Raw genomic sequence first — 57,671 nt, 5'->3', positions numbered from 1 at the left:
ATTTACACTTGCAGCTATTGTTTTCTCTGGCATACTAATGTTACTTCTCGGGTTTCTAAAAATGGGGCGACTTGCAGATTTCTTTCCGGCATCTGCTATTGAAGGTATGTTGGCCGCTATTGGTTTAGGCATTTTAGCCAAACAATTTCATATTATGATCGGGCATAATAATGAAAATGGTAGCATTATTCATCTGTTATTGCAGATCCCAGAGGGAATAATGGGTCTTTATCAAAACTATCATATCGAAGAACTTATCGCTGCAGCTATTGGTGTAATTGCCCTATTAATTATGGCGAATTACTCTAAAATCAGAAATAAATATTTACACCTTATTCCGGCACCCATGTGGATTCTGATTTTGTCTGTAGGGTTTAGTTACATATTTGTTTCATTAGGACTTCCTTATCCTTTACAAGAAGAGTTTTTGGTCAATATACCAGACAACGTTTTGTCGAACTTGGCTTTTCCTGATTTTTCAAAAGCCTTAGACCTTGATTTCATAACTACCGTTTTTGCCATTACCCTTATAGCAAGTATAGAATCTCTTTTAAGTATTAAGGCTGTTGACAAGCTTGATCCAGAACGAAGAAGATCTAATGTAAATAAGGATCTTAAAGCTCTTGGTCTTGCCACTTCTCTTAGTGGTCTGGTCGGTGGGTTAAATGTTGTAACCGTTATTGCTAGAAGTTCGGTCAATGTTAATAATGGCGCTACCAATAGATCTGCAAATATTTTTCATGCCTTATTTTTAGTCATTTTTGTTTTACTTTTTCAAGACCAATTAAGAAGAATTCCTTTAGCTGCCTTGGCGGCGATACTGGTGTTTACCGGTTATAAACTTGCGACTCCGAAAAACCTACAAAAAGTTGCTCGTATCGGTAAAGAACAGATTATTATATTTTTAGCTACCCTTTTGACCACGCTGTTTACCAACCTAATATCTGGTATTGCGATGGGTATATTGGTTACTTTCATCATACATGTAGTATTAAACAGAAGTTTATCTCTTTTTATAAATCATTTGACCAAGCCAAATATTTTAATGTTTAAAGAGAAAGATGCCGGTAATTATTATATCAGCGTTAAATATTTTGCCACTTTTCTTAATTTCTATAAACTAAAGAATAAATTAGATATCATCCCAGAAAATGAAAATGTAATCTTAGATTTTTCACACTGTAGCTTTGTGGATCATACGGTTATGGAAGGCTTAGAGAACTATGTAGATACATTTACAAAAAAAGAGGGAAGTATTGAGATTATAGGGTTAGACAAGCATGGAGCCGACTCTAAACATCCGTTTGCTATTAGAAAAATATTACCGCTCAACAAACTAGGTACTATTGAAAAATACTTTACCAAAAGACAGCGCCTTTTAAAGACCATGGCAAAAGAATATCAATGGTCTTATGAGCCAAAAAGGTCTGATAAAACTAAGTTTTTAAACAAATTTATTTTCTTTAAAAATAGAAGAGTTCCATACTACTACAACAGTTTTTACGATAATACCAAAACCTTTCATTTGTTTGATGTAGAATTTAACGAAGGAGAGTTTATTGCTAAAGAAGTAGTGAAAACTACTATTTTACATATTAAACTGAAACATAAAATACCCGTGTTTTCTTTAGACAAAGAAGGTCTTTTAGATTTTGTATACGGTATGGCGGGTTTTAAGGATATAGAATTAGAAAACCATCAAGATTTCAACAAACGTTTTTTCTTAAGCGGTGAACATACAAAAGACATTCAAGATTTATTTACCAATGAGCTTATTCTATTCTTAGAAAGCAACCCCTATTATCACATAGAAACTAACGGTAATTCTATACTTATTCTTAAAAAAGAACGCTTATTAAGTGTTAAAGAGATTAAAGCGATGCTTTACTTTGGTAAACAACTGAATCAACTTCTTTGTGAAAGTGTCTCTGTTTAACGCACTTTTGTTTTATGGTAATAACCACAATCACCCTATTTAGCTATTTTTACCCATAATTAGTTAAACAGTTTTAATCACCTCTTTTAAAAGGTTTAATTTCTATCGACATAACTATCTAGCCTATAGCTAATAAATGTGATTGCTACACTAAAATAAATCTTACAAAAAATGAAGAAAAAACACCTTTATAAGGGTGACTTTTTTAACTTCGTATACCTCGAGGATTTAAGCTGTTATTGCAAGCAACATAGTTTTAAGCGATATTATATAATTTATATTAATAAAAATGTCTGATACCAACACCCGGTCTATCTTTAAAAACCCGCTATTTTACGGGTTTTTTGCATTTTTAATTGTCTTAATCATAACTCAATTCGTTGCCTTTCAAAAACACCAGCTTCATCAAAAAACAGAACAACAAGAAATTGAGCAACGTGTTTCTAAATTAAAAATAGACCTACAAAATATATTGGGTCAAAGCTATAATGCTACTCAAACTTTAACTTTTATAGTTGAACACTATGGCATACCCGATAATTTTGATAGTGTAGCTCAACTATTATTAAATAGTAACAATAGTATTGATGCATTAGAGCTAGTAAATAAAGAAGGTGTAATAACACACGTATACCCCTTAAAGGGAAATGAAGTTTTAGGACTGAACATTTTAAAAGATCCTGACAATAAATTTGGTGCTATAACTACCATTGAAAAAAAAGATTACTACACCGCCGGCCCTATATACTTACACCAAGGGGGTTCGGGAATAATTGGTCGCAGGCCATTCTATAAAAATGGTGAGTTTAATGGCTTTGTAGCGGCAGTAGTACGCTTAAAAACAGTTATTAATGCTGTTCAATTAGACGCTATTAATAACAAACAATTTTCGTATCAATTGGTGAAAATCAATTCTGATAAAACTGAAGAAATTTTCTATTCGTCAAAGAATATTCCTAAAGAAGGTGCCACAACTTTACCACTTACAACCAGCCAAGGAGAGTGGAAATTATATGTTTATTTGAACAACTACGAAGCCTATTCAATTACCTTATTGTTTTCTATTTTAGGCATTATTCTTTCTTTAGTATGTGGCCTACTTTCGTGGTTTCTAATGCGACAACCTGCAAAGTTGAATACATTGGTAGATGAGAAAACAGCTCTATTAAAAGATAGCAGAGAACGCTACAAATTATTAATTGAAGGGGCTTCAGATGGTATATTTTTAGTTGATTTTGACGGAAATATAGTAGATGCGAATCCTTATGGTTTGCAGATGTTTGGTTATACTAAAGAAGATTTGTTAACGAAGCATTTATTAGATATAACCATCAAAGAAGATACTGAAAAAAGACCTCCGCGTTATAAAGAAATGCGTGAAGGGCAAACAGTAAGGTCTGAAAGAAGATTAGTTAAAAAAGATGGAAGTCTGTTTTATGGAGAAGTAAGTGCCAAAAAGCTTAACAACAAGACTATTTTAGGTATTGTAAGAGATGTTTCTGAAAGAAAAGAGCTTGAAATAGTTGCTGAAGAAAACTTGGTAAGATTCGAAAAAGCCTATAACAATAGATTTGTAGGTATGGTTATAAGAGACCATATGAACCGCTTTGTAGATGCCAACCCCTATTTTTTAAATTTAATAGGATACTCCCTCGAGGAAATTAAAGGTAAAACTATCGCAGAATTAGGATTGATTAATACAAATGAAGCTTCAAAATCAAACCCGGCAATAAATGTACTTGCTAGTTCTGAGAGAATAGATAAAATTGAGATTGAATTCATAACTAAAAATGGAGCGGTACTGCACTTAATTACATCTGTAGAACCCTATGAATATTTAAGCAACACATTTACATTAAGTACTTATGTTGACCAAACTCAAGCCAAAAAGGCAAGCCTAGAAATTATTGAAAGTGAGAAAAAATATAAACAATTTACAGAGCGTATTTCAGATGCCTTTGTCGCTTTTGATAGTGAATGGCGCTTTATAGATATTAACGCAAAAGCTGCTGAAATAGTCGGTATTAACATTGAAGAAATGCTGGGCAAAAATGTATGGGATGAATTCCCCGATTTTAAAAATTCTGAAGGCCATACTATTTTTAAAGATGTAATGGCTAAGCAAGTTTATACCCATTTTGAACAATACCACGAGAAATCTAATCTGTGGATTGAAAATCACCTTTACCCTTCGCCCAACGGACTTTCTATATACTTTAGAGACATTACCAACAGTAAAAAAGCTGACCAAGAAAAACAAAAATTAGTTTCTATAATAGAAAATAGTCCCGGTTTTATTGGCTTAGCTACTTTAACCGGCGAGCCTTTGTTTATGAATGATGCAGGTAAAAAAATGGTTAATTTACCAAGTAATGTCAATTTTAAAAACACTACAATATTTGATTATTTTGAAGACGACTATAAAGACGTTATAGAAAACACCCACTTGCCAACCATAATGAAAAAAGGTGTTTGGACAGGAGAGGTTCCGCTTAAGAACTTTAAAACCAAAAAATCAATTCCCTTAGAATTTTCGGGGTTCTTAATTAAAGACAAAACAACAAAACAACCAATTGCGATAGGTTCAATTGGTTTCGATTTAACAGAAAGTAAAAAAACACAACAAGAGATTTTGACCCTTAAAAACCAGATGGATTCTGCTATTCGAATTGGTAAAATTGGGTATTGGGATTTTAGTCCGGTAACAAGAATCTTCAATTGTTCCCCTTTAATGTATTCCATATTTGATGTTGATATAGATTCGGTTCTATCCTTGCCATTTCTTGAAAATATAATTCATCCAGAAGATGTTGAATTACACAGAAATCATATTAAAGAACTAATTCTTCATAAAAAATCGCTTACTTTTTCTTATCGAATAATTGTTAGAGATTCCTCTATTAAATATTTAATGGTAGAGGTAGAGGTGGTTCGAGACTCTAATAATATGGCGGTAGATTTTAGAGGTACCGTAATAGATATAACAGAACAAAAAAAGGCAGATTCTAAAATTTTAGAACTAAAGAACAGAATGGATGCCGCCATGAGAATTGGTAAAATTGGGTATTGGGATTTTGATTTTAATACAAGAGTTCTCAATTGGTCACCTAGAATGTTTGAAATTTATGATGTTAAACCAAGAACTGAAATAAACTTAGCTTTTCTTGAAACAATAATTCACCCAGATGATATTGTGCCCCATAGAAATCTTCTTGAAAATTTAGCACTAGAATTTGATAACAACTCTTTCTCTTACCGAATAATTCTAAAAGATGATAGTACTAAATATTTACTGGGAGAAATTGAAACAGAACGTAACAACGATGGCGAACCTATTAAATTTAGGGGCACTATCATTGATATAACAAAACAAAAAGAAGCTGATAACGAAATACTCTCGCTACAGTCTAAAATGGATTCTGCGATACGTATTGGTAAATTTGGTTACTGGTATTGGGACATGAGTGGCGATGTTATTGAGTGGTCAAAAGAAATGTATGCCATACATGAAGTTGACCCAAACACTGTAATGACCCCAACGTTATTAAGAGAAATTATTTATCATGAAGATTTAAATATTGTAGATACTAAACTTTCAAATAATAATATTGAGAACAATTCAACATCAAAACCAAATTTCTATAGAATTCAATTAAAAGACAAATCGTTTAAATACTTTTTAGCTTATTCTGAAGTAGAATATAACGATAAGGGCGAACCTATTATCTATCGCGGTACTTCGATGGATATTACCAAAAACGTATTGGCAGAAGAAGCCTTAAAAGAAAGCCAAGAGAAATTCTCTAAAGCCTTTCAAACAAACCTTATGGGTATGCTTATATTAGATGAGCAAAGAAAAGTAATTGATGCTAATGAAACTGCATATACCATTCTAGAATCTACCAAGAAAAGATTAATTGGTAAAACAATTTTAGAATCTAAAGAGGTTACCACCAATTTAAAGGAGCGAGAAAGACTTTGGGAAAAACTTTTAGATGAAGGTGAAATTATTAACGAAGAATATAAAATTGAACTTAAAAGCGGAGTAAAGAAAACCCTTATAATGTCTATTGCCCCGCTACGTTTAAAAGATCAAAATAGTTATTTGGTCAATATTTTTGATGACTCAAAAAGAAAAGAGGCCGAAGGTAATCTAGAGACCCAATTCCACGAACTACAAAAGACAAATTCTGAATTAGACAGTTTTGTTTACAGTGCTTCTCATGAATTAAGAGCTCCTTTATCTTCTGTATTAGGGTTAATTCAACTTATACAAACTGAAGATATTGACCCAAAGTTATTTCAACATTTAAATATGATGGAAAAATCTATTGAAAGATTAGATGACTTCATCAAAGACATTATCGAATACTCTAGAAATAAACATCTAGCACTTAAGTTAGATTCTATAAATTTTAGTACTTTAATCGAACATTCCCTTGAAAGTTTATGGTATTTAGAAAACACCAATAAAATAAACATAAAAGTCAGTGTTAGTGATAATGTAAAATTTGTATCAGATAGTAAAAGAATTTCAATTATATTGAATAATTTTATATCTAATGCAATTAAATATCATGATGTTTCTAATAATGATGCCGCTATTTGGATCAATGTAAAAACTAACAAAAAAGAAGCGGTTTTAATTATAAAAGACAACGGTGTTGGTATGGAAGATGATCAACTAGAAAAGATTTTTGAAATGTTTTACAGAGTCTCTTCTAAAGTAATGGGATCTGGTATTGGGCTGTTTATTGTAAAAGAAGTGCTGTCTAAATTGAATGGAACAATAGATGTAAAATCGAAAATAGGTGAAGGATCAACTTTTACTTTAAAAATACCAAATGAATCAGGTAAATAATAATATGGCTAAGGATATAAATATTTTATTGATTGACGATTCGGATGTGGATAATTTCATAAATAAAGCCATTATTTCGAAAGAGGACAATATTTCACAAATTACTACTATGACCTCTGGGCATGAAGCTCTAGACCACTTAAACAGCATTGTAGACAATACCGAAGCATACCCTGATGTTATTTTCTTGGATATTAAAATGCCAAGAATGAATGGTTTCGAGTTTTTAAATGAATACATTAAATTACCAGACACACTTACTGATCACTGCAAAATATATATATTAAGTTCATCGATCGATACTTTAGACTCTAATAAGGCAAAAGACTACCCTGTTGTTAACAAACACTTAATCAAACCTTTGGCACATCATATTATTGGTGATTTATTGAGCGAAGATTAGTTTTTTGCATGTTTACATACCATATTTGCTTTACCAACATATCAACTTATTTTCATTTTAATACCACTACACCTTCAATAAGTCTTTTAATCTAAGGGTTAAATGATAATACTTTCTTAATAATTGTAAGAACTCATACACTTTTATTATTTTGCTCCTTATGAAAATTTATCCTGTTGAAACCGGTAATTTTAAATTGGACGGTGGTGCTATGTTCGGCGTAGTGCCGAAAGTAATTTGGCAAAGAACAAATCCCGCAGACAATAACAATTTAATTGATATTGCGGCAAGAAGTCTTTTAATTGAAGATGGTGATAGATTAATTTTAGTTGATACAGGCATGGGTAATAAACAGTCTGATCAGTTTTTTGGCTATTACTATCAATGGGGCGATTTTACGATAGATTCTTCTTTAAAAAAACATGGTTTTCATAGAGATGATATCACCGATGTATTTTTAACCCATCTTCATTTTGATCATGTTGGTGGTGCCATTCAGTGGAATAAAGATAAAACCGGATATGAACCCGCCTTTAAAAACGCTAAGTTTTGGACCAATGAAAAACATTGGAAATGGGCAACAGAACCCAACCCAAGAGAAAAAGCTTCTTTCTTAACAGAGAACTTAATACCAATGCAAGAAAGTGGTCACATGACTTTTATTAATCATACAGACGGCGAGTTTTTAAAAAATAGTCCGCTAGGTTTTGATATTCGTTTTGTAGACGGGCATACCGAAAAGCAAATGCTACCGCAATTTTCATATCAAGGTAAAACTATTGTCTACATGGCAGACCTTATACCTACCGTAGGTCATATTTCATTGCCTTATGTTATGGGCTATGATACTAGACCACTAATGACAATGGCAGAAAAAGCGATATTCTTGAACGAAGCTGCAGATAACAATTACTATCTGTTTTTTGAGCATGATGCACATAATCAATTATGTACACTAAAGCATACCGAAAAAGGTGTTCGTTTAAATCAGGTTTATACGTTCAATGAACTCTTCAATTAACTATACACAATCATATTTAACTATAATTAAATTATAAAAAGTTACCCACGTATGACAAATACATATTTAAAATCAATTTTCGCACTATCAATAGCTGCGGTATTAACCGGGTGTGGAAGCACAAAATCAGTTGGAGGAAGCGGACTAGTTCTTACTCCCGTTGAAAACATAGATGCTACACCTTTAAAAATTTCTGATCTTACTACCAGTGAAAAGAATAACTGGGGCCATTTAGATTTAGTTACCGATACTATACCTGGTATGAGTGTCGATAAAGCGTACAGCGAAATCATAAAAAACAGAAAAGGAACAAAAACAATTGTTGCCGTTCTTGATTCTGGTATTGATCTAAACCACGAAGACCTTGTTAATGTATTATGGACAAATACTAAAGAGAAAGCCGGTAACGGTATTGATGATGACGGTAACGGATTCATAGATGACATTCATGGTTATAATTTCTTAGGCGAGTCTTATAATGAGCAGTTAGAATACGTTCGTATGCTTCGTTTAAACATTGGTGACGCCGCTACCTTATCAAAAGCTAAAACTAAATTAGATGCTAAATACAATGAGGCTTTACAGGGTAAAGAGCAGTATGAATCTATATACCAGGCTGTAAAAAATGCAGATGCAGATGTAAAGAAGTATTTAAAAAAAGATACTTATACCAAACAAGATTTATCGACCATCAAAACAACAGACGAAGCTATGCAGCGCAATGTTGCTATACTAAATCAAATGTTCGGTATTAATGAAACGATACCTGGTGTTCTTGAAGATTTAACCAACGGACTTAAATATTACACTGAACAACTTAATTACAATCTTAATAAAGATTTTAACGGTAGAGAATCTGTTGGTGATGATGCCTATGATTTTACCGATGTTGATTACGGTAATGGAAACCCTAACAATAGAGTTGATGACGAAAGTCATGGTACTCACGTAGCGGGTATTATCGCTGCTGAACGTAATAATGGTAAAGGTGTAAACGGTGTTGCCAATAATGTAGCCATTATGAGTATTAGAGCCGTGCCTAATGGTGATGAGTACGATAAAGATATTGCAAGAGGTATTCGTTACGCTGTTGATAATGGTGCACGTGTAATCAATGGTAGTTTCGGTAAGTCTTTTTCTCCGAATGCTAACTGGGTGAATGATGCTATAAAATATGCTGCTGACAACAATGTGCTTTTTGTACACGCAGCGGGTAACGATGGTGCTGACTTAGACAACCCTATTAACGCAAACTTCCCTAATGATCAAATAAATAACGGACCAGAAATTGCTGACAATGTAATTACAGTTGGTGCTTTGAATCCTAAATACGGTTCTGAATTAGTTGCTAGCTACTCTAATTATGGTAAGATAAATGTTGATATTTTTGCCCCAGGTACAGATATCTATTCTTCATACCCTAATAACGAATACGAATATTCTCCGGGTACTTCTATGGCTTCGCCTGGTGTTGCGGGTGTTGCTGCTTTGGTAATGTCTCAATACCCAAGTTTAACGGCCGCTCAAGTGAAAAAAATAATATTACAATCTGGTTTACCTATTAAAACGAAAGTAGTGTTAGGCAAAAACACAGGTAAAAGTGGTTCTTTAGATGAAATTTCTACTTCTGGTAAAATTGCAAATGCATACAACGCACTAGTTTTAGCTAGTAAAGTAGCTGCAGGACAGGTTAAATTATAATACTAACACACAACTCATATGACTAAATCATTTTTTACGTTTCTAACAGCTATTTTTTCAATAGGATTGCTGGCACAAAACAAGACAGATTATTGGCAACAACATGTTGATTATACCATGGCGGTAGATATGAATGTTGACAATTTTCAATATACCGGTACTCAAACCTTGGTATACACGAATAACTCACCCGATGAGTTAAAACGTGTATATTTTCATTTGTATTTCAACGCTTTTCAACCTGGTAGTGAAATGGATATTCGCCTGCAAAGTATCGCAGATCCAGATGATAGAATGACTACGCCAGAAAAGAAAAGTAGAATTGCATCGCTTACCGATACTGAAATAGGATATTTACACGCCACTTCTTTAACACAAGATGGAAGTAAGGTTACTTTTTCAGAAGAAGGAACCGTGTTAGTTGTTGATTTAGCTAAGCCGATAGCAGCTGGTGCCAAGTCTACTTTTAATATGGAGTTTAAAGGTCAAGTACCTTTACAAATTAGACGTTCGGGTAGAAATAGTGAAGAAGGTGTTGCCTTATCTATGAGCCAATGGTACCCAAAATTAGCGGAATATGATTTTGAAGGTTGGCATGCAGATCCATATATAGCTCGTGAGTTTCAGGGTGTGTGGGGAGATTTTGATGTAAAATTGACCATTGATAAAGAGTACACTGTTGGTGGAACAGGTTATTTACAAAACCCTAACGAAATAGGTCATGGTTATGAAGCACCTGGTACTAAAATCAAAAAACAAAAAGGCAAGACATTAACCTGGCATTTTAAAGCGCCTATGGTTCATGATTTTATGTGGGCTGCAGATCCAGAATATATTCATGATATTCAACAAGTACCTGACGGACCTGTGCTTCATTTTCTTTACAAAGACAATCCTGAAATTTTAGAGAACTGGAAAAACCTTCAGCCTAAAACTATTGAGGCTATGCAGTTTTTTAGCAAGAACATTGGTAAATACCCATATGACCAATATTCAGTTATTCAAGGTGGCGATGGTGGTATGGAGTATGCAATGTCTACCTTAATAACAGGTAACCGCAAATTTGGTAGCCTTGTTGGTGTTATGGCGCATGAAATGGCGCACTCTTGGTTTCAACATATACTAGCAACAAACGAAGCTAAACATGAGTGGATGGATGAAGGGTTTACTTCTTTTATTTCTAAGCTTTGTATGAGTGAAATAATGGACTACGAAACAGAGAATCCTTTTGAGGGTACTTACAAAGGGTATAGAAACTTAGCGCTTTCAGGTAAAGAACAACCACAAGGTACGTATGCGGATCGTTATGCTCTTAACTTTGCCTATGGTATTTCTGCTTACAGTAAAGGTTCTATATTTTTATCTCAACTTGGTTATGTTATCGGTCAAGATAAATTGATGGAAACTATTCGTCAATACTACGATGAGTTCAAGTTTAAACACCCGGTGCCTAACGATATTAAACGTGTTGCTGAAAAAGTATCTGGTTTTGAACTAGATTGGTATTTAACCGATTGGACACAAACAACAAATACTATTGACTATGCAATTAAAGAGGTTGCTGCATCAGAAAACAACACTAATGTTACCCTAGAGCGTATTGGTTTAATGCCAATGCCTTTAGATATTTTGGTGGTATATAATGATGATTCAAGAGAAACCTTTTATGCTCCGTTACGTATGATGCGTGGTGAGAAAACAAACCCTTTTGAGGGTATTGAAAGAACTGTTATAGAAGACTGGCCTTGGGCTTACCCAACCTATAATTTTACTATTAATAAACCAATGTCTTCAATAAAAGCAATTGTTATTGATCCTTCGCAATTAATGGCAGATGTCAATTTAGAGAATAATGTTTGGCAAGCAGAGTAGTTTCTTCTTCTAAACTTTAAGATATTTACGCCCCCACATTGGGGGCTAATTCTTTTTAATACTTCTTTTATAATGGATGCATCCTTCGGAAAAAAGGAAAAACTAAAAAGTAAAGTACTCATTACCCAGTTGTTTGAAGAGGGTAGGGGTATTTCTGTTTATCCGTTGAAATTAATTTATCTATCCGTAGAACAAAAAGAAGTGCCTATTAAAACAGGGGTTACCGTATCTAAACGAAATTTTAAAAGTGCAGTCGATAGAAATAAGATTAAACGGCTACTTAGAGAGTCTTACAGACTTAATAAAGCGCTGGTTTTTAACAATACTGATGCAAACTTTGCGTTTCTATTTTTATACCTTGGTAAGGATATGCCCACCTTTGAGCAGTTAGATCATAAAATGAAGCTCGTTTTAAACAAGTTTAAGCTACAGATTGATGAAAAAAATAATAAGTAAAAAAGTACTTGTACCCATAATTGCCATCGCTTTTCTATTTGTAGGAAGTAGTTATAAGAGTGATTTTTTTGAAATAGCCAAACAGATTGAAATCTTTACCACCTTGTTCAAAGAATTGAACATGAACTATGTGGACGAAACCAACCCAGCAGAATTAATGGATACCGCCATTAAAAATATGCTGAACGAATTGGATCCCTATACCAAATTCTTAAACGAACAAGATGTTGAAACCTATCGCATAAACAATGCTGGTGAATATTCTGGTATTGGTGCCATGGTACGTTCTTTTGATGATAAATTACTAATTATAGAACCACACCAAGGATACCCCGCAGATAAAGCAGGATTGAAGGCCGGTGATGAAATAATACAGATTGGCGATATCAAAGTAGCAGATTTTGAAGATAATGCGAGTGAGCTTCTAAAAGGAGCTAACGGCTCAACAATAAATGTTACTTACAAAAGACAAGGTAAATTAAACACTACAGCTATTACCCGTGAAGGTATCGAAGTAGATGCCGTGCCTTTCTTTAAAATGATCGATAATAAAACCGGATACATTGTTCTAGCTAAGTTCAACGCCAAAGCAACAGAACAGACCAAATCTGCCCTATTAGATTTGAAAGGAAAAGGTGCAGAAAAAATCATCTTAGACTTAAGAGGCAACCCTGGCGGATTGTTATCTGAAGCTATTAACGTGACTAACTTATTCGTACCAAAAGGAGAATTGGTAGTGACAACAAAATCTAAGGTTAAAAAATTCAACCGAGAATATCATACCAACAATCAACCTGTAGATGAAGAAATTCCGTTAGTAGTTTTGGTTAACGGTAGTAGTGCTTCTGCGAGTGAAATTGTTTCTGGTAGTTTACAAGATTTAGACAGAGCGGTAATAATGGGCGCCAGAAGCTTTGGTAAAGGCTTGGTGCAACGCCCACTTAAATTGACTTATGGTACACAACTAAAGGTGACCATTTCTAGATATTACACTTCTTCTGGTCGTTGTATACAATCGTTAGATTATTGGAACAGAGATGAAAGTGGTAATGCAGTACGTAATACTACCTTCAATGATTTTACGACCCGTAATGGTAGAAAAGTTCAAGATGGTGGTGGTATTTTACCAGATATTGAAGTAGCTACTTCTAAAACCAATGACTTAACATTGGCATTGCTACAGAATAACGTCATTTTCGATTATGCTACTAACTACCATTATGCACATAAGTATAATGCTGTTGCCGACTTTAAATTTACAGATGCCGATTTTAATGCGTTTAAGAGCTATGTAAAACAGAGTAGTTTCTCTTTTGAGACCAAAGCAGAACAAGCCATTAAAAAGGCGCTATCTGGCGATGAAAACGACTTTTTAGGCTCAGATGTTCAAGACAGCTATAAAACCTTATTAGCGAACATTGAAAAAGGTAAAATCAATGCTTTAGATAAATACCAAAGGGAGATTCAAAAGAATCTTGAAGATGAAATTGTAAAGCGTTATTTCTACCGAGATGGTTTGTACCAATATTACTTAAATAATGATGATGCTATTTTAGCAGCTACCGAATTATTAAGCAATAATTCTAAATACAACGCTATCTTAAAATAGTATTCTTTACTTAACTCTTAAGTGGCCTTTCTAATTATAGATACATGCTTTTGTATCTGAAACCTCGTAATACTCTTTGTAGTTCGTTGCTTTTGGGTCTGTGCATCCTTTTAAATTTCTAATTTTTATATTCTTGAAATCAATTGGTTGCCCTTCGCTTTGTAAAGCAATAAAACCTTCTTTCAAAAGCTTACCATCTAGTTTCATTTTTGGATCATAACCTTTGGCTACACCACCACCAATTTGTGGTTTTGTGTATTCTAATACCGTTTTTCCGTTAATGATATGCTTAACCAATGAATCGTGATAAACTACTAATTCTGCCGTTACCCATTGATCACCATAATACGTGTCGGATGTTGAATTAATACAATGTCTTGGGTCAATTTTACCTTCAAAAACTACATCGGTACCTGGTGAACACATATTCCCTGTTGGGCGTTCTACACCTTCTTCTACTCCCGCTAAAAATTGTATTTCAACACTTATGGGCCAATCTTGTTCTTTTAGTATGGTTTGTGGGTCTTGAGAATGAAACATTACTCCGCTATTCAAAATCGTATAATCTGGTGCACCTCTGTATAATTCACCTAGAAATCTATACTGTACCGTAAAATGAAAATCTGAAAAAGGTTTGTCATAATATAAATGAGAATACCTATTGTTAAATTCCCCTTCATATTTATCATACCTCACCTTCACCATATCATCTTCTGCCCTAAAGGTATCTGCATAGTTATCGCCCACTTCATAATGGTGTACTTTGGTGGTCCATCCGTTTAAATCATTACCGTTGTACATGGTTTCCCAACCATCGTTGGTTTCTTGCGAGATAATGAGTCCGCATCCTAATAAAAATAAAAGTGAAGTTCCGAGTACTTGAAATTTAAGTTGTTGTGTTTTCATGTTGATGGTGTTTGGTTGAATTATCAAAAAAAGGGAACTGATATAAATATACTCAATGTTCTGATACCTTAGGCGATGCGATTATTGAGAGATATTCCAATCAATACCAGTACATCTGTTCATTTATTATTGTTACTTTTAAAAGTACAAACTAACGACACCATCAATACTTTTACTCAAAATGAGAAATCTTCTATTACTAGCAACCAGTCTATTTTTTCTTCAATTTTTGCAAGCTCAAGACCCAAAAAAGGAAACTAAAACGAAACCCACACCAGAAGCAAAATCTTTTATAACCAAGCACAAAGGGGTTTTTGGCGGTACAGCTATAGATTACACCACAACAGCTAAAGAAACTTTTTTAACTAATAAAGATGGAGATTCTATTGCTACATTTTGGTCTGTTGCGTACACAAAAACAAATATGGGAGATGTTACCAAAAGACCGGTAACCTTTGTTTTTAATGGCGGACCAGGATCTGCTTCGATGTGGTTACACATGGGGTTCTTCGGACCAAAAATTGTAAAAGTAGATTCTGATGCAAAATCTGATGATGGCGCAGCACCTTATAATTTAGTAAACAACGACCATGGTTTACTTGATGTTACCGATCTAGTTTTTATTGATCCCGTTGGTACCGGTTATAGTCGTTTGGTTGGTAAAGGAGAAGGGAAAGATTTCTACGGATTAAAAGAAGATGTGAATTCTTTTGCTCAATTTATTAGAAAATGGGTAACAGAAAACGAACGTTGGTTTTCACCTAAATATTTAGCTGGTGAAAGTTATGGTACTACTCGTGCTGCTGCATTAGGGAAAGCCTTGGAAGGTTCTGGTCAAAATATGGCGCTTAACGGAATGATACTAATATCGCAAGCATTAGATTATGCCGGTTCTACTTCTGTAAAGAATAATATTACTTCGTTCATTACTTATTTACCCAGTATGGCTGCTACTGCTTGGTATCATAAAAAAGCAGGTCAGGGTAAATCTCTAGAAAGTTTTACACAAGAATGTAGAGATTTTACATACAACACCTATATACCTTCTTTATACAAAGGTAATTCGTTAAGTGAAGCTGAAAAGAACACCATAGCTGAAAAGCTTTCTTATTTCACAGGATTGGATAAAACATATGTTCTACAATCTAATTTGAGAATACTGATGGGTCGTTTTCAGAAAAAACTATTAGAAGATAAAGGGTTTGCTATTGGTAGATTAGACGGTCGCTTTATGGGTGATGAGGAAGATAAAGTTTCTGAAAATCCGCATTTGGGCGATGCGGCAAGTTATCAAATAAGTGCTGCCTATACTGCAAGCTTAAATCATTATTTCGCTTCAGAATTAAAGGTAAAAATGGATAGACCCTATATTACTTCTGGTGGTGGATCTAATTGGAGATGGAGAACAGTACCCGATGGAAAATATTGGGAACCAATGCCTGTAAATACTGCACCAGATTTAGGTGAAACCATGCGTAGAAATACTGCTATGAAAGTAATGGTAGCGAGTGGATATTATGATTTAATTACTCCGTTTTTTGATGCTGAATATACATTTGATAGAAACGGAATCGTAAAAGAACGTGTTGAAATGAAGTATTATGAAGCGGGACATATGATGTATACACATGAACCAGATTTTATTAATTTAAGTAAAGATATACGCGAGTTTATTACTGCAGATTAATAAAAGCAGTAGAACTATTTTTTAAGAATAAGCACATGCTGCTCATTACATTTTAAATTATAAAAATTTACAATGTCTCTAATGTGCTTTTTCTTGTATTCTTTATTTATAATTTTCTCCACTAAAATCGGACAATCTGAGAAATAAGCTGAAGCTGCATTTTTAAAATTCTTACTAAAAAGTTGGTTAGACCCTAAGTGTGTAATTTCTCCACTTACACCTCTTCTAACATAAAGGTTTTTAATATCATAGTAATTACCATGCGCCATGTTCATTTGACCGTGTACACCGCCAATAAACATGGGTGCAGAATATCCGGTTTGTTCAAGAACATACAAATTTACAGCACCTATTTCTAATTCTCTTACTACATTGAAGTAGCCTTCTCGAGTTTCTAAATAAATATAGGTAGAAGCTTCTTCTCTATCATTGATAACTACCTGTTCAAGATTATCGAAATGATATTTTTGTGCCTTATCTCCTTTAAACTTTTTGAATTTTACTTGGTCTCCATTTACAAGCTTAGCTAAACCTTGAAGTTTAGTTCCGTCCTTAAAATAAATAGTAGCGGCATCGTTTTGAGCGATGGCAAAAGATGATCCTACAAAACAGCAGATTAAAACTAGAAGAATTGTTTTTTTCATAGTACGTAAATGATCGTTCTATATTAAAACGAGCTCATTATTACTATGTTATAATATTTATCTTAAAATCGATGAAACACCTCTTTTAAAAACGAAACCTTTAATCTTTTAACGGTTTTGTAATATTTAGGTTTTGAAGCAAAGGGTCCTCTTCATTTAGCAGGCGTTGGGTTCTTAAATACCTACCTACATTAAACGCATCATAATTTGGCGAATCTTTATCAACACTGCTTATACGTACCATTTCAGATGAATGTATAAATTGGTTATCACCAATCCACATACCTACATGAACTACTTTTTCTGAGCTTGTTTCTGTTGCTTTTCTTCCGAAGAACAATAAATCTCCCTTCTGTAATTTGCTAAAATCTGCAATAGAATCTATAGGCTTACCTGCGTGCACTTGCTGAGATGCATCGCGCGGAATTACCATTCCATTTAAATAATAAATAGTCTTTGTGTAACCACTACAATCAACACCTTTTGTAGAAGTACCACCCCATAAATACGGCACACCCATTAAGGTTTTCGAAGTAGCTATAAGTGAATCCGCATTGTAACTCAGATTTAATAACCAAGTATCGTATTCTTCTGCTTCGGTTTTTGAAATATACCCCAGTCTACCATCTGGAAATTCAATTTTATAATACTCATCATCACTACTTAATAGTTTTAATAAGCTTCCGGCAACTACATCAGATATTCTGTTTTTAGCCTCTTCAGAACTAAATGCATGCCCATAAGTATTTGTGTAAATGATTTTATCCGCGGTTGTCCACCCCTTAATAGCATCTGCATTCATTAATTCTATTCCGCCTGGATCTACCCATGCTAAATACATATCTGGTGTTTGTATTAAGTACCAGTCTCCTTCTTTTTTTAGTACATTAATAACAGTACCTAAAGTTGCTTGTGTGGCCAGTTCTGCAGAATGTTTAGGGTTACTTCTAAGATTGGCTGCAGAAATATTAATAACTGCTTTGGTTATACCCTCTAGCTCGGCACCAGGTAAAATTTTAATATCGTTAGTGGCATTAATCCCCTTTTCTTTTAAAAGACTATTTAAAGAATCTACAGCTAATGGTAAATTAGTTTCACCAGTTAAAGTAAAACCCGATGGTCCATCTAATACTTCTAAATTGAAAAATGCAGTACGCTTATCGGGTGCAAAAGTGCTTTTTATGATTTCAATTTCTTTGACCAATAATTTCTTTTCGTCAATATGTACACTGCATGCTGTATTTAAAGCAATCAAAATCAATACAAAAGACCTCTTTAAGATTATTCTCTTCATCTGTAAAATAATTTCTAATAGTATTAGCCTTGTGAAATTATGTAATTTTATCGCAAATGAAGAAACTAAAGGTCATAGAACTTTTTGCGGGTGTTGGCGGATTTCGCTTAGGATTAGAGGATACCGGGAACTACGAGGTAGTTTGGAGTAACCAATTTGAGCCTAGTACGAAAGCGCAGCACGCCTCTACAGTTTATGAAGCTAGATTCGGTCATGAGAATCACAGAAATGAAGATATTTCTGAGGTACCCACTAAAGATATACCCGATGCCGATATTTTAGTGGGTGGTTTTCCTTGCCAAGATTATTCTGTAGCAGCTACCTTAAATAACTCTAAAGGTCTTATTGGTAAAAAAGGGGTTTTATGGTGGAGCATTCATAGAATTTTATCGGAAAAGAAAAATCCGCCGAAATACTTATTTCTTGAAAATGTAGATCGGTTATTAAAATCTCCGTCAAATCAAAGAGGTAGAGATTTTGCCATAATGCTTAAAAGTTTAGATGACTTAGGTTATGCCATAGAATGGCGGGTTATTAACGCTGCAGATTACGGAATGCCACAAAGAAGAAGACGTATTTTTTTCTTAGGATACCATAAGTCTACACCACTTTATAAACAATTTAAAAAAGCTACAACCGAAGAATGGATCTTTGAAAAGGGAACTATAGCAACGGCTTTTCCGATATCAAGCACTTCTTCAAAAATGATTTCGTTCGATATCACCGATAACCTTGTATCGCTATCTGAAAATTTTAATTTGGGTGAAAAATTATCTCCATTTCAAAATACCGGAGTATTCATTAAAGGAAAAGTGTATACCACTAAAACTACGGCTAGTTATATTGGTAAAAGAACAGTCTTAGCCGATGTTTTACAACAAGAAGAAATACCCGAAGAATTTTATATTCCTGAAGAGGAACATGATAAATGGTATTATTTAAAAGGTTCAAAGAAAGAAACCCGGACTTCTAAATCTGGTTTTGCTTACCATTACAATGAGGGTAGTATGATTTTTCCTGATGCGTTAGACAATGCGTCAAGAACAATCATAACTGGTGAAGGCGGTAAAAGTGCATCGCGATTTAAACATGTTATTAACACCAAAAAAGGGCTTCGTAGATTAACTCCCGTAGAATTGGAACGCTTGAATATGTTCCCAGATAATCATACATCACTTGAGGGTATTTCAAATACTAAAAGAGCATTTTTTATGGGTAATGCTTTGGTTGTAGGTGTGGTTAGAAAAATAGGAGAAGTACTTTCAGAAAAAATAAAATCAAATTAATACATTTTTATCTTCTAGAGTTTTAGAGTACATTAACCACTTTAGTTATCAAAAAAAGAATAGGTTTATAAATTCTGTTTTTAAACACAACATATTGTTAATCAACGTTTAAAATTAGGAATTCTCTTTTTTTTTGTTATCTTATTAGGTATGGTAAAAGTAGAAAAGTCAGAAAACGTAGAATTTTTAGAAAAGTCAATTCAACATTTAGAAGCTACCGGCTTCGAGAATATTAAGGCTGATATGGAGGGTTACGAAACGCCGAAATCATATTCGAGAAAAGGTATGGAAGACAACATAACGCCAGACATAGTAGCTATTAAAAATGGTAGAAAATATTATTTTGATATAAGTTTAAAATCATCAAAAACCAGATTATTGAAATCGAAATGGTTGTTTTTAGATACTTTAAGTAGAATGAACTCTAACAGATTTAGAATAATAACTACTAAAGGTCATTATAAGTTTACAGATAATATGCTTGAGGATATTAATCTAAGTAATAAAACACCTATCAAAATTTAAAGATTTCAATATAACGAATAAAAAAAAGTCCGCTAATTGCGGACTTTTTTATTTTTTGATCATTTCTAAATGCGGTATACCGTCTTCTAAATACTCTTCTCCTGTTGCATTAAATCCTAAATCAGTATAAAATTTGGTAAGGTATTTTTGAGCTGAAATTTTTATTTCACTTTCACTAAAACGTTCATTAACTGCTTTAATAGAAGCTTCCATAATTACTTTACCATAGCCAAATTTTCTAAAATCTTTATGTACTGCTACTCTGCCAATACTCGCCAAATCAAAATAATCGCCAGGTTTAAAAATTCTTGTATACGCTACTACCGTGTTGTCTTTAGATCCTATTACATGAATAGCTTTATCATCTTTACCGTCTATATCTAAATAAACGCAATCTTGTTCTACTACAAAAATATCGCTTCGTAATTGTAGTACATTGTACAGTTCTTCAATATCGAATTCTTTAAAACTAATTACTTTAATATCTAACATGAGTTTGCTTAATTAACTAGATATGTTCATATCTATAACCTAATAAATATTTGATTATTAAGTAGTTGTAATAACTATTTTGGGTTATCAACATAGTTGTAATAACTATCTATTGAAGTGGAATCTTTTCAATTCTTCGTTCATGTCTACCACCTTCGAAAGAAGTGTTTAAAAACGTAGAAACCATTTCAAGTGCTTGAGGTAAAGAAATATACCTTGCTGGTAAACTTAGAATATTTGCATCGTTATGTTCTCTAGCTAATTTCGTTATTTCTTTTGTCCAACATAAGGCAGCTCTTACATTTTGTTGCTTATTGGCGGTCATACTAGCCCCATTACCACTGCCACAGATTAAAATTCCATAATCGGCAATTCCATTTTCAACATCTAGTGCCACAGGGTGTGCAAAGTCAGGATAATCAACACTATCAGTACCATCTGTACCATAGTTAATAACTTCAACGTGTATATATTTAAGTAAACCTATAATAGCTAACTTGTATTCTGTACCGGCATGGTCGTTACCAATAGCTATTTTCATATACTTTATATTTAAAGGTTATTAGTTCAAGGTTTATATCTAGTGGGGGTAGAACAAAACTATGCTAAAGGTACAATAATCAGCCATTCACAACAAAAAACGAGGGGTTCACAACAATTCTTGTTAGACTAGAAATTAAAATTGTTAATTAGTATGTTATAAGCAAGAATACTTAATGCATAAGTTGTTTAGAAAAAGTTGCTTAAAAATTTGGTTATTAAAGTTAACATCTGCTTACACTTTTAATCTTCTTAAGACGAATTTAAATATTAGAAACTATAAGAGGATTTTCATCAAATTAACAACCCTAGTTAACATTAAAATTACATTTAGTTATTAATAAATTCATGTTAATAGCACTTATAAACCACGTTTAATAACTTCTCAAAATACTGATTTTCAATTGTAGTTTAATATAATAGGTTGTCAACAAGTATTAGTATCTCATAAAGACAAGTAATATTGAAATAAGTTATTCTAGATATTAACAAGCTATAATAACCATTAATATTTAATTTAATTTAAAAGAAAAAATGTCTAATATGATATATATGTTAATAACAACTCATTTACTTAACTTTTCAATAAGAAGTAGAATAACAGGTAGTGGATTATAATTCGTAATTTTCCAATAAATTAAAAGTTTAAATGTCGAAGAAGAATAAGAAGGCGAAGAACCATAGAAAGAACGAAATTACAAGAGGAATTTTTACCGTTCTTGAAAAGGAGCCAAATAAAAGTTTCAACTATAAGCAGATTGCTGCTAAAATTGATATTACAGATGCTCAAGATAGAAATATCCTTATTAAAAGGTTAACTGAGCTCAAAGAGAAAAAAAGAATTCAAGAAATTGATAGAGGTCAGTATAAAGTTTTAGAAGATACAAAGTCTTATCATGAAGGTACTGTAGATGTTACCGGTAAGGGTAATGCCTATATTGTAGTCGATGGTATGGACGATGATATCTTTATACCTGCCAATAAATTAAATAAAGCTTTTCATAAAGATAAAGTTGAAGTTTATATCTATCCTAGAAGTAAGAGTAAAAAGCTTGAAGGTGAAATAGTTAAAGTACTTGAAAGATATAAAACAACTTTTGTTGGTATTGTTGACATGCAGAAGACTTTTGCATTTGTAAGACCTACAGATTTTAGAATGTATACCGATATTTTTGTTTCAAAAGATAAATTAAATGGAGCAAATGATGGTGAAAAGGTTTTAGTAGAAATAACCGATTGGCCCGAAGATGTTGATTCTCCTTTTGGTAGAGTTACTGAAGTTTTAGGTATACCTGGTGAACATGATACTGAAATTCATTCCATTTTAGCGGAGTATGGTTTACCATATTCTTTTCCTGCAGATGTTCAGAATTTTGCAGATGGTATAGATACTAGTATTAAAGAAGAAGAAATTAAAAAACGTAGAGATATAAGAGATGTTCTTACGTTTACTATTGATCCAAAAGATGCTAAAGATTTTGATGATGCCTTATCATTTCAAAAATTAGAAAATGGTAATTATGAAATAGGTATACACATTGCCGATGTTTCTCATTATTTACAAAAAGATACCATTTTAGATGATGAAGCTTATGAAAGAGCAACATCTGTTTATTTAGTGGATCGTGTGGTACCTATGTTACCAGAAGTACTTTCTAATAATGCATGTTCATTAAGACCTAATGAAGAAAAATATACTTTTTCTGCAATTTTCGAACTAGATAGCGATGCGATTATAAGAAATCAATGGTTTGGACGAACTGTAATCGATTCTAACGAACGTTTTGCATATGAAGAGGCTCAATATATCATTGAGAACGGTAATGGCAATATACCAGAAGATATATCGATAAGAGAAGCTGCTTATAGCGTTTCTAACGATGTTGTAGAAGCTACATTAGAAATGGATAGGCTTGCTAAAATTATGCGCGCTAAGCGTATGGATCAAGGTGCGCTTTCTTTTGATAAAGTTGAAGTTCGTTTTAATCTTGATGAGAATAGCGAACCGATCGGTGTATACTTTAAAGAATCTAAAGATGCCAATAAACTGATAGAAGAGTTTATGTTATTGGCTAATAGAAAAGTGGCTGAGTTTATTGGTAAGCAAAAACCTAAAAAGACATTCATTTATAGAATACATGATGATCCAGATCCAGATAAGTTAATGGCTTTGAATGGTATCGTTTCTAAATTCGGACATAAATTAGATTTCAAGGACAAGAAATCTATTAGTTCTTCTTTAAACCAATTACTACAAGATGTAAAAGGTAAAAAAGAACAAAATATGGTAGATACGCTTACGATACGTAGTATGAGCAAAGCGATTTATACTATTGATAATATTGGGCATTATGGGTTAGCTTTTGATTATTATACTCATTTTACTTCTCCAATTAGAAGATACCCAGATGTAATGGTGCATAGATTATTACAGCATTATTTAGATGGTGGTAGTTCTGCAAATGCTGAAGAATATGAGAAGAAATGTAAGCATTCTTCAGATATGGAGTATCTAGCATCAAGTGCTGAACGTGATTCTATTAAGTACATGCAGATTAAATTTATGCAGGATCATAAAGATGAAGAATTCCGCGGTGTTATTAGTGGTGTTACCGAGTGGGGTATCTATGTTGAAATCATTGATAATAAATGTGAAGGCATGATTCGTATTAGAGACATCAAAGGAGATTATTATATCTTTGACGAGAAGCAATATGCCATCGTTGGTGAACGTACCAAGAAGACTTATACTTTAGGTGATGAGATTACTGTCATGGTAAAAAGCACCGATTTAGTCAAAAGACATTTAGATTTTGCTTTGATTCCAGATAATATTAAATAATTTGGAATAGATTTTGGTATAAGAAGACTGAATTAAGAATACATTTCATTTTTGAAATGTATTCTTTGAAAAATTACACAGAAAAGAATGAAACAAGTTTTACTTATAATGTTTCTCTTAGGATGTCTTTTGGTTACTGGCCAAGATAATGAGGTTACCCAAAAGTTAGAACCTTTTAAAGAGTTGAAAGGTTTTGATGGATTATCTATTAATCTTATTAAATCTACAGAAAACAAGGTTATTATTACTGGTGAAAATACTAGTAAGGTAGCTGTTGTTAATAACGAAGGTGTTTTAAAAATACGGATGCAAATCGGTAAGATATTCAGTGGATATAAAACTTTTATAGATTTATATTATGCTGCAGATATTTTAGTTATTGATGTTAATGAAGATGCAAGAATAGTTACAGAAGATATTATTAAACAAGAAATTCTGGAACTAAAAGCTCAAGAAGGCGGAGAATTAATTGTTAGTGCAGAAGTAGAACAAATGTTAATTAAGTCAGTCTCTGGCGGAGTTATAAGAACGGCAGGTTCTTCAAATCTGCAAGACGTTCAAATTAATACCGGTGGTGTTTATGAAGGTAAAGGCTTTGTTACCAATTTTTCTACTATCAATGTAAATGCCGGTTCAAGGGCAGAGATTAATGCAAAAGATTATGTAAAGGCAACTGTTAAAGCTGGTGGAGAAGTTCTGGTATTTGGTAATCCAAAGAAACTAGAAGAGAAAACGGTATTTGGCGGTACCATTAAAAGAATGCAATAGTACATGTTAGAAGATATACAGGCAGCAATTCCTTTAGGCTTTTTCCTAAGCTTTATGGTTGGGCCAGTTTTCTTTGTCTTGTTACAAACTAGTGCAGTAAAGGGTTTTAGAGCTGCTATAACCTTCGATATTGGTGTTTTACTTGCAGATGTTCTGTTTATACTTGTAGCGTATTTTAGTAGTTTTCAGCTTCTTGAAAATTTGAGTAATCAACCAGGTCTTTATGTTTTTGGCGGAGTCATACTTTTGGTTTACGGTCTTGTAACTTTCTTCAAAGTTGACAAAAAAGCAATACCTGTAGATTCTAAAAAGATTCGGAAGTCAGATTACTTTGGTCTTTTTGTAAAAGGATTTTTACTCAATTTTATTAATATTGGTGTACTTGTTTTCTGGTTAGGTATTATTATAATCATTGGTCCTACTTTAGATAATCAACCTAATCGTTTCTTTACTTTTTTTGCAACTGTACTACTCTCCTATTTTGTTACCGATATTTTTAAAATTCTTTTAGCTAAGCAATTAAAGCGTAAGCTAACACCTAGTAGAATTGTTTATGTAAAAAAGATAATCGGAATTATATTGGTGATTTGTGGTATTGTTCTAATAGTAAAAGGTTTTCTACCTAAGGATCAATTTAATATAGAACATGAATTAGAACGATTTGAAACTAATTCTATAGAATAAAAAAAGCCGGTCATTGACCGGCTTTTTAATTGAAGTAAATAATAGTTTTATTTCTTGTACTTATCGTTTAGTAACTTTACTATGTCATCCGTAAGATCGTTAGCCTCTTTACCGTAAAGAACACTACCACCATCTCCACCACCTAAAATATAAGTGTAATTGTTGGTCTGACCGTAAGCTTTAATTTCTTCTTTTACTTTAGAAACTATGCTATCCATTTCAGTTTGACCTTCCATTTGCAATTGTTGATCTTGCTGTTGAAGTTGTTGACCAATAATTTGACCTCTTTGTTGCATTGCTGCATATTCTTCTTGAGCTTTTGATTGAGACATTTTTTGAGCTTTAGTTTGAAAAGCTTGTGCTTCAAATTGAAAAGCTTGAGAAATACTATCTCTAGTTTTTGCTAAAGCATCTGCCTTAACTTTGAATTTAGATTCAACATCAATTTTTTGTTGGTACTCATCCATCAATTTTACGTTATCTACGTATCCGATTTTTTCTTGTTGGCAAGATGCTAATAATGCGATAGCGAAAATTAAAATTAGGTTTTTCATTTTTTCATTTTTATGTCGTGCAAAAGTAATAAAGCTTTTAGAATGAAAATATTTTAAAATCGAGATAAATGATGAGATTTAAGTAAAAATAGATATTTCTTATTGTAAATATTTACAATATCAGTTTTCCTTATTTTTACTACTGATTTTAAAGGTTATTTAAAGGATTATTTAATTTTATTTGATATAGTATATAGATTATATTAAATAATGTATTAAAATGGCTTTAAATAGCTTTTTACTCTTTTTTTAGCACATATATTAGAGAAGAATACTCAGTAGATGTCTTTGCCTTCATATTTGATATAAAACCTCTGTAAAATGCTTTTAAGTAATTTGAAGAACCAGATTTATATTTTTCTGATAATAGTGAAACATAGTAAGAATCAAAATACATTGGTAGCGTTTTAACTACTTCTATTTTTTTATTTGTAAAAATATTTTTTATTGCATTTTGTGAAAAGTGCCAAAGATGTCTTGGTGTATCATAAGCTGCCCAAAACTCTTTGTAGTATTGAGCGTCATATGATTTGTAATTTGGAACAGCAATTATGAGTGTCCCGTTTTTTTCTAACAGAGATGTTATTTTATTTATCTGCTTGTCTAAATCTGGTAGATGTTCTAGTACATGCCATAGTGTTATGACATTAAATTTTCTATCATTTAAATCTTCTAAAGATTTATAAACTTCTAGTTCTTTATCTACTGCTTTCTTTCTCGCACTGTCATTTAACTCTACTCCTACTGTTTTCCAATTTTTGTTTTTTCCACTAATTAGAAATTCTCCAGTTCCACATCCTATATCAAGTAATTTTTTATCATCAATTGTATACTCATTTATCAACTTTACTTTTTTATTTAACGTGTACTTTTTTACAGTTTGATAAATTTTTTCAAGTAAACCATTTCCACTATCCGAATGTGAAATATAATTATTTGGGTCGTAGTATTTTTCTAAATCTTCAGGTATAGGTTTTGTAACTAGCATATCATATTTAGGATCATATTCTAATTCAAATGATTCTTGAGTTACTAGAAAATCCTTTGTCGAGATTTTTGAAATGGGATTAGGCATGTCTTAATTATAAATATTGAAATTGTTGTTATAAATTTTCATTGTTCCACGTGGAACAATTTGCCCTACCTTCCAAGAAAAACCAAAAGTACACTGATGTCACTCGGAGTAACTCCGCTAATTCTTGATGCTTGAGAAATGGTAACTGGTTGAATTTTTGTCATTTTTTCTCTTGCTTCAAAAGATAAAGATTTTAATTTTGAGTAATCAAAGTTTGCAGGAATCTTAACCGCTTCTAATCTATGAAGTTTATCAGCATTCAACTTTTCTTTTGCTATATAGCCAGAATATTTTATTTGTACTTCTGCTTGCTCAAGTACCTCACTATCGAATTTATTTTCTTTTACAAAATTAGAAACATCCTCTAATTGAAGCATATGCTCCATAGTAACATTAGGTCTTGAAAATGCTTTGTACATTTTATCAGATTGTTTTACTAGAGATGAATCAACGCTTTCAAAAATTGGATTAATGTCTTTTGGCAGTACACTAGTTTCTCTAAAGAAGTTAACAAGTGCTTCAGATTGTTCTAGTTTTTGCTCCATCCTTTTCATTCTCGAATCTGTTGCAAAACCTATAGCATGGCTTAAAGGTGTTAATCTTAAATCAGCATTATCTTGTCTAAGTAAGGTTCTATATTCTGCACGAGAAGTAAACATTCGATATGGTTCTTCTGTACCTTTTGTAATTAGGTCGTCGATCAATACACCAATATATGCTTCGTCTCTTTTTAAAATTAACGGATTTTCTTGTTTAAGTTTTAAGTGCGCATTTATACCTGCCATTAATCCTTGCGATGCTGCTTCTTCATATCCAGTAGTTCCGTTTATTTGTCCGGCAAAATATAAATTTTCAACTAGCTTTGTTTCGAGTGTATGCTTCAATTGTGTTGGCGGAAAGTAATCGTACTCTATCGCATAACCTGGTCTAAAGAATTTTACTTTTTCAAAACCTACTACAGAACGCAAAGCTTTAAACTGAACATCTTCTGGTAAAGAAGTTGAAAATCCGTTTACATAAACTTCTACAGTTTCCCAACCTTCAGGTTCAATAAACATTTGGTGACTATCCTTATCAGCGAATCTGTTTATTTTATCTTCAATAGATGGGCAGTATCTTGGACCAATACTTTTTATTCTACCGTTGAACATTGGTGATCTGTCAAAACCTTCACGTAATAAATCGTGAACCAAAGCACTTGTATGTGTCATGTAACAATCACGTTGATGTGCTAATGGTTTTGTATTTGTATAAGAGAATTTTTCAGGAATTGCATCACCAGGCTGAACGATCATTTTAGAATAATCTAAGGATCTGCCATCAACTCTTGGCGGAGTTCCGGTTTTCATTCTTCCACTTTCAAAACCTATTTCGGTTAATTGTTCTGTAATTCCGGTTGCTGCTTTTTCTCCTGCTCTACCTCCACCGAATTGTTTTTCACCAATATGGATAAGTCCATTTAAGAATGTTCCATTGGTTAATACAACTGCTTTAGATCGTATATCAATTCCTAAAGAAGTTTTTACACCAACAACTTTATGATTTTCTATTAACAAACCAGAAACCATTTCTTGATAAAAGTCTACGTTCGGAGTACGTTCTAACATTAAACGCCACTCTTCTGCAAAACGCATTCTATCGTTTTGGGTTCTTGGACTCCACATTGCAGGTCCTTTAGATTTGTTAAGCATCTTAAATTGTATAGCAGATTTGTCAGATACAATTCCGCTGTAGCCTCCAAGTGCATCTATCTCCCTAACAATTTGTCCTTTTGCAATTCCACCCATAGCTGGGTTACAAGACATCTGTCCTATATTTTGCAAATTCATAGTTACTAATAAGGTTTTTGAACCCAAGTTTGCAGCTGCTGCTGCCGCTTCTGCACCGGCGTGTCCTCCGCCAACTACAATTACATCATATTCTTCTCCAAACATATCTTCTATTGTTCCACGTGGAACAGCTTTATTTTTTCTTCTTCTTTAGCGCGCATTTCGGCAGTAGCTGCATCCGATTTATCCGAATAACCCATTAGATGTAAAACCCCATGTATCATTACGCGTTTTAATTCATTATCAAATGAAACATTAAACTCTTCTGCGTTTTCTTTTACGCGGTCAATTGAAATGTATAGGTCGCCCGATATATTTTTTCCTGACACATAATCAAACGAGATAATGTCTGTTAGATAATCGTGTTGTAAGTAATCTTGATTTATTTTAAGCAAGTAGTCATCGCTACAAAAAATGTAGTTGAGTTCTATAATAGAAAACCCTTCGGTATTACAAGATTCTGTAATCCATGAATTGAAGTTATTTTCTGCTACAAGTTTAAATTCTGTTAAGTAATTGTAATTAATCATTTGCTTTGAAGTACTCTTTAACCTTAGATTGAAAATTTTGCCGCAAAGGTAAGCTTTGCCTATTTAAAATTTCAACTTCATTACGATAATTATCTAATAATGAGGGTTTAGTAGTAATAGGATTTGTGAAGTCTTTGGTATTCCTATTACTTTCTCGCTCAGATTTCTCTCCTTGCTTAAGTGCTGCATTCTCTAATTTCAACAATTCATACTGTATAGTATTGGCTTTGTTGATGGTACGTTGTGTAATTCCATTTTCTAAAAGATCGTTCTCAAAATCTTCCATCTGTTGGATCAATTTTTGTCCTAATTTTTGATCACCAGAATTAATCATATTTTCAAGTTGTTTTTCTAATTCTTGTCTTAATTTTTGCTGATTTTGATAGATTTCATAAATTTCTTTAAGTTCAGTTTCACTCATTGAACCTTGCCCTTGCCCGTTTGTACCGTTAGACCCATTATTTCCTTTGCCGTTTTCCCCACCTTCGCCATTTTCACCATTTTTTCCACTTTTTCCTTCTCCATTTTTACCATTTTCCCCTTCACTTCCGCTCTCTCCTTCTTTTCCGTTAGCGCCCTGTTTACCACGTTCGCCTTGTTTTCCACCTTCACCTTTTTCTCCATTTTCACCCTGTTTTCCTTCCCCACTTTTACCTTCTTTTCCTTCACTCCCAGATTTACCTTGTTGACCCATTTTTTCACCTAATTGTTGTTGACCTTTGATGATATCTGGTAATTGAAAACCACCTTCGCTTTGTCCTGAACCTTTTCCCATTTGCATGCTCGAATTCATATTGTCCATTACTTCTGCGAGAAAATCTGCAAGGCTATTTGCCGCTGTTAGCACATATTTTTGATGAGAAATTCCTTGAAACATTTGACCATCTGCCATGGTTTCTAAAGATTTATCAATGTTGTAATACACTTCGGTAATTTGTTCATTCACAAATTCTGAAAGTTCAGCTTGCCGAAGAGATAATGCAAAAAGACTATCATCAACATGTTCGAATAACCCCTTTAATTCATTCTGATCGCGCACCGTTTCAGAATATTGAGTAGCATCTTGGTCTTCTCTAGCTGTTAGTCTGTCATATAAAGTTTCTTGTTTAAATGAAAATATGATAAGGTTATCAAGAATTTGTCTCAGCATTTCTGCATCTTCAGTTACAGACGAACCACCGCCTCCACCAGAGGATGATTCGCTAAGTTGTTCACTCATTTCTTTCATCTTATCTGCAGCAGATTTTTGCTTTTTGTTTGCGTCAGAACTGGTTGGTTTATTCTGGTCTTGAGAGGTGTTTTTTTCAAGTTCTTCTAGTGCATTTTTTTGGTCTTCTTTTACCCCTTCTTTTTTACTTTTATCAATATTTATATCAATTGGTTTTTTGAGCTTTTCATTGTCCTTTTTCAGGTCCTTTATTTCGGCTGAAATTTTATCAAATTCTTCATTTAATTTCTTCTGTTTTTCAGCGGTATTATTTTCATTATTTTGTTCTGAAAGTTCTTCTTGTTTTTTAGCTAATTCTTCTAGATCGCGTGCAATCTGAGATGCCTTTTCTGTAACATAATACCGTTTGGTTAATTCTACTAACTGTTCAAGGCTACGTTGACTATTTTGTTGTTTTTTGCCTAGTTCTTCTAGTTTTTTGGTAAGGTCTTCTTTCTTTATTTTATCAGCTACTTTATTAATTTCTTCAAGGAGTTGCTGGTTTTTCTTAGCTTGTTCTTCTTGACGTTCTAAACGCTCTTGTAACAATTGGTTTAATTTGTCATCCTTGTTTTCTTTATTTAGATTTTCTTTTAGTTGTTTACTGAATTTTTGCATCAACTGTTCTTGTTGTTCTTGTTTTTTTAAATAGTCTTTTATTTGATTTTTGTCATTGAAATTAAGACTATTTTTTTCTTTCTGATTTTGATTTATTTCTTCTAAAGATTCTTTCTGTGCTTTAGATTTTTGTAACGATTTATCAAGGTCTTTTATAAGGGATTGTTGCGACTCTAAATCTTTGTTTTTTAATTGATTTTCGTCTAGCAATACCTGCTGGTATATTTGGCTTTTTATCGTCTTGCCATTATGTATCGCATCGTTATCTGTAACCTCGAAATAAAAGCCATAATTTTTGCCTTCTTTTAGTTCTAAACCAGACGGGAAAGTGTAATAAAATTGCTCATAGTTTGAAGAAGGTTTCAATAGGTTTATGGTTTTCTTTTTTTCTTCTTTTCCTACTTCAAAATAAACAACATCTATTTTACGTAAACCGTAATCATCTGTTGCATTGCCGGTGTAATAAGAAACATTCGGATTCAAAGTATCTAGAACTTGATGAACCTTGATTGTTGGGTACCCATCTTTAATTACTTTAAAGTTGTAGGTTAGACGTTCGTAGTCTTCAACATTTTTGTTGGTGGTTGTTAGCTCATAATTGAAATCATTGTAAATACGTTTTTCCAGTTCGAACGTATTGTTTTCTTTTGTTAGCTGTAGTATCGTGTCTTTTGTGGAGAGATTAATCTTATCGGTATTTTCTCCATTTATTTTCCACTGTATTTTGGTTCCTTCAGGTATTACAGCGTTTCCCGTACTTTTTATGCTTTCATTTGGTTTGTTTAGGTATGAAGGATATGTAAGATTCATGGTGAAATCTAAAATAGAAGGCGTCTCTAAAGCGGTAAGGGTATATGCTCTAGAATTTACCTCATTTGCTTTAAATTTAAAGTTTGTTGTAGTTATCGGTGGTGTAAATTCATATTCATAGAAACCATTGTTTTGTTGCAAAAGAATCTGTTTGCCATCTATTTCTATATATACATTTTCGGGTTTTACTTCCCCTTTTGTAGCAACCTGTATGGTAAAGGTTTCATCTTGTAATGTTTTCAAATTATCTGATAACAATTCGAATTGAAATGGTGCTGGCTTTTCATATGCCATTTCATAGTTAACTACCCGTTCATAAGTGCCAAAAAAACTGTTCCAATTTCCTGAGATTAACAATAACCCTATTATGGCAATCGGAATTGTAGCATACTTCAAATATTTTAAGGAATCTTTAAAGTCAATAGCATTCGAAAACGGAATTGGGTCTAGCTGTTTTGATCTTTGGTTTATACTAGCGAGTAATAATTCTGATTGTTCTGGGTCGTTTGCCAGATCTAATAAATTAGTAAGCTTATCTCCTACTTCAGGAAAATGCTTCCCAATCATTTGTGCGGCATCTTTTGGTCCGATGCCCTGTTTTAATTTAAATAAGTAGAAAATTGGGGTTAAAATGTATTTGAAGAGTAGAAATAGTTCAACGGCTATAAAAATTACAAAAAGAATCATTCTTCCGGTAGTGTTCATCCATAGAAAATATTCTATACCTAGAATCAATAAGAAAAACAGTAATCCGAAGGCAAAGAATAATAATATACCTTTCAGTAGAACTTGAGAGTAGTGTTTCTGAATAAACTGATTTAATCGGTCTAAAATGTGCTTATGGTCTTGCAATTGTTCTTTTTTATACCAAGATAACGGTTATAAAGACTGATTAGTAGGAATTATTTGTTAAAAGGATTTGCTAACACGCATTAAATGAAGTGCATAATTAGGTTTATTACTTATATTTTATAGAAAAAAGAAAAGGGAGAAACCTGTAAGTTATATACAGATTTCTCCCTTAATTGAATTTTAATTTTTACTCCTTTTTAGTTTGTTTCTAAAGTAACCTCGTAGTTTAATTGATATACTACTCCGTCCACTTCTATAAGAATATAACCTGTTTTATCAGCTGCTAAAGAGTTGTAGTTTTCTTCACTTAATACACTACTAGAAACTGAAGACGTATTGGTGCTATAATTTCCTATTTCATAGTCTACAGCAACCCATTTGTCAATTTCAAAATTTGCTAATTCTTCAGAGAAAGTAATATTTAATTGCCCAGGAAAATACTGACTATCTGGTGTAATTAGTTTCGCCTCTGTTATGATAATATCTGGGTGAACTGGGTAATCGTTTGTAGTAGTAAAAGTAAATGTCGATTCTTTAGTTTTACCCGTACCAGGTGCTCTTGCTGTAATTATAACTTCGTAGGTAGTATTGCGATCTAAATTGGTGAACTCATAATTTGTACGATAAATAAAAGTATTTGCTGCAGGATAACCTACACCATTTGCAGTTACAAGGTAATATACCGTACTATCATCAGACATTGTAGATGGTGTCCAACTTATTGAGGCGGTGGTTCCAGTAATTTCTGATGCTGTTATTTCGAAATCTGACGGTATTGGGCATGCTACTTGTAGAAAAGAAACCTCTTCTTCGGTTTCTGCTCCGCTATAACTAATTGCTATAACTTTAATGGTGTGTTCTTCACCTTCTGTAACCAAAAGATTAAAACTGGTTCTTTCGGTACTATAAGAACCATAGGTTTCAACATGTTCGCCGTTTAAATATATTCTATAAAAATAATCTGATCCGTCTTCTACAGTAGGACTTGGCCAACTTATGTTAGCAACACCACAGCCATTATCTTTATACGTTATAGGAAAATTGGATGGAGCTGTGCCAAAAGTGCTGAACTCATTGGTGTTTATACTATTTTCGGTATCTTCAGCTGATGCTTCTATTTTAACCTCATAAGTAGTATTCATTTCTAAATCTACAAGGGTATATTCTATTTCGCTAAGATTTTCTGCTATTAATTCATCATCTAGAAACAAACTGTAGTTTACAGCACTATTATTAGATGCTGTAACTTTTGTCCACATAATTTTTGCACTTGTTTGAGAAATTTCTTGAAACTCAATTTCAAAAGAAGAAAGCGTAATTTCATCGGGTGTGTTATCTACTTCAGACATAGAATCGTCAGTAGAATCTGAGCTACATCCTGTAACTACTAGAATTAAAAACACATAAAATAAGTTCAAATAATATTTCATTTCTCTGGGTTTAAGGTTTTTAAATAACGTCGTACAAATTGAATTCGTATGCGTCTTTCAATTTTATAAATCGATTTATTTTTCGCTCTTAACTAGGGTTTTCATTTAGTTTTTTAGAATTATATATTTTATTCTAACCTAAACCTGTACTAGGTTCTTGAATATTAGAGTTGTAAAGGGATTTCAAGAAAATTTTTCATTTCTAGAAATTAAATAACGGGCCGTAGATATATGGCTAAAGGTGTTTTTTATACCTTTGTTGAATGACAAAGAAAGTTCGTGTTCGTTTTGCCCCTAGTCCTACTGGGCCTTTACATATTGGTGGAGTTCGTACTGCCCTATTTAATTATTTATTTGCCAAAAAACATGGTGGTGATTTTATTCTTAGAATAGAAGATACCGACCAGAATAGATATGTTGAAGGTGCTGAGCAATATATTATTGATTCTTTAAATTGGTGCGGAATTCCTTTTGATGAAGGCATTGGTAAAGACGGCGGATTTGGTCCATATAGACAGAGCGAGCGAAAAGAATTGTATAAAAAATACGCTGATGATTTAGTTGAAAGTGGTAATGCATATTATGCTTTTGATACTTCTGAAAGTTTAGATGGTCATAGAAAAGATCATGAAGAAAAAGGCAAAACCTTTATTTACAATTGGCATAATAGATTAAAACTTGATAATTCATTGTCTTTAATGCCCGAAGAGGTTAAAGCCAGGTTAGATACTGGCGATGATTATGTTATTCGTTTTTTAACTCCGCCAGACGAAACATTACACTTACAAGATTTAATTCGTGGTACAATTAAAATAGATACAAACGTTTTAGACGATAAGGTATTATTTAAGAGTGACGGTATGCCAACCTACCATTTGGCAAATATTGTTGATGATCACTTAATGGAAATTAGCCATGTAATTCGTGGTGAAGAATGGTTGCCTTCTATGGCATTACACAAGCAATTGTATGATGCTTTTGGTTGGGATGCTCCAGAATTTGCACATTTACCCTTGATTATGAAACCGGTAGGAAAAGGAAAGTTGAGCAAACGTGATGGCGAAAAAATGGGATTCCCTGTTTTTCCTCTTTCTTGGAACGAATCTGTTGGGTATAAAGAATCGGGTTATTTCCCTGAGGCGGTTATAAATTTCTTGGCTTTATTAGGATGGAATCCTGGTACGGAACAAGAATTATTTTCTTTAGATGAATTGGTTGAAACCTTTAGTTTAGACCGTGTAAATAAATCTGGAGCGCGTTTTGATCCAGAAAAGACTAAATGGTACAATCAGCATTATCTTCAAGAAACGGCAGATAATGAGTTGGCTAAGTTATTCTTACCTACAGTAAAGGAGAATACTTCTGATGATGATAAACTGAGTTTAGAGTATGTTACCAAAGTGGTTACGCTTATAAAAGAACGTGCAGTTTTTGTTTCTGATTTTTGGAATTTAAGTGATTACTTCTTTGTTGCTCCTACAGAATACAATGAGAAAGCAGCCAAAAAACAATGGAAAGAAGATACCGCTTCAATCATGAGCGATCTTATTTCTGTATTAAAACCTATAGAAGATTTTTCTTCTGAAAACAGCGAAACCATAGTAAAAGCATGGATTAGCGAGAAAGAATTGTCTTTCGGAAAAGTGATGCCACCTTTACGCCTATTCTTAGTTGGCGATATGAAAGGCCCACATATATTTGATATTATGGCGATGATTGGTAAAGAAGAGAGTATTTCTAGAATAGAAACAGCTTTAAACAAATTGGGTTAAAATAGAATTTTCAGGAAAATAAAAAGACTCTTTATTTTCCTGAAAACTCACACAAAACTTCCATTGCCTTTACAGTGTCTTTGATAGGTACAAAAATGTGATCGTGATAATACGCCGCAACAACATTGCAACTGATATTGTTTTTGGTCAATTTAGTAGAAACAGCTGCCGTTAATCCAACAGCTTCTAATGCGGAGTGAACATTTAGAGTTATCCATGATGCGACAAATTCTTAATCTAGATTGAATTCGTCGGCTTTCTCTTTTCTTAAAACCATCGTTATACCTTCCGCTTCTTTAAATTCGAATAAAATGTGGTCTCTTATTTTTTGGTCAACCTCTGCTAGGCAAACGAAAACATAGCTTCCATCATTTAAATTAGGTTTTAAGCTCTTTAATAGAACGCTGATATCTGTTTCTCCTGCCATTTAAGCTATAGTGCTTATTTTCAAAAAAATTTTCGACCCTTCGGGTCTATTTAAGATTAAAACGGCTTAAACAGGCTCTATTTTAAATCTAAAAAGTTTTCGGCGAAAATTTTATTCGTTTTTCCATCTATCTGCAGCCCAGGTCTCCATTTCTGGTGTAGTTAAAAATGTCCAAGCTATAATTCTACTTAGTTTATTGCCCTGACCCATTGGTGTGGTTTTGTGTTCAACAACACCTACTTTTTCTAGTCTATCATAAAACGCACGAAGATTCGATTGCTTTGAAACTAATGTAGAAAACCAAGCGCAATTTTTAGAATATTGGGCACTTTCATTAATCATGTTTAATACAAATCGTTTTTCACCACCGTCTGTCCAAAGTTCGCCACCTTGTCCGCTAAAATTGAGTTCAGGTTTTTTAACTCTTTTTTTCTTCAGATTGCTTAATTTTCTAAGTGTTCCAGCCTCAGCTTCAGCTTGTGTTGCGTGAAATGGGGGGTTACAAATAGCCAAATCGATTTTTTCATCAGTATTTAAAACTCCAGAAAATATATGTTCAGGTTTCGGCTGAAGTCTAAATTCTACTTTACCGTGAAGTGAAGGGTTTGAAGTCACAATTTTTTGTGCTGCTTCAATTGCGTTTGAATCTATATCGGTGCCTATGAACGACCATCCGTAAGCATTATTTCCAATTATGGGGTACACACAATTTGCCCCTACTCCAATATCTAGGCATTTAATTTTATCCCCCTTAACTAAATCTCCATTGTTACTAGCTGCTAAGATGTCTGCGATATGGTGAATATAATCCGCTCTTCCTGGTATTGGCGGGCATAAGAAACCATCTGGTATATCCCAAAAGTCTAATCCGTATTGAGAAATTAAAATTGCTTTGTTTAGGGCTTTTACAGCAACCGGATTAAAGAAATCTATTGTAAAGTTTCCGTATTTATTTTTAGTTACAAACGGCTTTAAATCAGTATTTACCAGTTTAAGCGCTTTAAGATCGTAACGACCGGTATGTTTGTTTCTTGGGTGTAAAGTTGGTTTTTCTATACCTTCTTTTTTCTTTTGGTCTGCCATAATTATTGAGCCTTATTAAGACCCCAAAGCTAACCTTAATTTTTAAGTCGTTGTTTTATTTTTTCGCATACGCTTTGGTCCATACCATAACCAAAAGCCGGTTATCGTAAAAAGTAGAAGGGCAAGCCCCATTACTGTGGTGTAAAATACTTTGATTTGATTATTGCTCGTGCCTAAGTAATCATCTAAAATGGAACCATCATGTAATTGCTCTATTAGGTCAGAATATCGTTGATCTATATGAAGTAATTTACCAGTTGCACCATCTAATTGTAGCCCCCAAAGATGATCTGCGTATACAAATTTGACCATCCCTTTTTCTTTTCTGATGTCAATTCTATCAATCTTGGTTGATAATTCTGGTGACACTTTTTCTAAAAGATATGAATTGGCCAGGGTGTGTAAACTATCAATAGGTAACCAATGTTTTAATTCTGTTGAAGTGCCTTCATACGATTTTGATAAAATTACACCGCCACTGTGTTTTTTCCATCCTAAAAGCAGTCCAGTAATTGAGATGAAAAAAAAGAATATAAATAATGCTGCTCCTGTGGCTCTATGTGCTTTTCTAAAAAGACGCAACCATTTAGCTTGTTTCTGTCTTTTAGTATCTTTTCGCATTATTTTTGGTTGGTTAACAGGCAATATAATCAGATTTCTAAAACAGTTATTAGAAGGATTTGTTAAAATAAAATGTTTAACATTTAAGGGCTCTTTATAACTAGTAATCCTACTATTTAGTTAATTAGATATTTGTTTTTGTTCTATGGATTTAACCTCAAGTTCTTTTTCTGTTTTTTCGTCTTCGGTAGTAGACCACTCTTCTAAAACTTCATGATTTTTTGCAACGCCATTTGTATATAATAAGGCATTAAATAAAGTTCTATACGTACCCATTGATTGACCTCGCCATTGTGGCTGAAATCCAAAAAGAATGACATGCCCATTTTTATAATGAACATCTACGGCTGCTGCTTTATTATTCATGTATTTTTCACCAACTAAATAACCTGATAATAATGGAGATCCTTTTTCTTGATATTTAGAGAGAATTTCACCTTCAAATCCTTCAAGTGTTTTGAATACAGGGCTACCGAATACGAATACACTAGATTTTTCGGGCATACCTGCCATAACTGGATGTAGTTTATTGTTGATTACTTCTAGGATAGACCCACCAGTAAAAAACTCATTTTTCTTTAATTTTTCTACACTGTTATCAATTGGTAAATGAAGTTCTTTTATGGCAAAATCTGTACTCTTATTTAAACAAACCAATGTACCGCCAGTACTAATAAAAGTTTCTATATTTCTTACTCCCAACCCTTTTAAACCACCAGTATATTGTGGTGGAGCCATTCCTTTTTGAAAACCATTTTCAATAGTACCCGGTTTTTCAGATGCGATTAAAATAACATCGAACTTTTCATTTAAGCTTCCGTTGTTGATATCTGCATTTCTAATGACGGTATATGGTATTTTAAAATTATCTAATAACCATCTTGTCCAGCCCATATCCATACTTGCTTTCCACGGATCATAAACAGCGATTCTAGATGTTACCTTGGTTTTAGGTTTACTTGAAACTAGGTTTGCATTCAAAGCATATTCTTTCACCCATTTTTGCATTTGTGATTTTGACGTGCTGCTTATGGCATAGGTTTGTTTTTTTGAGTCGTAACTAACGGGGATATTTTGAGTCAGAGCATCGCCAATAACTCTAAATGAATTATTTTCTTTCGGGTTGATCACCATTGTACTTCCACTACCTTTTAAGGTTCCTTGTAAAGGCTTAATACCTGCGGCTACTTCGTTGGTATCAAAACCTGCCCCACCTATAAAATCTGTTTTGCTTAAATCAATATCATTATTATAATTTTCCGCTATAGCATCCCCTTTTATTGGGGCTAACCTAGAATATACCAATTGAGATAAAGGTGACATTGCAGCAATAACCTCTACTTCCATTTGGTATGGCAATGTCCAGCCCGCTGCATCATAAGGTTGTTCTAGTGGTCCGTCGGATGATTCTCTTAAGTCTGGATATTCTTGAATGTCGATTAGTTGTCTAGCTAGTTCACCAAATTCTTGCGCCATAGGTATAACCCATGTGCCTTTAGGATATTCATTTCCTTCAAAAGAAATATCGGTATCTAATTGAGATATCTTAATACCGTTGAAGGCTAATCTCTTTAGAAATTCTACAGGGCGAACTGGATCGCGTTGTTTTTGTTTAATAAAATAAGCATAGGGCGGTTCTTGTTTATACTTTTCAATGGTTGCGGTACCGGCTTGATATTTATTAAATAGTAATGTTTCTTTATACTTCGCTGCATAATCTAACACAGCTATTGAGGCGGTTTCCATATATTTTACAGCATCACCTAAACGCCACCATCCACCTTTCCAAGGGCTAGAATACAACGATTCTACTCTTAAATCGGCTCTTTCTTTCGGAAAATCCTTAATGGTATAAAAATGCGGAGTTGCAAATTTATAAAGGGATGTTTCTGTCCAGAATGATGGTATGTTCTGCATCATTGGCATGTAATCAATATAGCCAGGGTACCAAGCATCAAAACCTTTACCCATATGTACAGCACCTGGTAAACCTTCCGTTTCTAATTCTTGTGCCATAGCCATACCAATCATATTTACTTCTCTGGCCATTAATGGCGGAGTTTGGGATGCAACGGGTTCTGCAAAAGGTGGTAACCATATTCTAGTAGGAAAAGGAGATGATTGATGATGTACATGTATAATACTTGGTTCCCACTCTCGCCAAATACGACCAACAACACGAGATTCTAGCTGATTCAACATATATGCATCACGATTATTATCATGCCCAACATACTTTTGGTATAACCATGGTGTAGCGGCTACTTCATAAGGTGTACCCACATTACCTAGATACCAGTTTGCTATAATATCTTGCCCGTCAGGATTCAAAGAGGGCCAAAGAATTAAAATAACATCTTCAAAAATTGCACTGTATTTTTCTGTTTTAGCATTATTAACTAGGTCATATGCCAAAGTAAGTATATGTTGCGCACCTGCTACTTCAGAAGCATGTAGGCCTCCACTAATGTCTACTATCGCCTTACCTTCTTTTGCTAGTGCTTTTGCAATTTCTCTTGTTAGATTTTCTGGATGCGCTAATTGTTGTGAAATAGATTTGTAGTGATCTATTTTCTCTAGATTTTCAGGAGTTGAAATCAGTACATATTGCCACTCTCTACCTTCAGAAGTTTTTCCGGCAGATTTCATCTCTACCATATCACTGGCTGCAGCTAATTTTTCAAAATAAGAAATAGATTGTTCGTAAGTAGCAAGGTGAAAGTCCGACCCAATTTCAAAGCCTATAACATTATCAGGGTTAGGTATGTCTTGAGAAATTATATTTTGTGAAAAACAACAAACTAAAAATAGGTACCTTAAATAGGTGTATTTATTTAATAAAGGCGATGACTTTTTAATAGGATATTCCCTTGATGAAAGTAAGTTCATTAGTTTGAGTTGTTAGTTTGTCTTACTAAATTATTAAATATGAGACAGGTGCAGTTATAAAGCTGATATAAGTTATTATCTTTATGATATTCATTATTTTAGAGGATAAACTAAATCAGTTTGATAATTATATTGACGACTATAGAAAAATATTATATTACAACATAGGCATAATCTATGTAAAAATAAAAAACGATAGACATAATATTTATAGTTTTGCAATTGAGAATTAAAAACAACTTAAAATTTATATAATCATGAGTAGTACTAACGATAAAGGTGAAGCTTGGGATGTTAATGATCCTGCTGCAGCAAATTGTCCATTTTTAAATGGCGAAATGCATCAAGCAGCTGGTGGTGGAACAACGAATAGAGACTGGTGGCCAAATATGTTGAATCTTAATATATTAAGATTGCATTCGAAAATGGCAGACCCAATGGACGACGATTTCAATTATACCGAAGAGTTTAAATCTTTAGATTTAGCTGCTATTAAGAAAGATTTGACCGATTTAATGACTACTAGTCAAGACTGGTGGCCAGCAGATTACGGGCATTACGGACCATTTTTTATTCGTATGGCTTGGCATAGTGCAGGTACATACCGTATATCTGATGGTAGAGGTGGTGCAAGTGCTGGTAACCAACGTTTTGCTCCATTAAATAGCTGGCCAGACAATGCCAATTTAGATAAGGCAAGATTATTATTATGGCCTATTAAGCAGAAATATGGCAAGAAGATTTCTTGGGCAGATTTGCTAATTCTTACAGGTAATGTTGCTCATGAAAGTATGGGCTTACCAATGTTCGGTTTTGCAGGTGGTCGTGAAGATATATGGCAACCAGAAGAAGATATTTATTGGGGGTCTGAAACTGAGTGGTTAGGAAACAAAGAACGATATGATGAAAAAGGAGATAAATTAGAAAATCCCTTAGGTGCTGCACATATGGGATTGATTTATGTAAACCCAGAAGGACACAATGCAAATCCTGATCCTTTAGAAGCTGCTCATTATATAAGACAGACATTCAAAAGAATGGCGATGGATGATTATGAAACCGTGGCGTTAATTGCTGGTGGTCATACATTTGGTAAAACACACGGTGCTGCTAATCCTGATGATTATGTTAGTGCAGAACCTGCAGCTGCAGATATTACGGAGCAAGGGTTAGGATGGAAGAATAGTTTTGGAACTGGTTCTGGTGCTGATACTATTACGAGTGGTATAGAAGGTGCTTGGACGCAGACGCCTACAAAATGGAGTCATTATTTCTTTGAAAATTTATTCGGTTTCGAATGGGAGCTAACAAAGAGTCCGGCTGGGGCTTGGCAATATAAGCCGGTTGGTGATGCCGGTGCAGGTGAAATGCCTGATGCTCACATACCTGGTAAAACCCACCAACCTTTTATGTTGGTAACAGATATGTCTTTACGTATAGATCCAGCTTATGAAGAAATTTCTAGAAACTTTTTAGAAAATCCAGATGAGTTTAAAGATGCATATGCAAGAGCATGGTATAAATTAACGCACCGTGACATGGGGCCTGTTGATCGTTATTTAGGTCCTGAAGTCCCAAAAGAAGAATTACTTTGGCAAGATCCAGTACCAGCAGTTGATTTTGAATTAATTAATGATGCTGATATCGCAAGTTTGAAGAAAACAATTTTGTCTTCAGGTCTTTCGACTTCAGAGTTAGTTGCTACAGCTTGGGCTTCTGCATCTACTTATAGAGGGTCAGATAAGCGCGGTGGTGCCAATGGTGGTCGTATTCGTTTAGCGCCTCAAAAAGGGTGGAAAGTGAATAACCCTACGCAATTAGCTAAGGTTACTGCTATGTTAGAGAAGATTCAGAAAGAGTTTAATGATAGTCAGTCTGGTAATAAGAAAGTTTCTTTTGCCGATTTAGTTGTTCTTGCAGGTTCTGCTGCCGTTGAAAATGCTGCCAAACTAGCAGGATACGATACTAAAGTGGCATTTAACCCAGGTCGTACTGATGCGACACAAGAGAAAACAGATATTGAAGCTTTTGATGCACTTGAACCACTTGCTGACGGATTTAGAAACTATACCAATAAGAATATTTCTATTCAGCCAGAAGAATTGTTAATTGACAAAGCGAACCTATTAACCTTAACTGCACCAGAAATGACTGCATTAGTTGGTGGACTTCGTGTACTAGGTGCTAATTATGATGGCTCTACTAACGGAGTTTTTACTGACAAGCCTGGTTTACTTACCAATGATTTCTTTATTAATCTTTTAGATATGGGTACAACTTGGAAGGCAGCTTCTGATGATGACAGTGTGTTTGAAGGTAGTGATCGTAAAACAGGAGCTGTTAAATGGACAGGTACTAGAGCAGATTTAATATTTGGTTCTAATTCTGAACTACGCGCTTTAGCCGAAGTTTATGGTACAGAAGATGCGAAGCAGAAATTTGTTCGCGATTTTAGTAGAACATGGACCAAGGTGATGAATTTAGATCGTTTTGATATCTAATAGATACATTGAATACTTATATATAAGGGAGCTCATTTGAGCTCCCTTATTCTTTTATATATAGTCCTATTGGTTGAACGATTCTCCAAAAGTTAATAAATTATTGTCGGGATCTAAAAGAGAAAATTCCTTTTGTTTCCAAGGCTTCATTGTTAGCTTTCCATTAGGGTGTATAGTTATATTAGCGTTTAATAACGATTGGTATAGGGTGTCAATATCATTGGTACGTATATATACTTGACCATAATATTCTTTTGGATTTAGGGCTTCGAATAAAAAGAAGTGTATTTCGATGTCATCTTTTTCTATCATTAAATACTCAGGATAATCAATGGCGCCTACTTTTTTAAAACCGAGCGAATTAACATAATAGTCTATGGTTACATTTCTGTTTCGCATTGGTAATTTCGGATTGATAGAGATAAGCATCGTTTAGGTGTTTTGTTCAGGTCTAAATTAAGTAATCGAAAACGGAGTTATTTGTGTTAGAAATTCAATTGTGTCGATGGATTAGAAATGGCAATCACTATATAAATTGAAGATTATGTAGTTATAGCCATGAATCTGTAACAAATATGGAATAAATGCTACTAATAGTATGAAGGCATTTAGTATCTTCCAATATTAACTTTAAAATAAGAAATCATGGGCTCATTTATTTGGATTCCGATTGCGTTTTTAGTGATTTTCACTATTCTATCGGGTGTATTTATTGTAAAACAACAAACTGCTGTTTTAATAGAAACTTTCGGAAAGTTCACCAGTGTTAGACAATCTGGTATTCAGTTTAAAATTCCGTTTGTTCAACGAATAGCCGCAAGAATAGGTTTGAAAATTCAGCAATTAGATGTTATTATAGAAACAAAAACGCTAGATGATGTTTTTGTGAAACTAAAAGTATCGGTACAATATGTTGTAATTAAAGAAAAGGTTTATGAAGCATATTACCAATTAGAATATCCGCATGAACAAATTACTTCTTATGTATTCGATGTAGTTAGGGCAGAAGTACCTAAAATGAAATTGGATGATGTTTTTGTTAAAAAAGATGATATTGCTATTGCAGTAAAATCAGAATTGCAACAGGCAATGTTAGATTATGGTTTCGATATTATTAAAACCTTGGTTACCGATATTGATCCAGATGCACAAGTAAAAGAAGCGATGAACCGAATTAATGCATCAGAACGTCAAAAAACTGCTGCGCAGTTTGAAGGGGATGCAGCTCGTATTTTAATAGTAGAGAAAGCAAAAGCCGAGGCAGAAAGTAAAAGATTACAAGGTATGGGTATTGCAGATCAAAGAAGGGAAATCGCTCGAGGTCTAGAAGAGTCTGTAGAGGTATTAAATAAAGTAGGTATCAATTCTCAAGAAGCTTCTGCATTAATTGTGGTAACTCAACATTATGATACGCTACAGAGTATTGGTGAGGCTACTAATACGAATTTAATATTATTACCTAATTCTCCTCAAGCAGGTAGTGATATGCTTAATAATATGGTAGCTAGTTTTACGGCAAGTAATATGATTGGCGAAACAATGAAAAAAACCAATAAGCCTAAACTTAAAGAATAAATAATTGTAGGATTATTTTTTTAATATGTAACCCAAGAACATTTGTTCTTGGGTTTTTTTATTCTTTTCAGACTCCGTTCTAAGTAATATTCTACTTTAGTTATCGGGCTTCCCAAAAGGCTGTTTTAAAGCCATTAGCGCGTATTTTTACTTGGATTAATACCAATTAGTCTAAAAAAAGAAAACCACTTGTAGACGTATTGACTACAAGTGGTTTTTTATAGTAAACCTTAATTAAACCGAGGTTCAACAATAAGGTATACTTATACTAGATTATCTATTGAATTTTAGCCCAAGAATCGCGTAAACCTACGGTTCTATTAAATACTAAATTGTCAGCCGTTGTATCGGGATCAACACAAAAATATCCCATGCGTTGAAATTGAACTCGGTCTCTAATTTGTGCTTCTTTAAGATGAGGTTCTACATATCCTTTAATTACTTGTAAAGAATCTGCATTTACAAATTCCATAAAATCCTTGTCTTTATGTGTATCCGGACTTTCATCAGTAAACAAACGATCGTATAAACGAATTTCGGTTTCTACAGCATGTTTTATTGAAACCCAATGCAACGTTCCTTTTACTTTACGTAAGCTTTCTTCAGAACCACTACCACTTTTACTTTTTGGGTCATACGTACATTGTACCTCTATTATATTCCCATCCGTATCTTTTGTACAAGATTCCGCCTTTATAATGTATGCATTCTTTAAACGAACCTCTTTTCCAAGTTTTAATCTGAAAAACTTCTTGTTTGCTTCTTCTCTAAAATCTTCTTTTTCTATATAAAATTCTCTTGAAAAAGGAACTTTTCTAGAACCGGCACTTTCATCTTCAGGATTGTTTTCAGCATCTAACCACTCTTCTTCACCTTCTGGGTAATTTGTAATAACTACTTTCAAAGGATCTAAAACACCCATAACTCTTGGTGCAATTTTATTTAAATGATCACGTACTTGAAACTCTAATAACGAAACATCTATTAAGTTATCTCTTTTTGCTATACCTATAGTATCTACAAAATTACGGATAGATTCTGGAGTATACCCTCTTCTTCTTAAACCAGAAATGGTTGGCATTCTTGGATCGTCCCAAGAATCAACAACACCCTTTTCTACTAATTGCGCCAGTTTTCTTTTACTGACTACGGTGTGACTTAAATTTCTACGAGCAAACTCGCGTTGTTTAGGTCTTACTTTAGTTTCATCATATACTTGATCTAAAAACCAGTTATATAGCTCACGATGCATTGCGAATTCTAACGTACAGAAAGAATGAGATACTTGTTCAATATAATCGCTTTCTCCATGTGTCCAATCATACATCGGGTAAATACACCAATCGGTATTTGTTCTGTGGTGTGCTTTATGCAGTATACGATACATAATAGGGTCTCTCATTAACATATTAGAAGAAGCCATATCTATTTTGGCTCTTAATACATGAGTACCTTCTTTAAAGTCTCCGTTTTTCATCTTTTCAAAGAGTTCTAAATTCTCTTCTATAGATCTATTTCTATTCGGACTATCAGTGCCTGGTTCTGTAGGTGTGCCTTTTTGAGTGGCCATATCTTCAGAAGATTGATTATCGACATAAGCTTTACCCTGTTTAACCAATTCAATAGCCCAATCATATAATTGTTGGAAATAATCAGACGCATACCGTTCGGTATCCCACTTAAAACCTAACCATTCTACATCCTTTTTGATGGCATCTACAAATTCTTGCTCCTCTTTTGCTGGGTTGGTATCGTCAAATCTCAGGTTTACAGGTGCATTATATCTAAGACCTAAACCAAAGTTTAAGCAAATAGAGCTTGCATGCCCAATATGAAGGTAACCATTAGGCTCTGGAGGAAAACGAAAACGTAATTCGTCTTTGGTATAACCATTTACCAAGTCCTCTTCAACAATTTGTTCAATAAAATTCAAAGACTTCGATGTCTCACTCATGTCATTATTTTTCAGGGTACAAAAGTAGCAAAATTGGCTTAATTGGAAGGTTTAAAATACATACACCTTACATAAAATGAGTTTCACAACAGAAATCTTCCTTCCGACAACATAAAGTTCCACTTCGTCGTATTTAATGACATATTTGTCTAAGAAATGTTGTGAACGGAAAAACTTATTAACCAACTTTTCAACCGTAGTGGCCCCCATAACTACAAATGCATATGAAAACTTTGAACAAACTTACCGTATTTACAGCACTATCCATGCTATTCTGCGCTTTTCAATTATCTGCGCAAGCAATAGTAATTAATGCTCCAGAACCTGCAGACAATCCGAACCTGTCAGGTAGTACTCCGTGGTCTGCCGTATGTGCAGGTAATGGCGGATTCAACGAATATTTTGTCAATATTACCTGGATAGGTACCGCCAATGCAGACAACGAGTTTATTCTCGAATTGTCTGATGCCAGTGGTAGCTTTACAAATGCTCAAACTTTGCAAACGATTACGGATCAAAATGCCGTTAAGGATTTTGATACAAGTTTTGCAATACCTACCGACACTCGTGGCGAAGGGTATAAGATGAGAGTAAGAAGTACAGACCCTGTAAAAGTTGGTAGCGAATCTGAGGCATTCAATATGTATTATATGGATGTTACTTCGAATCTTAATATTAGTGAATTAGGTAACGGCGTGCCACCGGGTACGGTTTGTAGTACTGGTGCTATTACGTTACAAGTTGATAATATTGACAACCCAGAAACCTATCAGTATATTTGGTTTCGTAGTGGAACTGAATTAACAAGTGAAACTGGGCATACATTAAACGTTACGCAATCGGGTATGTATAATGTATATATCAATTACGGACCAAGATGTACCGGTTCTGGTAATACAGATTCTAATATTGTAGATGTAACTATTGGTGGTTCAGGAACCGGTATTGCAGTTACTACCCCAACTAAAACTTCTTTATGTAGTACCGATACAGAAATGTTAAGTATAGACCAAACAGATGCTTCTTGGAGCTACCAATGGTTTAAAGATGATGTAGAGATTGTTGGAGCAACAGCAACTTCATATAATGTTAATGCTGCGAATGCAGGTTTCGAAGGGGACTATGCAGTAGAGATTTCTGGAACAGGTATTTGTAATGAAAGGTCTGCAGTAGTAGCTATAACCAATGCAGAATTATATACCGTTTCTGTAGTGAATGAAATCAACATGGTTTTATTGCCTACACAAAACGAAGTATTATCAGTAACCACAACAGCGATTACGCCAAGTTATAAATGGTTTAGAAACACTGTTGAGATTTCTGGTGAAACAAATAGTACGCTTACAATTACTGAAGATGGTGAGTACCATGCCGAAGTTACACAAACAGGCGGTGCTTGTTCAGTGTCTTCTAAAAACTCTGATGTAACTACAGTAGTGTCTCCTGCTTCTTTTGAATTGACTATAAATTATACCGGTGCGTATACATCTTGTGAAACCACAAGTACGATATTAGGTGTTGAACTTATAAACGCAGTTGCTACAGATGGCACTAAAACAGATGTTACCAGTGCGTTACTTGACGGATTTACTTATGAATGGAGTAAAGACGGTTCAGCTATAAGCGGTGCAACTAGCAACAGTATTAGTTTGGCTTCAAATTCAGAAAATGGTGATTATGATTTAAATGCAACCGTTGGTAGTTTTGATGTAGATTCTAATGTTTTACCTGTTCAATTACTAACAAACGAAACAGTAAGTATTACAAGTTCAGGAACTGTTTTCTGTAGCGGTGGCGAAACTATTACATTAAGCACAACCACCGATTTAAGTTCAGCTACATATCAATGGCAATTAGACGGTGCGTCGATTAACACAACAGATGCTGTATTAACGGTTTCTACTGCGGGTACATATACTTTAGCGATAGATAGAGATGGTTGTTCTTTAATCTCTAATGAGATTGTGGTTACACCGTTAGACGAAAACCTAATTACACTTGACCCAGGTACAGAAATAGTAATGCCAGAAGGTACTACTAGATTGGTTACTGCAAGTGGAGGTACTGCCTACAGATGGTTAGATGCCAATGCAGTAGAAGTAAGCAACTCTGATAGTGTAAACCTTACCGAAGCAGGTAGTTATACCCTAATAGCTTCTATAGACAATTGTGAGATTGTTAGACAGATTGAAGTAACCTATTTAGACACTTTTAAAGTGCCTAATGTAATTACCGTGAATGGAGATGGTATTAATGATCAATGGATCATACCAAACTCTTATTCTAATAAAGCCGATGTCAATGTAATTATCTACAATGAGCAAGGGCAAGAAATTGTAAACGAATTCGATTATAAAAATAACTGGCCGCAGTCAACTACTGCGTTCACTAAACAAAACATGGTATTCTACTATAAAATCAGGAATGCCAGTGAAGTACTTAAACAAGGTACGATCACAGTAATACGTTAAGCTCACCATGCTAAAGAAAAGTGTTTTATATCTATTGTTATTTGTGTTAGCTATCATGAAGGTTAGCGGGCAAGAGGAAAATCCGTTTGTATCATACGATGTTCCTGCCCAGAACCTTCTGAAGTATAACCGATTCTTAATCAACCCAACGTTTTCAACGGTTAGGGAAGACAAATCCTATATCAATTTGTTACACCGAAACCAATCGGTACAATTTGATGATAACAATCAAAACTATTTCTTAAGCTATAGTGGACGTGTAAATGATAAAACCGGATTAGGTCTTAGTCTATATTCTCAAAGAGAAGGTATCTTAAGTAACTTTGGTGTGTTGGCAAATTATGCCTACGGTATTAAATTGAACGACAAGAGTAATTTTACTTTTGGTGCAAACGTCTCTTATTACCAAAGTGGATTTGATAATGGTAGAGCTTCTACTGTAGAAGAGGATCCTTTCTTAGCAGGATTGCAAGATCAGAACTTGTTATCATTTCAACCAGGTTTTAACCTTTCTTACGGTAAGTTCGATGTTGGTGTTTTTGCAGAAAACCTTTTTGATTACAACTTAAAGACGAGTGAATCGGTAACGGAGTTTAAAGACAAAACATATTCTGGTCACTTACAATATACCCATCAGTTTGAAAAGCAAGATGGTATTTTTGAACAAGGGCGTTTAATGCCTTTGGCAAGAGTTAGAAAAGTAGGAGAAGAAGATGTTACTTTAGGTGGAAGTTTAATTCTTGACCTTCCAAAATTAGGATGGATACAAGGTGGATATGATAGTTTTTACGGTGCAGCTGCAGGTGTAGGTTTTAACCTGAACCAAAGAATTTCTTTAGGCTATACCATGGAAAAAGGATTGTCTAACAACTTTGATAATTTCGGAGTTACGCATGAGATATCATTTGCTTATTCATTCTCTCCGAACCTTACCGAAGATAGGGTAATGTTAGAAGATGACTTTGAAGATGATTTAGTGCAGAATGATGAGGAGCCTGAGAATATTGCAACGAATGAAGAGATAGAAGAGTTGAAGATGAAATTGGCAGAAAATGATGCCATTATCGAAGAGCTGATGTTTCGTCAAGATTCTCTAGAGTCTATTCGCCAAACTGACTTAGAAAGACGTTTTGCCATGGTAATGCGTATGGTTCGTAATGAAACCAATGGAGAAAGACCCGACTTAGAAAATAAGGCAAAAGAGCTTTTCCTTGATGAGAACAGCAACACTGAAGTTGCATCTAATTACAACCCGAGTAATACAGGAACGCCAGAAGTTGCGTCTAATTATAACCCAAGTAATTCAGGTGAAGCAGTTGCTAGTAATCAAGAAACTACTCAAACAAAACAAGATAGGGTAGCAGTGGTAACAAACGAAAGAAAAGACCCTGTAGCAGAAAGACAAGAAGTTGCCGAAAATAATACCGATACGAATATTTCATCTGATAGTAGGTTTAAAGAGCAAGTGCAGCCAAAAGATGCTGTAGTTGCAAATAGACCACGAAACAATGATACCCCTGTTGCGAAAGCAACTAGAGACGTTACTCAAGATGGAGTGAAAAGTAGAAGGTTTAAAGACTTACCAGATGTTACAGATGGTTACTATGTAGTTGCCAATGTATACAAAGGTGGGCAGTACATGAATAACTTTATTAACGGTTTAAATGAGCAGGGCATTAATGCTGATTATATAGATGTTCCAAAAACCGGATTAAAGTATGTGTACCTAGAACGTTATGATACATTTGAAGAAGCTGTAGCAGCTCACGACAATAAACTGAACGGTACATATGATGGTGCCACTTGGATTATGAACGTTGATAACAGATACACTAATGAGGCTTACGCAAGCAATGTAAATAAGATCAAAGAGAAATCTTCGAAGTATGATTCTAATGTTTTAACCTCAAATGAGGTGGTTAGAGATAATGTAGATTCTAGAGAAGCTGATTCAAAATCTTATGTTATTGAGGGTGCCGGTTCTGGTTATTACCTTATTGCAAATGTGTTCGCTAACCCTAAGAATGCAAAACGATTTGTAACCTTGCTAAATTCATTCGGATTAAATGCGAGTTACTTCATCAACCCTAAGAACAATTACAGATACGTATACCTTAAAAAGCACGACTCTTGGACCAAAGCTTTGATCTCTTACTACTCTAAGCTAAACGACGCTTACAATGAGAAGATGTGGATAATGAGGGTCAACCATGAACTGCTGGTTTAGAACGACTATAGGTTAACATAACGATTATACAAAGACCTTATCATCTAAGATGATAAGGTCTTTGTTGTTACTACTGAATACAAGGTTTAGGCTATTGACAATAGCGCTTTTTCAACCTTTTAATATACACATCGTTATATTTTATGACACTTCATAATTTTGATGAAACATTATTCAAGAAAGAAGTCAAATTGAATACGTTAATTTAAAGACCGATTAACATACGGATTGGTATTTTAAATTTTTTCAAAACTTTATTTGATAATTTGAATTCAAATCGGGGTGATGTTTCTCTAAGTTTCAACCTAATATTTTTACAACTTCATAGTATTCAAATTAGGGTTATATCAATTGGAAGATATATAAGTTCGAACTAAATTCTTATCAAACTAATCGTAATCAAATTACTAAGATGTAAAGTCAACTTGCCTTTTTCAAAAGTGATTTTTGAACGGTAATCTTCTTGATGATTATTTGATTTTATAATAAGATATTCGTCTTCAATAAACCAGTATAATTGATTATCATTATCTACCAAGAACCATTTATTATTTGAAGTTACATAGCGTAAATGTTCATCGGTAAATGTAAAAGTGCTTCCAATTATTTGGTTGATGTCATTTGGAAAGCAAACCCCTGGTCGGGTGATATTAACTTTTTCAATCTTCCATGTACCGATTAATTCTTTCTTCAATATAACATCAGATGTTACTTGACTTTGAATAAGTATAAGAAGTAAAACTATGATTTCTTTCATAAGTTCAAGACGAGTTAAATCACCTTAGGTTACTTCCAATTATAATTGAGGACTAACTTTAAAATACGAACTTATCATATTGCTAATTTGAAAGTACTTGTACATCGGATGGAACGGTTCTTGTTTTATCCAATTTATGAGAAAACCAATTATCTTGCTAATCCTCTTTTTTGCTCAATTATGTTTTGGTCAAGAGAAAGAAATATCTAAATCTTTTCTAATTGATCGTTGGAAGGTTTATAAGACTATAAAAGAAGGTGATACTGAAATTACAGTTTATAAGCGCAGTAGGACTTTGAAAATTGGTAGCGAACTTCGTTTTTTGAGTACCGGTCAATACCGCATAACCTTTAATTCAGGAAGGAGAATAGGGCGTAGTTGCGGAAATGAAATTCGTTCGGGAGGGATAAATGGATATTATCGTTTTAATTCCCAAGAACAAACAGTAACCCTTGAAAGTTATAATACTGATCCTAATATTAATTGGAGTCTTGTATGGATTGATGAGAATTCATTTGGAGTAAAAAAAGCAAAAAATAACATTACTTATTATTAAGCAAGTCTTTTTGCCAATCAATACTAAAAAAAATACTTAGGGAGTATTTGGAAAACTCTTCGTTTTCCAGATATCACTTGTAATATGGAAACTTGTTAATCAAGATGATTATTTTTCCCATTTAAATTGAAGTCCTTTTTTTGAAAATCAAGGAGCTGATATTTATTTCATTATCACCTACTTTTTTTGTTTACAACGCTATACTTACAAATGCTGTTTTCCTCATATCTAATTCTATGTTCAGATAATAGTTGTGTAATTACTTCTCTGGTTTCATCTTCATCTAATTGTATTTTTTCTCCTAAGTCAATTTCATTTAATTGATTCTTATTTTCAATTAATGCTTTATAATATCTGTCTTTATTTTTCATGTGTTTGTTTTTTTACTGCTATCATCATATGCGGACTAAATGGCAAAATGTAGCTGTCGTTTTCTGTAATTTGTAATAGTTCAATTAAGTTCTCTCTCTTTTTATCATTCAGCATATTTGCAAAGAAATCTTTATCAAGCCAAGTCATACCTTCAACAGCATATGTGTTTAAGTACGTTAAATCTTGATGGCTAAATTCTTCTTTTAATTGTTCGGGTTTGTGATAATAAGCCTCGGCCAAGAGCCATGGAAAATCATCTGGCGGATTATGTATTCCTGTAGTCAATTCATTCTTGCACATTTCAAAGAATGACCTTTTATGTATTAGACCATTTAAAAGCCCGACCAAAGTTGATGCCGTATAATTGATAGCGAATCCTAAGATGACTCCACCTTTTTTTAAAACACGCTTAGCTTCTTTTATGGTTAATTCTCTGTCTTTTTTTCTTTGAAGATGATAAAGAGGACCATGAAGAATAATGAGGTCTGCATAATTATTTTTGAAGTTTAATTTTCTAGATTCACCTAAGTGAACCGAGAACTTGTTCTTTAATTTCTTAGTCCTATTTTCTGCTAGTTGTAAATGTTTAGCAACGGGTTCAACCAAATGAACTTCATGACCTTTTTTGGCAAGCCATTCAGCATACTTACCTGTACCACCACCGACATCTATAATCTTCGAAGATGATGTAGAAAGGTATTTCTCTATAAGCGATTTTATTCTTTCGAATTCAAATACACCCATGCCTTTTTCAAGTCTAGTTTCTTCAGATGCTTTGTTATAGAACACTGCGATATTTCTTGATATTAACTGTTCACTTTTCATTTTTGATTTACGGTAATAGCATCAAATTTCAAACTGCAGAATGCAATTGAAAGAGATGATGCAATCGATTTTTCAATCAATTGATTTTCTTTAAAATTTTATAAAATAAAAGGTTCTTATTATCTGTGCATTAGAAAGCTTCTATGCATTAGTGCTCGTTGTTCGAGTTTGTCTTTTTAGAAAGACCTAGATAATATGTAGAATTAGTATAACAGATTCTAAAGATAGCCAATCTTATTTAATACCTGTCTTACGTTACAGACTATCAGCCAGGTTAAAGTATGTACAAGACTGCTCACTTCACCTTTAAGCCTATTTTAAGTACTAAATCTTAGTATCCCTGTAGATTTTAGACAAGTAGACAAAGCTTCTTTAGAGCTGCTTATTATTGTTTAGACTAATCGATTCTTAACCGCAGCCTTTTCAAATCTACTTTTGCGAAATCAACATTTTATATGTTTTTAAAAAGTACGCTTTGTGTCGTTTATTATAAATTTAAACCGGCTTTAATTTAGTAGATATGCTCGTTTAAAAGACGCTTTTATTAATGCATCTGCAGTCTATTTCAATGGACGGAATGTTTATTCTTAATGCGTTTTGCTTTAATAATCATCATTTTATAACCAAATTACATCGAATATTTTACCATAGAAAAACCAAATTAATTGATAAAAACTTAGAGCTTTTAAGACATTAGTTACCATTTCAAAATTCAAAAACTACCAGTTTATTTCGAAAATATTTACAACTAAATTTTATCTATTTACCACTTAAATTAAAATATCAAAGTTACGCTAGTGGGTACTTAATCGTTGAAATACACTCTTTTCTTAAAATCACAAACCCATTCTATTTGCTGTTTCACAACAGAAAACATCGTTACCACAACAATAAATTCTTTACGTAACTACTAAGGTTAATATTTGTTATTGGAGAATTTCCCGCTGAACGATGCGAAATGGATATCGAATGATAGGAAGCCTCCAACAATTTTAGAACATGACCAAACTGACTCGTTTTTTAGATTTTACCAAACACACTTCTCTTATGGGAAAACAGTACTCAAAATATTTATTTTTCATTTTATTCTTGGCACTAGGTTTACAAACCGCCGTATCTCAGGTTAAAAATGATTTCGACGTTCGTTACGAAGCTGATATTCGAGGTGAACTAACCTTTATTGCGAACAACATTGTCAACAGGTACGAGCCTTCTACAACCCGTAGACAATGGGTGTGGAGAAATGGTCGTTGGAGAATAGAAAACGTAACTACCCCAGAAGTATCTGCAAATACGCCTCTTAACGCCACGGGGAGTGCTTCAAATTACAATGACAATTATGACATGCGCTACATTGATGTCGATAGTGATACCAGCACTTTTAGTTCTAGTAGTGCGAACTTGGTAATACCCGATGTTGATTGTTCTTTAGTGCGCTATGCAGGTTTATATTGGTCGGCCGTTTATGTAAATTCAGATAGAAGTACTATTGATGATATTAAGTTTAGAACACCAGGTGGTGCATACCAAGATATCACTGCAGATGAGATAATTTTTGATGGTGCTGGCGATGCTGATTTTGGATATTATAGTCCGTATGCTGCATATAAAGATGTAACTTCAATAGTTACTGGTTTGGCAAATCCTAACGGAGATTATTTTGTTGCCAATGTAAGAGCTAGTACTGGAAATAGTATTTCTGGTGGTATTTCTGGTGGATGGAAAATGGTTATTGTTTATGAAAACCCAAATTTACCTGGTGATAAATTTATAACAACTTTTGATGGTTATGCAGGTGTAAAGTCAGGAGAAAGTATTGATATCCCGGTTAACGGATTTACTACTTTACCCGCACCATTTCCAGTATATGCAAACATGGGTGTTGCTGCTTTAGAAGGTGATAACCGAATTGGCGGTGATGCTTTACAAATAAATGCTAACGGGTCTTTTACTACATTATCTAATGGACAAAACCCTGCTAATAATTTTTTTAATTCTAGTATTACTCAATTTGATACTCAATATACAACCAGAAACCCTAATAGTATAAATACATTAGGTTGGGATGTTGACCTTTTTGAAATACCAAATGGTGGTGCCAGTAATACGATTATACCTAACGGTGCAACTAGCGCTATTTTAAGAGCAAGCTCCTCTCAAGATAAATATGATATCTTCTTTACGTCTTTTGATGTTGATATTATTGCTCCGAATATTGTTTTGGAGAAAAGAGTACAAACACCGGGTGGTGTAGATATTACAGGTCAAGGTGTGCATTTAGGGCAAACCTTAGATTACGTTTTAACTTTCGAAAACATTGGTAATGATGATGGTGTAAACTATACGATTAGAGATGTATTGCCAGTAAACGTTTCTCCACCAGATGGGCGAAGCTTTTTTAATGATACAGATTTTACCTTTCCTGCTCAAATATGTACTGGTACCCCAAGAACTTGTTACGAGATAACATATACTTACGACCCAGCAACAAGAGAAATTGTTTTCAGCATACCAGATGTTTATGTAGAAGATGAAGATGGTGAATATTCTATTGGTTTTCGTGTTCAAGTTGCCGAAAACTGTTTTGACTTTATTGATGCGTGTTCAGATTTAATTGAAAACTTAGCTTATAGTTCATATAGAGGTGAGAATAATTCTGCACAGGTTACAGATGATCCGAGTGTAACTGATTTTAATACATGCGGTTTTGTTATTCCGGGAGCTACAAACTTTCTTTTAGATGATCTTTCTGATTGTAACTTTGAAAGAACAATTGAACTTTGTGGTACCAGTGCTATTTTAAATGCTGGTGACGGTTTCGATTCTTATATATGGTATCGCGACACAAACAGTAACGGCGAGATTGATGCGTCTGATATTGAAATTAATGATGGTGATCCAGATAATGATCCTAGTACACAAGTTGTAACATTAGTTGGACAGTATATAGTTGATAAAATTGTTGCTGACCCCTGTAAAGGATTTAAAGAAATTATTACAGTAGAGCCATTTGGTTCTGGTAACTTACCTAACCCGGTAACAGAATATTTTAATGAGGTAAATGGCGACACAGACCCAAGTAATGATATACCTGGTGAAATAGTTTTCTGTTCTGACGACAGCTCGTACCTGCCAAAAATTTTCTTATGTGGTATTAACGATTCGCAGCCATTGGCAGTAAACATTGTTGATGCACAAAGCGTGGCTTG

General features: G+C 33.8%; 42 protein-coding genes (2 of these 42 cut by a window edge). 21 read left to right on the top strand and 21 right to left on the bottom strand.

What is annotated here, in order from left to right; translation table 11 throughout:
- The 8 genes from QSV08_RS16355 to QSV08_RS16320 form a co-directional block, all read left to right on the top strand.
- Positions 1–1,936 carry the 3' portion of a SulP family inorganic anion transporter gene (locus QSV08_RS16355; RefSeq protein ID WP_324024785.1) on the top strand. Its footprint begins 287 nt before the window's first position, so 1,936 of the gene's 2,223 nt are visible here — the last part of the coding sequence; its start codon lies beyond the left edge, outside the window; its stop codon occupies positions 1,934–1,936.
- Between the two features lie 289 nt (positions 1,937–2,225).
- Entirely contained in the window at positions 2,226–6,797 is a 4,572-nt protein-coding gene (locus QSV08_RS16350) for a PAS domain S-box protein (protein ID WP_324024784.1), read from the top strand.
- The gene (locus tag QSV08_RS16345; RefSeq protein WP_324024783.1) at positions 6,781–7,200 is read left to right on the top strand and encodes a response regulator; all 420 of its coding nucleotides are present in this window, start codon (positions 6,781–6,783) and stop codon (positions 7,198–7,200) included. Before QSV08_RS16350 ends, QSV08_RS16345 begins: the two co-directional genes overlap by 17 nt.
- Positions 7,201–7,360: 160 nt before the next feature.
- On the top strand, positions 7,361–8,221 hold the full coding sequence (locus QSV08_RS16340) for an MBL fold metallo-hydrolase (RefSeq protein WP_324024782.1): 861 nt from the start codon (positions 7,361–7,363) through the stop codon (positions 8,219–8,221).
- A gap of 51 nt (positions 8,222–8,272) precedes the next feature.
- The gene (locus QSV08_RS16335) at positions 8,273–9,922 is read left to right on the top strand and encodes a S8 family peptidase (RefSeq protein WP_324024781.1); all 1,650 of its coding nucleotides are present in this window, start codon (positions 8,273–8,275) and stop codon (positions 9,920–9,922) included.
- A gap of 18 nt (positions 9,923–9,940) precedes the next feature.
- On the top strand, positions 9,941–11,794 hold the full coding sequence (locus QSV08_RS16330; protein WP_324024780.1) for a M1 family metallopeptidase: 1,854 nt from the start codon (positions 9,941–9,943) through the stop codon (positions 11,792–11,794).
- Between the two features lie 72 nt (positions 11,795–11,866).
- Complete coding sequence (rnpA, locus tag QSV08_RS16325) at positions 11,867–12,250, top strand: ribonuclease P protein component (RefSeq protein ID WP_324024779.1); 384 nt, start codon at positions 11,867–11,869, stop codon at positions 12,248–12,250.
- Positions 12,231–13,859 (top strand): S41 family peptidase, encoded by a 1,629-nt coding sequence (locus QSV08_RS16320; RefSeq protein WP_324024778.1) that lies wholly within the window; start codon positions 12,231–12,233, stop codon positions 13,857–13,859. Before rnpA ends, QSV08_RS16320 begins: the two co-directional genes overlap by 20 nt.
- A gap of 30 nt (positions 13,860–13,889) precedes the next feature.
- Here QSV08_RS16320 and QSV08_RS16315 read toward each other — a convergent pair whose 3' ends face one another.
- On the bottom strand, positions 13,890–14,765 hold the full coding sequence (locus QSV08_RS16315) for a 3-keto-disaccharide hydrolase (RefSeq protein WP_324024777.1): 876 nt from the start codon (positions 14,763–14,765) through the stop codon (positions 13,890–13,892).
- Positions 14,766–14,946: 181 nt separating this feature from the next.
- Between QSV08_RS16315 and QSV08_RS16310 the strand changes: the two genes are divergently transcribed.
- Entirely contained in the window at positions 14,947–16,452 is a 1,506-nt protein-coding gene (locus QSV08_RS16310; RefSeq protein ID WP_324024776.1) for a S10 family peptidase, read from the top strand.
- 14 nt (positions 16,453–16,466) lie between these two features.
- Here the strand turns inward: QSV08_RS16310 and QSV08_RS16305 are convergent, their stop codons facing one another.
- Both QSV08_RS16305 and QSV08_RS16300 read right to left on the bottom strand, forming a co-directional pair.
- Positions 16,467–17,096 (bottom strand): hypothetical protein, encoded by a 630-nt coding sequence (locus tag QSV08_RS16305; protein ID WP_324024775.1) that lies wholly within the window; start codon positions 17,094–17,096, stop codon positions 16,467–16,469.
- A gap of 100 nt (positions 17,097–17,196) precedes the next feature.
- Positions 17,197–18,390, bottom strand: a complete 1,194-nt coding sequence (locus QSV08_RS16300) for a C40 family peptidase (protein WP_324024774.1) — start codon at positions 18,388–18,390, stop codon at positions 17,197–17,199.
- A gap of 56 nt (positions 18,391–18,446) precedes the next feature.
- Between QSV08_RS16300 and dcm the strand changes: the two genes are divergently transcribed.
- A complete protein-coding gene (gene dcm / locus QSV08_RS16295; RefSeq protein ID WP_324024773.1) occupies positions 18,447–19,676 on the top strand; it encodes a DNA (cytosine-5-)-methyltransferase in 1,230 nt (409 codons plus the stop codon).
- A gap of 150 nt (positions 19,677–19,826) precedes the next feature.
- A complete protein-coding gene (locus QSV08_RS16290) occupies positions 19,827–20,201 on the top strand; it encodes a hypothetical protein (protein ID WP_324024772.1) in 375 nt (124 codons plus the stop codon).
- Positions 20,202–20,249: 48 nt separating this feature from the next.
- On the opposite strand, the gene QSV08_RS16285 is transcribed toward QSV08_RS16290, so the two are convergent.
- Positions 20,250–20,693: a GNAT family N-acetyltransferase gene (locus tag QSV08_RS16285; RefSeq protein ID WP_324024771.1), complete on the bottom strand. Its 444-nt coding sequence runs from the start codon at positions 20,691–20,693 to the stop codon at positions 20,250–20,252.
- Positions 20,694–20,802: 109 nt separating this feature from the next.
- Positions 20,803–21,234: a ribose 5-phosphate isomerase B gene (gene rpiB, locus QSV08_RS16280; RefSeq protein WP_324024770.1), complete on the bottom strand. Its 432-nt coding sequence runs from the start codon at positions 21,232–21,234 to the stop codon at positions 20,803–20,805.
- A 648-nt stretch (positions 21,235–21,882) separates the two neighbouring features.
- On the opposite strand from rpiB, the gene rnr reads away from it, so the two are divergent.
- From rnr to QSV08_RS16265, 3 genes are all read left to right on the top strand, one after another.
- Complete coding sequence (gene rnr, locus QSV08_RS16275) at positions 21,883–24,075, top strand: ribonuclease R (RefSeq protein ID WP_324024769.1); 2,193 nt, start codon at positions 21,883–21,885, stop codon at positions 24,073–24,075.
- An 87-nt stretch (positions 24,076–24,162) separates the two neighbouring features.
- On the top strand, positions 24,163–24,843 hold the full coding sequence (locus QSV08_RS16270) for a head GIN domain-containing protein (protein ID WP_324024768.1): 681 nt from the start codon (positions 24,163–24,165) through the stop codon (positions 24,841–24,843).
- A 3-nt stretch (positions 24,844–24,846) separates the two neighbouring features.
- Positions 24,847–25,527, top strand: coding sequence for a LysE family translocator (locus QSV08_RS16265; protein ID WP_324024767.1), 681 nt, complete (start codon positions 24,847–24,849; stop codon positions 25,525–25,527).
- Between the two features lie 47 nt (positions 25,528–25,574).
- Here the strand turns inward: QSV08_RS16265 and QSV08_RS16260 are convergent, their stop codons facing one another.
- The 6 genes from QSV08_RS16260 to QSV08_RS16235 all read right to left on the bottom strand — a co-directional run bounded on the left by QSV08_RS16260 (position 25,575) and on the right by QSV08_RS16235 (position 34,432).
- Entirely contained in the window at positions 25,575–26,081 is a 507-nt protein-coding gene (locus tag QSV08_RS16260; protein ID WP_324024766.1) for an OmpH family outer membrane protein, read from the bottom strand.
- A gap of 238 nt (positions 26,082–26,319) precedes the next feature.
- Positions 26,320–27,156, bottom strand: coding sequence for a class I SAM-dependent methyltransferase (locus QSV08_RS16255; RefSeq protein WP_324024765.1), 837 nt, complete (start codon positions 27,154–27,156; stop codon positions 26,320–26,322).
- A gap of 65 nt (positions 27,157–27,221) precedes the next feature.
- Positions 27,222–29,090, bottom strand: a complete 1,869-nt coding sequence (gene mnmG / locus QSV08_RS16250; protein WP_324024764.1) for a tRNA uridine-5-carboxymethylaminomethyl(34) synthesis enzyme MnmG — start codon at positions 29,088–29,090, stop codon at positions 27,222–27,224.
- A gap of 5 nt (positions 29,091–29,095) precedes the next feature.
- Complete coding sequence (gene ybeY, locus QSV08_RS16245) at positions 29,096–29,515, bottom strand: rRNA maturation RNase YbeY (RefSeq protein WP_324024763.1); 420 nt, start codon at positions 29,513–29,515, stop codon at positions 29,096–29,098.
- The gene (locus QSV08_RS16240) at positions 29,508–33,002 is read right to left on the bottom strand and encodes a DUF4175 family protein (RefSeq protein WP_324024762.1); all 3,495 of its coding nucleotides are present in this window, start codon (positions 33,000–33,002) and stop codon (positions 29,508–29,510) included. Before QSV08_RS16240 ends, ybeY begins: the two co-directional genes overlap by 8 nt.
- 197 nt (positions 33,003–33,199) lie before the next feature.
- A complete protein-coding gene (locus QSV08_RS16235) occupies positions 33,200–34,432 on the bottom strand; it encodes a fibronectin type III domain-containing protein (RefSeq protein ID WP_324024761.1) in 1,233 nt (410 codons plus the stop codon).
- Between the two features lie 263 nt (positions 34,433–34,695).
- Between QSV08_RS16235 and gltX the strand changes: the two genes are divergently transcribed.
- Positions 34,696–36,204 carry a glutamate--tRNA ligase gene (gene gltX / locus QSV08_RS16230; protein WP_324024760.1) on the top strand — a complete coding sequence of 503 codons (1,509 nt, stop codon included), beginning with the start codon at positions 34,696–34,698 and terminating at the stop codon, positions 36,202–36,204.
- A 31-nt stretch (positions 36,205–36,235) separates the two neighbouring features.
- On the opposite strand, the gene QSV08_RS16225 is transcribed toward gltX, so the two are convergent.
- From QSV08_RS16225 to QSV08_RS16205, 5 genes are all read right to left on the bottom strand, one after another.
- Positions 36,236–36,418, bottom strand: a complete 183-nt coding sequence (locus QSV08_RS16225) for an ACT domain-containing protein (RefSeq protein ID WP_324028383.1) — start codon at positions 36,416–36,418, stop codon at positions 36,236–36,238.
- 18 nt (positions 36,419–36,436) lie between these two features.
- Positions 36,437–36,631 carry an ACT domain-containing protein gene (locus tag QSV08_RS16220; protein WP_324024759.1) on the bottom strand — a complete coding sequence of 65 codons (195 nt, stop codon included), beginning with the start codon at positions 36,629–36,631 and terminating at the stop codon, positions 36,437–36,439.
- A 111-nt stretch (positions 36,632–36,742) separates the two neighbouring features.
- Positions 36,743–37,714 (bottom strand): 23S rRNA (adenine(1618)-N(6))-methyltransferase RlmF, encoded by a 972-nt coding sequence (gene rlmF, locus QSV08_RS16215; protein ID WP_324024758.1) that lies wholly within the window; start codon positions 37,712–37,714, stop codon positions 36,743–36,745.
- A gap of 42 nt (positions 37,715–37,756) precedes the next feature.
- Entirely contained in the window at positions 37,757–38,335 is a 579-nt protein-coding gene (locus tag QSV08_RS16210; protein ID WP_416382017.1) for a PepSY domain-containing protein, read from the bottom strand.
- Between the two features lie 120 nt (positions 38,336–38,455).
- Positions 38,456–41,224, bottom strand: coding sequence for a M14 family metallopeptidase (locus tag QSV08_RS16205; protein ID WP_324024757.1), 2,769 nt, complete (start codon positions 41,222–41,224; stop codon positions 38,456–38,458).
- A 257-nt stretch (positions 41,225–41,481) separates the two neighbouring features.
- On the opposite strand from QSV08_RS16205, the gene katG reads away from it, so the two are divergent.
- Complete coding sequence (gene katG / locus QSV08_RS16200; RefSeq protein ID WP_324024756.1) at positions 41,482–43,725, top strand: catalase/peroxidase HPI; 2,244 nt, start codon at positions 41,482–41,484, stop codon at positions 43,723–43,725.
- A 66-nt stretch (positions 43,726–43,791) separates the two neighbouring features.
- Here the strand turns inward: katG and QSV08_RS16195 are convergent, their stop codons facing one another.
- Complete coding sequence (locus QSV08_RS16195) at positions 43,792–44,154, bottom strand: bleomycin resistance protein (RefSeq protein WP_324024755.1); 363 nt, start codon at positions 44,152–44,154, stop codon at positions 43,792–43,794.
- A 216-nt stretch (positions 44,155–44,370) separates the two neighbouring features.
- On the opposite strand from QSV08_RS16195, the gene QSV08_RS16190 reads away from it, so the two are divergent.
- Positions 44,371–45,300, top strand: a complete 930-nt coding sequence (locus tag QSV08_RS16190) for an SPFH domain-containing protein (RefSeq protein ID WP_324024754.1) — start codon at positions 44,371–44,373, stop codon at positions 45,298–45,300.
- A 277-nt stretch (positions 45,301–45,577) separates the two neighbouring features.
- Here the strand turns inward: QSV08_RS16190 and QSV08_RS16185 are convergent, their stop codons facing one another.
- Entirely contained in the window at positions 45,578–47,254 is a 1,677-nt protein-coding gene (locus QSV08_RS16185; RefSeq protein WP_324024753.1) for a glutamine--tRNA ligase/YqeY domain fusion protein, read from the bottom strand.
- 224 nt (positions 47,255–47,478) lie between these two features.
- Between QSV08_RS16185 and QSV08_RS16180 the strand changes: the two genes are divergently transcribed.
- Positions 47,479–49,725 (top strand): gliding motility-associated C-terminal domain-containing protein, encoded by a 2,247-nt coding sequence (locus QSV08_RS16180; protein WP_324024752.1) that lies wholly within the window; start codon positions 47,479–47,481, stop codon positions 49,723–49,725.
- Positions 49,726–49,732: 7 nt separating this feature from the next.
- Positions 49,733–51,952, top strand: coding sequence for a type IX secretion system membrane protein PorP/SprF (locus QSV08_RS16175; RefSeq protein ID WP_324024751.1), 2,220 nt, complete (start codon positions 49,733–49,735; stop codon positions 51,950–51,952).
- Positions 51,953–52,325: 373 nt separating this feature from the next.
- Here the strand turns inward: QSV08_RS16175 and QSV08_RS16170 are convergent, their stop codons facing one another.
- On the bottom strand, positions 52,326–52,709 hold the full coding sequence (locus tag QSV08_RS16170; RefSeq protein WP_324024750.1) for a hypothetical protein: 384 nt from the start codon (positions 52,707–52,709) through the stop codon (positions 52,326–52,328).
- Between the two features lie 136 nt (positions 52,710–52,845).
- Here QSV08_RS16170 and QSV08_RS16165 point away from each other — a divergent pair, with 136 nt between their 5' ends.
- Positions 52,846–53,265, top strand: coding sequence for a hypothetical protein (locus QSV08_RS16165; RefSeq protein WP_324024749.1), 420 nt, complete (start codon positions 52,846–52,848; stop codon positions 53,263–53,265).
- 173 nt (positions 53,266–53,438) lie between these two features.
- On the opposite strand, the gene QSV08_RS16160 is transcribed toward QSV08_RS16165, so the two are convergent.
- Both QSV08_RS16160 and QSV08_RS16155 read right to left on the bottom strand, forming a co-directional pair.
- Positions 53,439–53,636: a hypothetical protein gene (locus tag QSV08_RS16160; RefSeq protein ID WP_324024748.1), complete on the bottom strand. Its 198-nt coding sequence runs from the start codon at positions 53,634–53,636 to the stop codon at positions 53,439–53,441.
- Entirely contained in the window at positions 53,626–54,462 is an 837-nt protein-coding gene (locus QSV08_RS16155) for a class I SAM-dependent methyltransferase (protein ID WP_324024747.1), read from the bottom strand. The genes QSV08_RS16160 and QSV08_RS16155 overlap by 11 nt, the downstream gene beginning before the upstream one ends.
- Positions 54,463–55,461: 999 nt before the next feature.
- On the opposite strand from QSV08_RS16155, the gene QSV08_RS16150 reads away from it, so the two are divergent.
- Positions 55,462–57,671, top strand: partial view of a T9SS type B sorting domain-containing protein gene (locus QSV08_RS16150; protein WP_324024746.1) — the start only. Its footprint extends 15,130 nt past the window's final position; the window shows 2,210 of its 17,340 coding nt (coding positions 1–2,210); the start codon lies at positions 55,462–55,464; its stop codon lies beyond the right edge, outside the window.

Source organism: Maribacter sp. BPC-D8, from assembly GCF_035207705.1.
Taxonomy (GTDB): Bacteria; Bacteroidota; Bacteroidia; order Flavobacteriales; family Flavobacteriaceae; genus Maribacter.
The sequence above is the reverse complement of the archived record's forward strand: the minus strand, read 5'-3'. Positions and strand labels throughout refer to the sequence as shown.

Bases quoted from the DNA above. Each gene is read 5' to 3' on its own strand.
- QSV08_RS16340 (WP_324024782.1), top strand. From the start codon at position 7,361: ATGAAAATTTATCCTGTTGAAACCGGTAATTTTAAATTGGACGGTGGT.
- QSV08_RS16160 (WP_324024748.1), bottom strand. From the start codon at position 53,636: ATGAAAAATAAAGACAGATATTATAAAGCATTAATTGAAAATAAGAAT.
- dcm (WP_324024773.1), top strand. From the start codon at position 18,447: ATGAAGAAACTAAAGGTCATAGAACTTTTTGCGGGTGTTGGCGGATTT.
- rnpA (WP_324024779.1), top strand. From the start codon at position 11,867: ATGGATGCATCCTTCGGAAAAAAGGAAAAACTAAAAAGTAAAGTACTC.
- QSV08_RS16210 (WP_416382017.1), bottom strand. From the start codon at position 38,335: ATGCGAAAAGATACTAAAAGACAGAAACAAGCTAAATGGTTGCGTCTT.
- QSV08_RS16205 (WP_324024757.1), bottom strand. From the start codon at position 41,224: ATGAACTTACTTTCATCAAGGGAATATCCTATTAAAAAGTCATCGCCT.
- QSV08_RS16305 (WP_324024775.1), bottom strand. From the start codon at position 17,096: ATGAAAAAAACAATTCTTCTAGTTTTAATCTGCTGTTTTGTAGGATCA.
- QSV08_RS16290 (WP_324024772.1), top strand. From the start codon at position 19,827: ATGGTAAAAGTAGAAAAGTCAGAAAACGTAGAATTTTTAGAAAAGTCA.
- QSV08_RS16170 (WP_324024750.1), bottom strand. From the start codon at position 52,709: ATGAAAGAAATCATAGTTTTACTTCTTATACTTATTCAAAGTCAAGTA.
- QSV08_RS16320 (WP_324024778.1), top strand. From the start codon at position 12,231: ATGAAAAAAATAATAAGTAAAAAAGTACTTGTACCCATAATTGCCATC.
- QSV08_RS16265 (WP_324024767.1), top strand. From the start codon at position 24,847: ATGTTAGAAGATATACAGGCAGCAATTCCTTTAGGCTTTTTCCTAAGC.
- rpiB (WP_324024770.1), bottom strand. From the start codon at position 21,234: ATGAAAATAGCTATTGGTAACGACCATGCCGGTACAGAATACAAGTTA.
- QSV08_RS16220 (WP_324024759.1), bottom strand. From the start codon at position 36,631: ATGGCAGGAGAAACAGATATCAGCGTTCTATTAAAGAGCTTAAAACCT.
- QSV08_RS16315 (WP_324024777.1), bottom strand. From the start codon at position 14,765: ATGAAAACACAACAACTTAAATTTCAAGTACTCGGAACTTCACTTTTA.
- QSV08_RS16165 (WP_324024749.1), top strand. From the start codon at position 52,846: ATGAGAAAACCAATTATCTTGCTAATCCTCTTTTTTGCTCAATTATGT.
- katG (WP_324024756.1), top strand. From the start codon at position 41,482: ATGAGTAGTACTAACGATAAAGGTGAAGCTTGGGATGTTAATGATCCT.
- rnr (WP_324024769.1), top strand. From the start codon at position 21,883: ATGTCGAAGAAGAATAAGAAGGCGAAGAACCATAGAAAGAACGAAATT.
- ybeY (WP_324024763.1), bottom strand. From the start codon at position 29,515: ATGATTAATTACAATTACTTAACAGAATTTAAACTTGTAGCAGAAAAT.
- QSV08_RS16190 (WP_324024754.1), top strand. From the start codon at position 44,371: ATGGGCTCATTTATTTGGATTCCGATTGCGTTTTTAGTGATTTTCACT.
- QSV08_RS16350 (WP_324024784.1), top strand. From the start codon at position 2,226: ATGTCTGATACCAACACCCGGTCTATCTTTAAAAACCCGCTATTTTAC.
- QSV08_RS16235 (WP_324024761.1), bottom strand. From the start codon at position 34,432: ATGAAATATTATTTGAACTTATTTTATGTGTTTTTAATTCTAGTAGTT.
- QSV08_RS16345 (WP_324024783.1), top strand. From the start codon at position 6,781: ATGAATCAGGTAAATAATAATATGGCTAAGGATATAAATATTTTATTG.
- QSV08_RS16255 (WP_324024765.1), bottom strand. From the start codon at position 27,156: ATGCCTAATCCCATTTCAAAAATCTCGACAAAGGATTTTCTAGTAACT.
- QSV08_RS16260 (WP_324024766.1), bottom strand. From the start codon at position 26,081: ATGAAAAACCTAATTTTAATTTTCGCTATCGCATTATTAGCATCTTGC.
- gltX (WP_324024760.1), top strand. From the start codon at position 34,696: ATGACAAAGAAAGTTCGTGTTCGTTTTGCCCCTAGTCCTACTGGGCCT.
- QSV08_RS16310 (WP_324024776.1), top strand. From the start codon at position 14,947: ATGAGAAATCTTCTATTACTAGCAACCAGTCTATTTTTTCTTCAATTT.
- QSV08_RS16185 (WP_324024753.1), bottom strand. From the start codon at position 47,254: ATGAGTGAGACATCGAAGTCTTTGAATTTTATTGAACAAATTGTTGAA.
- QSV08_RS16270 (WP_324024768.1), top strand. From the start codon at position 24,163: ATGAAACAAGTTTTACTTATAATGTTTCTCTTAGGATGTCTTTTGGTT.
- rlmF (WP_324024758.1), bottom strand. From the start codon at position 37,714: ATGGCAGACCAAAAGAAAAAAGAAGGTATAGAAAAACCAACTTTACAC.
- QSV08_RS16285 (WP_324024771.1), bottom strand. From the start codon at position 20,693: ATGTTAGATATTAAAGTAATTAGTTTTAAAGAATTCGATATTGAAGAA.
- QSV08_RS16155 (WP_324024747.1), bottom strand. From the start codon at position 54,462: ATGAAAAGTGAACAGTTAATATCAAGAAATATCGCAGTGTTCTATAAC.
- QSV08_RS16300 (WP_324024774.1), bottom strand. From the start codon at position 18,390: ATGAAGAGAATAATCTTAAAGAGGTCTTTTGTATTGATTTTGATTGCT.
- mnmG (WP_324024764.1), bottom strand. From the start codon at position 29,090: ATGTTTGGAGAAGAATATGATGTAATTGTAGTTGGCGGAGGACACGCC.
- QSV08_RS16330 (WP_324024780.1), top strand. From the start codon at position 9,941: ATGACTAAATCATTTTTTACGTTTCTAACAGCTATTTTTTCAATAGGA.
- QSV08_RS16195 (WP_324024755.1), bottom strand. From the start codon at position 44,154: ATGCTTATCTCTATCAATCCGAAATTACCAATGCGAAACAGAAATGTA.
- QSV08_RS16180 (WP_324024752.1), top strand. From the start codon at position 47,479: ATGAAAACTTTGAACAAACTTACCGTATTTACAGCACTATCCATGCTA.
- QSV08_RS16335 (WP_324024781.1), top strand. From the start codon at position 8,273: ATGACAAATACATATTTAAAATCAATTTTCGCACTATCAATAGCTGCG.
- QSV08_RS16175 (WP_324024751.1), top strand. From the start codon at position 49,733: ATGCTAAAGAAAAGTGTTTTATATCTATTGTTATTTGTGTTAGCTATC.